Origin of the sequence: Legionella cardiaca (assembly GCF_029026145.1) — a bacterium.
Lineage (GTDB): Bacteria > Pseudomonadota > Gammaproteobacteria > Legionellales > Legionellaceae > Tatlockia > Tatlockia cardiaca.
The window spans coordinates 2,699,058-2,756,728 of sequence record NZ_CP119078.1 but is presented as its reverse complement, the minus strand read 5'-3'; the positions used below and the strand labels follow the sequence as shown (position 1 = coordinate 2,756,728).

The window sequence follows — 57,671 nt, the reverse complement described above, 5'->3', positions numbered from 1 at the left end:
CATGAAAAAGGCGAATGGCACTTTAGATAAATCTCATTTTATTACTAGAGTTAGAAAAGCTATTGCTCGAGTTAAAACAGTTATGACTGAGAAGGTAGGAAAGCGTCATGTCAAATAGTGAAACAAATGCTAGAACCATAGTTGGGAAAATTGTTAGTGACAAAATGCAAAAGACTGTTGTTGTTATGGTTGAGCGTACTGTGAAACATCCCAAATATGGAAAAATCATGAAGCGTCGAACCAAGCTTCACGCGCATGATGAAAATCAAATTGGTAAAATTGGAAATATAGTAAGAATTCGCGAATCTCGACCACTCTCTAAAATGAAAAGTTGGGTACTAGTAGAAGTAATTTCCTAATATTCATTTGATTACTTTTAAATTAGGAAGAGGCCTGATATAATCAGCAGCCTTTTTCTGGTCGAATTTAGAGCTGGAGAATAAAATGATACAAATGCAGACTGTGCTCGATGTTGCAGACAACAGCGGAGCACGTAAAGTGATGTGTATCAAAGTGCTTGGTGGTTCACACAGACGCTACGCTCGTGTCGGTGATGTAATTAAAGTAAGCATTAAAGATGCAATACCACGTAGCAAAGTAAAAAAAGGTGCGGTAATGAGAGCCGTTGTGGTAAGAACTAGTCAAGGTGTACGCCGAGATGATGGTTCACTTATTCGCTTCGATGGCAATGCTGCGGTACTTTTAAATAACCAAAATGAGCCTATAGGTACACGTATATTTGGACCTGTAACTCGTGAGCTAAGAGAGCGGTTTATGAAAATCATTTCTCTGGCTGCTGAAGTATTGTGAGAAGGATTAGTTATGAAGCGTATTAGATCAGGTGATACAGTAATCATTACCACTGGCAAGAGTAAAGGTCACATCGGCAAAGTATTGAAGGTTTTTGCTGAAAGTCTCGTGGTTGAAGGTGGCAATATGATTAAAAAACATATGAAGCCAAATCCACAGCTCAATCAGCCAGGTGGAATTGTTTCGCGCGAAGCACCACTGCATGTATCAAATGTTGCCATATATAATCCCGTATCTAAAAAGGCGGATAAAGTAGGGTTCAAATACCTTGAAAAAGATGGTAGAAAGCACAAGGTTCGTTATTTTAAATCAAATGACGAAGTTATTGATCTTGTCTGATTAGGTGACGGAAATGGCTAGACTTAAAGATATTTATAAAAAAGATATAGTGCCAATGATGGTAAAACGTTTTGGCTACAAAAGTATTATGGAAGTCCCCAAAATTTTAAAGATTACTTTGAATATGGGGGTGGGTGAAGCAGTCGGTGATAAAAAGATTATGAATCATGCTGTTGAAGACATGACATTAATCGCTGGGCAAAAGCCAGTTATCACGAAAGCTAAAAAATCTTTAGCGGGTTTTAAAATTCGTGAAGGTTGGCCAATTGGATGTAAAGTTACATTAAGACGTGAACGTATGTATGAGTTTCTTGATCGTCTTATTACAATTGCTCTTCCTCGCGTGCGTGATTTTCGTGGTTTAAACCCAAAATCTTTTGACGGAACTGGTAACTATAGCATGGGAATCCATGAACAATTGGTTTTTCCCGAAATAGATTTTGATAAAACTGATGGTATTCGTGGTTTGGATATTTGTATAACTACTAGTGCCAAAACTAATGAAGAAGCGAAGGCCTTGTTAGAAGCGTTCAACCTGCCTTTGAAAGACAGAGATAAACACTAGAAAAGGGTAATACTGTGGCTAAAAAATCAATGCTCGCTCGCGAGAACAAGAGAGCTAAACTTGTCGCAAAATATGAAGCGCGCAGGAAAGAACTGAAAGTTTTAATTAAATCGTCAAGTGATTTTGAAGCGATAATGGATGCACAAGCTAAGTTAGCTAAACTTCCAATCAATTCTAATCCAGTGCGACATAGCACACGTTGCCAGCAATGTGGGCGTCCGCATGCTGTTTATCGTAAATTCGGCCTTTGCAGAATTTGTCTAAGACAGCAGCTAATGACCGGTAATGTTACTGGTGGTCGCAAATCCAGCTGGTAAATTTTATTCTATGGAGAACAACTGTGAGTATGCATGATCCTGTTGCTGACATGTTGACTAGAATTCGTAATGGTCAGCAAGCTAAACATCAGAGCGTAACTTTAAATTCATCTAAGTTGAAAGAAGAAATAGCTAGGGTGTTAAAAGAAGAAGGTTATATATTAGATTATAATATTGAACCTCTAGAAAATAATCTTAAATCTATTACGTTACAATTGAAGTACTACCATGGTAGACCTGTAATTGAGCGTATTTTGCGTATTAGTCGCCCTGGTTTAAGAGTTTACAAATCATTTAAAGATTTACCCTCAATCCCTGGTTTTGGTGTTGCAATTCTTTCTACCTCTAAAGGTGTGATGACTCATATAGCAGCTAAAAAACAAGGTGTTGGCGGCGAAGTTCTTTGTGAAGTGGCCTAATACTTGAGAGGAATAATATGTCTAGAGTAGCAAAAGCCCCGATTCATCTGCCTGCAAATGTTGAGCTCGCTATAGGAAAGGATACTTTAACAGTAAAGGGACCTAAAGGTTCTTTAGTTCAACATTATAATAAGCTGGTTAGCGTCACTAAGTCCGAAGATAACAACAGCAAGATACTTTTTAAGCCTGCCTCTAACGATCCCAACGCATGGGCTCATGCAGGAACAGTGCGTGCTTTAGTTAATAATATGGTTAAAGGTGTTACCACTGGTTTTGATTTAACATTAGAATTAGTTGGCGTTGGATATCGTGCGCAAGCAAGCAACAAAGCAGTAACTTTATCGTTAGGATTTTCACATCCTGTTGAATATAGTTTGCCTCAAGGTGTTACAGTTGAAACACCAAACAACACAACGATTATTATTCGCGGTATAGATAAGCAATTGTTAGGACAAGTTGCCTCTGAAATTCGTGGATTTAGGCCACCTGAGCCTTACAAAGGTAAGGGCGTTAGATATGCAGGCGAAATTATTATTCGTAAAGAAGCCAAGAAGAAATAAGGTGTAAGAGATGAAGAATAAAGAGAAAGCCCGCACAAGACGCGGTTTAAAGGCGAAAGCCATTCATCGCCGTAATCCGGAAAAAGCAAGACTTGTTGTGTACAGAAGCAGTACTCACATTTATGCCCAAATCGTTGTCCGCGGCGAAAACGGAGATGTGGTGAGCGTATCTTCATCTACTGTGGATAAGGAGCTTAAATCTAAGCTTTCCGGAACCAAAGTAGAAAGAGCCTTTGAGGTTGGTAAATTGTTAGGCCAGCGAGCGAAGGATAAGAAAATTGAGAGCGTTTCTTTTGATCGTGCTGGTTATAAATACCACGGTAGAGTTAAAGCTTTAGCCGACGGCGCTCGAGAAGCTGGTTTGATTTTTTAAGGAACGGTTATGGCATTTGATGAAATTCAAAAAAGTGACGGATACCAAGAAAAATTAGTATCTGTAACACGTACAGCCAAAGTAGTAAAAGGTGGGCGTGTGTTTGGCTTTGCCGTGTTGGTAGTAGTTGGCGATGGTAAAGGAAAAGTTGGATTCGGTCGTGGTAAGGCGAGAGAAGTTCCTATTGCAATTCAAAAAGCAATGGATCAAGCAAGAAAGAATATGACCTATATTCCATTGGCTGGCAAAACAATTCATCATGAAATTACTTGGAACTATGGTGCTTCTAAAGTATTTATGAAACCAGCGAGTGAAGGTACAGGTATTATTGCTGGTGGCGCAATGCGAGCTGTACTTGAAGTTTTGGGTGTACAAAATATTTTGGCAAAAAGTATTGGTTCAACCAATCCTAGCAACATTGTGCGAGCTACAATTAATGCGCTTACTAATATCGGTACACCCGACTATGTGGCTGCTAAGCGTGGCAAAACAGTTGCAGAAGTTATGGCGGAATAATAATGAGCAAGAAAATCAAAATTACTTTGGTAAAAAGCGTTATCGGACGTAAACCAAAGCACATTGAAGTTGTAAAACAACTTGGTTTGGGCAAATTGAATAGCTCTGTAATTCAGCAAGACAATCCTTCTATCAGAGGATTGATTAATGTTGTGAATTATTTAGTACAAGTTGAGGAGTGTGCATAATGAATTTGAATACACTGTCTCCAGATCCCGGTTCAAGACCAGGCAAGAAACGTCTTGGGCGTGGAATTGGTTCTGGCCTAGGAAAAACCTCTGGAAAAGGCCATAAAGGACAAAAAGCTCGTGCTGGTGGGTTCCACAAGATTAACTTTGAAGGTGGACAAATGCCTATTCAGCGACGTCTTCCTAAAATGGGCTTCAAATCTCGTGTTGCACGTACAATTGATCAAGTGACTTTAGATGAGTTGGCTTCTTTAAATGTTGAGAGTATTGATCTCGAAGCGTTGAAGAATGCTGGTTTAGTCGGTAAATCAATTCGTGAAGTAAAGGTTATTCTTTCCGGGGAAGTAAGTGCTCCCTTGAAATTAAAGGGTCTGCGTGTTACTAAAGGTGCACGTGCAGCAATCGAACAAGCTGGCGGCAGTATTGAAGAGTGACTATGAATAACCAGAGACAAACATCAGGCCAATCCCGCGGCGGGTTGGCAGAATTAAAATCAAGGTTGTTATTCGTTATCATAGGCATATTAGTCTATCGATTAGGTGCACATATCCCTGTGCCTGGCTTGGATCCTCAAAAATTAGCTAATTTTTTTGGTGAGCAGCAAAATACAATTTTTGGTTTGTTCAATATGTTTTCTGGGGGCGCTTTATCGCGTGTTACGGTATTTGCGATAGGAATTATGCCCTATATTTCTGCCTCTATTATTATACAGCTATTTTCGGTTGTATCGCCTAAACTGGAACAACTGAAAAAGGAAGGTGAGTCAGGACGCAGGAAAATTAATCAATATACTCGCTACCTGACATTGCTTTTAGCCATTTTCCAATCATTAGGAATGGCAAGATGGCTTGCTGGGCAGCAAATTGCAATGCATGCAGATATATTCTTTTATTTTACTGCTGTGGTTACTTTAGTAACGGGAACAATGTTTCTAATGTGGCTCGGTGAGCAAATAACAGAAAAAGGTGTTGGTAATGGGATCTCGCTGATTATATTCTCAGGAATTGTTTCCAGCATGCCTAATGCCATTGCTTCCGTCTTTCAACAAGTTAAAGAAGGACAGATGCAGGCATTAACCTTACTTTTAGTTGCAGTAATTGTTGTCTTAGTTACGGGCTTTGTCGTTTTTATGGAAAGAGCGCAACGTCGGATTAGAGTTAACTACGCTCAACGCACTCACGGTCGCAAAGTATATGCGGCTCAAACCAGTCATTTACCTTTAAAGATTAATATGTCTGGTGTGATACCCCCTATTTTTGCATCGAGTATTATTTTACTGCCAGCGACACTTGCCCAATTCTTTGCTAAAGGAAAAGGAATGGATTGGTTGGCTGATATTGGTATGGCTCTGTCTCCTGGTCAACCGCTTTATCTAATTATTTATGCTGTTGCTATCTTGTTTTTTGCATTCTTTTATGCGGCTTTAGTATTCAATCCAAAGGATACTGCTGACAATTTAAAGAAATCTGGAGCTTATATACCTGGTATTCGTCCTGGTGAACAAACGACTCGATATATTGACTCAGTAATGACACGTTTGACTCTAGTCGGTGCAATTTACTTAGTATTGGTTTGTTTATTGCCGCAGATTTTAATGTATACCTGGCACGTGCCTTTTTATTTTGGTGGAACTTCGCTGTTAATCATTGTTGTTGTGATTATGGATTTTGTAGCTCAAGTACAAGCTCATCTGATGACGCAGCAGTATGATTCTTTGATGAAAAAAGCCAATTTTAGAGGGACCAAATTGCCTGGTCTTTTATGATTATTATCGGAGTTTTTAATGAAAGTTAGAGCATCAGTAAAACGACTCTGTCGTAACTGCAAAATTATTAAGCGTAATGGAACTATCCGCGTTATATGCAAAGATGCACGGCATAAGCAAAAGCAAGGATAAAAATCCTTGCTTGATTTTGGTTCATTATAATAGTATTCTTCTGTCCCTTTCTGGCAGAGCAAAAAATAACGTTCGGAGAGACTAATGGCTCGTATTGCAGGTGTTAATATACCAGATCACAAACATATCGTGATTGCGCTTACGTCGATTTATGGGATTGGCAAAACAACAGCAATTAATTTATGTAAAACAGTAGGAATCGAGACGTCAACAAAGGTGTCTCAATTGTCTGAAGAAAAGCTTGAAGCCTTGCGTACAGAAATTGCAAAAATGACTGTAGAAGGTGATCTACGCCGTTCTGTAACTATGAATATTAAACGGCTAATGGATCTTGGTTGCTATCGTGGACTTCGTCACCGCCGTGGTTTGCCATTACGAGGACAGCGTACAAAGACAAATGCTCGTACTCGAAAAGGTCGCCGTAAAGCTAGCAATATCTAATTTATATGTAGGAAAAAAAGATGGCAATAAATAAGGCAAAGCAGCAAAAAGCAAGAAAGAAGGTAAAACGTGTTGTTTCTGATGGTATCGTCCATATACACGCTTCTTTTAATAATACCATTGTAACGTTTACTGACCGCCAAGGTAACGCCTTATGTTGGGCAACTGCGGGTGGCTCTGGTTTCCGTGGTTCTAGAAAAAGTACTCCTTATGCTGCACAGGTTGCTACTGAGAGAGCTTCAGCCGTTGCAAAAGAATATGGCATGAAATCGGTAGCAGTATTTATTGATGGTCCTGGACCAGGTCGTGAATCAACCATTCGTGAACTGATTTCACAGGATTTTAAGATTGTAGAAATAACCGATGTAACTGGCATACCTCATAATGGTTGTAAGCCACCTAAAAAACGTCGCGTATAAAAGTTCAGGAGTTCTTAATGGCTAGATATCTTGGTCCAAAATGTAAATTATCACGTAGAGAAGGTACAGATTTATACCTCAAGAGTGGTGTTCGTGATCACAAGTCCAAATGTAAAGCTGAAAAGCTTCCTGGACAACATGGTGCTAATAAGCCACGTTTAAGTGATTATGGAATTCAGTTACGTGAAAAACAAAAAATCAGACGTTTATATGGTATATTGGAAAAACAATTCCATAACTATTATAAAAAAGCTGCTCGTCAAACTGGTTCTACTGGTGAAAACTTGATGATCCTGCTCGAAAGACGACTTGATAATGTTGTTTATCGTATGGGTTTTGCAAGTACTCGCGCTGAAGCCCGCCAGTTAGTTGCACACAAGGCTGTGTTGGTAAATGATGAAGTTGTAAATATACCATCTTATTTAGTTAAGCCTGGTGATGTGGTTTCCATCCGTCAGAAGGCAAAGGGGCAAGGCCGTATTCAAGCTGCTGTTGCACTTTCTGAGCAAAGAGCTCCTTGTGATTGGCTGACTGTTGATTCAAGTGCTTTTAAAGGTACATTTACAACTGCGCCTACACTAAATGATTTATCAGCATATTATAACGTAAATTTAGTTGTAGAACTTTACTCTAAGTAAGCTCGGAGACAAACCGAATGGACATACATGAAATGATGACACCATCTGTGCTTAAAGTAGATGCTAAGTCGCCTTACCACTCACGAGTCGTACTTGAGCCTTTAGAGCGTGGTTATGGTCATACGCTTGGCAATGCTTTAAGACGAATACTTTTATCATCTATGCCTGGCTATGCGATTACAGAAGTGGCAATTGATGGTGTATTACATGAATACAGCACAATTGAGGGTGTTCAAGAAGATGTTGTAGACATCCTCTTAAACTTAAAGCAGGTTGCTATCAAACTTACCACAGGAAGAGAAGCAGTTTTAACTTTAAGTAAACAAGGTCCATGTCAGGTAACTGCAGGTGATATTCAATTGACCCATGGTCAGGAAATCGTTAACCCTGAATTAGTTATTGCCACTTTAAATGAAAATGGCAAGTTAAATATGACATTGAAGGTTGAAAAAGGTGTCGGATTCCATTCAACGGATTCTTTTGTACGTAGTTTCGATGAAGAAATTGAACAAAAATCTGTTGGTAAATTAAAACTCGATAATACTTTTTCACCTGTCAAGAAAGTTGCCTATTTTGTTGATAGTGCTCGCGTTGAGAATAGAACTGACCTTGATAAGTTAACTATTGATTTAGAAACTGATGGTACACTTGATCCAGAAGAAGCCATTCGTATCTCTGCATCTATATTGCAACGTCAATTACATGCATTTGTGGATATGAAGTTTGAAGAGTCACGCTCTGACAATAAGGAGCGAAATGATTTCGATCCGATTTTGTTGAGACCTGTTGATGATCTGGAATTGACCGTTCGCTCAGCTAACTGTCTCAAAGCAGAAAATATTTATTATATTGGTGACTTGGTTCAAAAGACGGAAAATGAACTGTTGAAGACACCAAATCTAGGTAAGAAATCTCTCACTGAAATTAAAGACGTACTTGCTTCACGCTCTTTATCTTTGGGAATGAAGCTTGAAAATTGGCCGCCAGCAAATCTTGGCGAGTAATATTTAGGAGTTTGTCATGCGTCACCGTAATTCAGGCCGTAAATTTAGCCGCACAAGTAGCCATAGAAAAGCGATGTTTTCAAACATGTGTACATCACTTATTGAGCATGAGTTGATTAAAACTACATTGCCAAAGGCAAAAGAGCTACGTCGCTATATCGAGCCTTTAATCACAGTAAGTAAACAAGATTCTGTCGCTTCAAGACGCTACGCATTTGATAGATTGCGTTCAAAAAGTGCAGTTGGAAAATTATTCACCACTTTAGGTCCTCGTTATGTTGAGCGCCCTGGTGGATATGTTCGAGTTTTAAAATGTGGTTATCGTGCAGGCGATAATGCACCTATGGCTATTGTTGAATTGGTTGATAGACCAGTTGATAATACTGAAGACTAGTCTATAGATATAAAAAACCCGCTGAAGCGGGTTTTTTTATATCTATAAAAATGATTTTTCTTAAAAAGGCAAAGCAAATAGTCTAAATGAACTGTACCTTTAAGACAGCAAAATAATCTTGCCATGTATCAATGTGGTGAATAGTCCTACCAGCACTCCTACTCTATTTAAATATAATTTACCTGCACTGATGACCATCAACAACGGTTATTAATAACTAACAAGCTTGTGCATCGGCTGATGCCCGCGGTATTCAAGCTTCCTCATTATCTGATACTCCTTGCTAACGTCGTCACATTCCATGGATGTAAGCAATTAGAGTTAAAAGAAAATCATAGGCTGATGTTGTATGTAAACCATGAAGCTCTGCAATGCAAAAGGAAATAAAGGATTAAATTGAGGTTTTGGATATGGAGAAAGGGTATTCAGTGAACGAAACAAGTGGGATTGTCATTTTGGTCAAAAATTTTCAGACACTTATTGCTCTTTGGAATGAAGTTTTCCTTTTACATTATAAAAATCATTTTCATTATCTAAGGGAATGATTTCCCTTGAAGCTTAAACTGAATACCATTTTAATTCTAATACAGAACTCTTTGAGTGATGCACCATTATATTTGCAAAATTCAAAATCTTTTAAAGACAGTAGCTATGCTTCTTTGATTTAAGCAGCTTGCACTTTCTAGGATATATATAGCCAGTCACCTTACCTTGATGAGGTAGCTCATCAAGGTAAGTTAGTAAAAAATAGGTATAGTCGGGAGTCTACTACATTACAATTAAAATGGAATATCGTCATCAAGTTCATCAAAAGCATCTTGTGCTGCTTGAGCTGTTTGCGGTTTACGATTCATCGCTTGTTGCGGGGCAGCAGCCACTGAAGATGGTGGCATTTCATCAAAACTTGAAGAGCCTGCTTTAGCATCCAGCATCTGGATATCACTGGCAACAATTTCAGTAGTATAGCGATCTTGCCCCTGTTGATCTTGCCACTTACGGGTACGTAAACTGCCTTCGATGTAAAGTTTAGAACCTTTGCGCACGTATTCACCAGCAATTTCACCCAGGCGGTTAAAACATACAACGCGATGCCATTCGGTTCGTTCTTGTTTGTCTCCTGTTTGCTTATCCTTCCATGTTTCACTGGTAGCAAGTGATAGAGTTGTTACGGCATTGCCATTTGGCATGTAGCGAACGTCGGGGTCGACACCCACATTGCCTATCAAGATTACCTTATTAATCCCACGGGCCATGATATTCTCCTGTATGCGAAAGTTAGAGCGGAATTATAACTAATCTAATAGCAATTGCGTAGGGAGATGAAAGATTAGTTTGTGATTTCTCTAGCTATGAGTTAGCAGGATGTTGTGGTATCACCAGCAAGTTAGTATTGACTAACAACACTTTCCAATAATTTGACAGCACTACCTTCTTGGTAGCTGGCTTTATTAATACGCAGATATATTACCCGTTCCTCCTGAGCAATGCTCAGATCACGAACACCATCCAAATTTTTTAATTGTCTTACTAATTCCTCTACATTCGTTAGACTTTCAGGGTAGGGTAACAATAATGTCGATAAGTACATATTGGGTTTCATGTACAATGAAATAATAAACCAGATTAATCCTAAGCAAGCATTAACGGTAAATATTGCTGTATTTCCTCCGAGGTCGTAAAGGGCTCCGGCCGAGAGTCCGCCTAAGAAAATTCCTAAAAACTGACTACTGGAGTAAACACCCATGGCTGTACCTTTGCTATTGGGGTCTGCTTGCTTGGAAATTAAAGAAGGTAAAGTAGCCTCTAAAACATTAAAAGCTACAAAATAGATAAACATTAGCAGCCATAAGCTCAGCCATTGCTGATTTAACCAAGTTAAAAAAAGTTGCATAACGGCCGTTATCAATATGGCAACAGAAAAAACTGTCTTCATTTGCTGTTTTTTTTCTGCTAATAAAATAAATGGCACCATGAGAACAAAAGAACAAAACATTAAGGGCAGATAGAAATGCCACGGCTTAGTTAAATGGCCTGTGTTAATTTGCTGTTGTAAAAGGATTGGAATGACATAAAACGTGGCGGTTAGAATAAAATGTTGGAAAAAAATTCCTAAATTAAGCCGCTGCAAATGCTTATTGTTGATAACGGATTTGAATAGAGTCAGATTAACCTGGCTATCCATATGAAAGCGTTCTTTCCTGGGGGTTGGGATGACAATATGCAATAAAGCTAAGCCTGCTAAGGCCAAAATGGTTGTTAAATAGAAAATTCCCGACAAACCAAAATAAGTAGTGATTGCTGGGCTAATAATCATCGCTAAACTGAAAGACAAGCCAATAGTCATACCAATAACAGCCATCGCTTTGGTACGCTGCTCATCAGGTGTTAGATCTGCTAGTAATGCGATTAATACACTACCAATGGCTCCTGTGCCCTGCAAGGTACGAGCAATAATCATGGTATAAATAGAATGACTTAGGGCACCCATTAAACTACCACAAACAAAAAGTAATAAGCCAACGGTTAATATTGATTTTCTGCCAAAGCGGTCAGAAAGCATTCCAAAGGGCATTTGTAATAGCCCTTGACTCAATCCGTAACTGCCTAATGCCAAACCCGTTAACATAGGGGTAGCGCCGCTTAATTGCGTGGCAAAAACTGTAAAAACTGGGATGAGCATGAATAATCCCAGCATGCGGAAAGAAAAAATAGCAGCGATAGGAAAAACAGTATGGATCCAGGAATACTTCATCGACAATAAAGGTATCTCATGATGTGGTTTGCAGATGGTACAAAGTTAGAGTCTAGTAGACAAGAATATCTTAATAAGAAATCAGCATAATTTAAGAATTTATGGCGTCAATTAAATTCTCTAAAGGTTGAAAAATAAAAATGGCTACTGCTCCTTAAAGCAGTTACTCAGTACTATGATTGACAGAAAATGTGATTCACTGTAGTTTGAGGGCATTTTTTAATCTAGAGGGTGGATAATGAGTTGCGAATTTGCTAATAAAGTAGCATTAATCACTGGTGGGGCCCGTGGAATCGGTAAAGCTACTGCACTAAAACTGGCACAAGCTGGCAGTGATATAGCAATTATTTATTATAATAGCTCTGATGAGGCGCAAGCTTTAGTTGAGGAAATTCAGCAGTTAGGGCGCAAGGCAATAGCCTTACAAGCGAATGTTGCTGATCATCAATCAATTAAGGATATGTTTGCGCAATTTCGGGAACAATTCACACAGCTAAATTTTTTAATTAGTAATGCTGCCAGTGGTGTATTAAAACCTGCTCTTAAAATGTCAACCAAACATTGGCGCTGGTGTTTGGAAACCAATGCCTTGGCGCTGAATCACTTAGTTTCTGAAGGGCGAGAATTAATGCCACCGGATAGTCGAGTTATTGCTTTATCAAGTCTGGGGGCACATCGAGCCATTCCAAATTATGCATTTATTGGTGCCTCTAAAGCAGCTTTAGAGGCGTTGGTGCGCTCGTTAAGTCTTGAGCTCGCTGAGTTTGGAATTACTGTGAATACCGTTTCAGCTGGAGTGGTTGACACCGATGCGTTGAAGCATTTCCCCAATCGTCAACAACTATTGGATGAGTACCATGCCCATGCCTTATCGGCTGAGCCTCTAAGGCCTGAGCATGTGGCTGATGCCGTTTATCTCTTATGCCGGCCTGAGGCAAGAATGATTAATGCCCATACCTTATTTGTTGATGCTGGCTATAGTCAGGTTGGATAAGAAAAAACTCAGGTAAGAATTTTTCTTTGCATGAGTTTAACTGTTATTGAAACCATAGTAATCATTATAACCTTGAGAGTCATCATCCTCATACCAGGTTGATCGCTCTACTTTTTCAGTGCTTGAATAGTTGTCCTCAATTGGTTCTGCTTTATTGGCATTGACGGTTGGAGCACTGATTTTTTTTGGTTTGTTAGGATTAGGTATTGGATCTAATTTATTAGCGAAGGATAACAAAATAGAGAGAATCTCATCCAAATCTGGTCGATCAACCTGATCGCAATATAACATGCTACGTAAGAGAGCCTTTATCTCCGCATGACAACTAGGAATTTCTTCCATGCGAGAAAATAAGGTACCAAACGATGGATATTTCGCCGTAATAAGAACGTCTGTGGGACGATAGTCTGAATTGACATACATATCATCTCCCCAAAGTAACATAAGTACACGACCAAGCGCGTAAATATCGGTCTTTACCGTACTCCATTCATAGAGGGAATAACACTCGGGAGCGGCATAAGGAATAGCACCATGATGTTCCTTTGAATCATCAAAGTTCTTGGTGATGGCAAAGGCAAGATCAATAAAACGGGCAACAAATTTATCGTCAATTAGAATATTTCCCGGATTAATATCACGATGAATAAGTCCTTGTTCAAAAATTTGCTCTTTCAATGCGACTACAAGAGCCTTCGTTAAAAAATATCTTTCCTGAATAGTAAGTTTATTATCCTCGATTAATTTTATGAGAGGAACGCCCGGTAAGCGACGCATTGTAATATAGGTTTGATTTTCATCACTACTTAACGGTTTAGAATGAAAAAATCCTATAGTACGTAAGTTTTTGGCTTCTTTTTCGGCACTTTCTCGAGAAACGTATTTAAGCTGTTGTGCTTTTACAAGGCGTTGCTTATCCTCAGGTTTGATTTTAACTAAGAGCTTTTCTTCTTCAAAAGAAAGTGTGACTAGACTTAAATAAAGTTCACCAAAACAGCCTTTAGCATAGACTTCATTGTCGAGAACCTCATATACATTTTTAGTTGAATTTGAATTCAGATGCTTAATTATTTTGTGACTTAAAATAATTTCTTTGTCATCGATTTGGTAGGAACCGGCTTCAAAAGAGTTTTTATTACTCGAGCTTAATAGCTTTGCTAAAAGAGCGTGACTCTCTGTGTCTAAGTTGATCAAATTAATGTGATGCGCCATAAAAGATTAATATTTTGATCAGAATGAAATAATTCTAACACACATTGTTTATAAATAATACATTCGCTTTGTTGATTAAATGCAACAATTGATGTCGCGTAAGATGCTAAATCACATTTATAGGTCGGAAGGGCTAAAGCCTTGATCTACAACTACATCAAGGCTCAAACAACTAGGCGAATCATAGGAGAACAATTATAAAAATCCTTTACCCCATCTTAATGAGGGAAGGATATCAGCTAAAGGTCTTTCAGGAACAGTTAGTAGAGTTTGATTGGTGTTATCATTCTTATCAATCATATTTAATAAGCTTATCAAACTGTTTACGCCGTGACATACAGCATCGGTACGAACGGTTTTTTGAGAAAAATTGGTGATGAAGCCACCGATAGCTTGCGCAGGATTTTTGACATCATAGGTATTTTCTTTGGAATAGGCGTTTTGGATTAGCCAACGAGTGGTTAAGATCATGGGTTTACGATATTGCTCACATTCACCTAGGTGAGTATTGATGCAGTAATCATAAAGAACGCCGAGCACTTCATTAATCCAGCCGTTGCCACTGGGTGTGGTTGCATCACGATAGCGTCCATAAGTGTAAGCATCACTATTATCCGTAATTTGCAAGGACAAAATTTTTGCTGCCGCCTGGCGAATCAGGTTGCGATAGATTTCTTGACTGTTGATTTTGGCATAATCAATCATTGACATAAGCAACCAACTTGTAGAGATTGAGTTTTTTGGACGAAAAGAATCGCCAACGTATATCCCTTGCTTTTGTACCTCATTTCTAAAATGTTCGGCTATCTTTGTGGCTCCCTCATAGTAACGCTGATCTTTGGTGGCTGTATAAAGACGGGATAGTGCAGAAAGAACCTGACCGGAGTAAAGAAATGAATTTTTATCGTATAAATGCCATTGATCTTCATGGCATATAGCAATAGGGGTAACGTTTCCATCGGGTTTAACCATGGTAAGTAACCAGTCACCAGCTTTTTTGGCCGCTGTTAAATAACTGTCGTCATTATAGAAACGATATAATTCTAAAAGCGTAAAAATGGTTTTGGATGTAGTGCCGACTACGACGCGGCATTGCTTTGTATCGGTAGCGGGATCATAAGAATAATAAAAACCCCCTGCATTGGGGCCGGATTTCACTTGCATGGATAAGATGAAATTAGCAATAGGCTTGAAGTTCTTTTCAAGTGCGGGATCATGATTGAGCTGATAAAGTTTTAAAAATGTATATAAACTCGATGAGCTGTAAATTGTGCGTAATTTGTCTTCGCGATGATCGGTTCCAGCCTGATAAAATTTAAAGAAGCCATGCAATGCGGGATGCATCACATTCAGTAAATAGTGCTGACTGTTTGCAATCTGCTGCTTGATTAATTGGGTATCTAAAAGTCTTATCGCCACACGGTTGCCAAGTAACTCTAATCCCTTGCCTAAATACTCAATAAAGGAATAGGACTGATGAGGATAATAGTCAAAACTAGCCTTAAATCGGAATTTCTCAAGCTCTTTCGCAGTTATTTGCGGCAAACTTGAATATTTCAAGGATTTTTCCGTTGCTGTGCGTATAACGTCGGCCAGGCTTTTACCATGAGTGGTCCCAAAACCAATCTTTGAACCTTGATAATAGATAACAATCTGCAAGCTCCAATCGGGAATTTGATATGATTTACCCCAGATTTCATCTAACTGCGTTACAGGTAAAGGTGTGTTAAGGATTTTATGGTTTGCCACCGCCCGCACATAATCCATGACCATATCGCGAAACTCTTGATTCTGATTAATGGTGGGTGCAGAAGATGGAAGATTGGCTGTGGTTGATGCTTGAGCAGTTAATAAAATGAGATGAAAAGGAATTAGTAAGGCGATTGTTTTTATAATTTTTTGCATTATTTCCTACTGGTTATTCTAAGAGAATTCTCATCATGGAGGGAATTAAGTATAGGGGATAATGAATTTTTTTTATAGATCAAGGCAATTAGTGCAAGTGTTGCGAGTTGGCAAAAATTTATTGCTGAGGAGAAAATAGGGAAGGTTTATTCACAGAGACCTTATTGGCGTAGCTGTCTGTTAAAAGTTTATGATATACTCCGGAATTTTAAAAAACCTGTTGAGTTCTAGAGGAATAAACATGAATGTAGAAAGCGTATACCCTAAGGTAAGGGAAATTATCGCTGATGTCTTGGTTATTGATGAAGAAGAAGTGTCTTTGAATAGCCGTCTGATAGCTGATTTGGGTGCTGAGTCAATTGATTTTCTTGATTTGGTTTTTCAGCTAGAAAAAGAATTTAGTATTAAAATTCCTCGCGGTCAATTAGAAAAGAATGCTCGCGGTGACTTGGCGGAAGATGAGTTTGAAAAGGGTGGTGTATTAACCGCTGATGGTATGCAAGCGCTTAAAAATTACCTAAGTGAGGTTCCTGCTGAGTATTTCAAAGCAAATCTAAAGGTAAATGAAATTCCTACTCTTTTTACTGTAGAAACTTTCTGTAAGTTAGTTGTTGTTGCAGTGAATGAGCAAAAAGCTTGTGAAACGTCAGTCTAATGCGGTTTTTATTTGTTGATAGAATTTTGCAGTTATCCCCTGGGGAATTAATTCGGGGGATAAAGCATATTACTCGTGATGATGCTTATCTTTGTCGTGATGATTCTGGCAGATTATGTTTCATCCCTTCATTAATTGGTGAAACGCTAGGACAGTTAGCCGCCTGGAATGTCATGTCGTTTAATGGTTTTACTTCACGCCCAGTGGCTGGCGTTGTTGCCAGTGCAAGTCTTTATCGCCCTGCTTATGTAGGCGAAACACTGCAGCTTGAGTCGTTTATTGAGCGTCTTGATGACACTGCTGTGCAATATCATAGTGTTGCCTATATCGACAATGAAATAGTGTTCAAAGTAGATGGGGCCTTAGGTCCGTTACTACCGATGACTGATTTTATTGATGAGCAAGAGGTCCGCAATCAGTTTCTGGAAATAAATCGACCTGGTGAATGGCCTCTAAAAAATGCTGTAAAACCTGAAAGATTGCTTTCTACAACAGAAGAGTTATGCGTGCCTATTCCTAAACTGGCTTTTGATCGTATTGTTGCTTCCGAACCTGGCATTTCGCTTGTTGCTGAAAAGTATATTACGAGAGCTGCCTCTTATTTTCCTGATCATTTCCCAAGGAAGCCAGTGCTTCCAATGACCGTGTTACTGGAGTGTAAGCTTAATTTGGCGAGAGAATTTGTAGCTCAGGCACAGCTGGCTAGAAATTATCAAATCAGTGAATTGCGCAAAATAAAAATGAGTGATTTTATTCACCCGGGCGATATCATTACTTGTTATGTTAAGGTCAAACAGCAAGATGACCAGCAATTAGTTTTGAATTATCGCAGTGAAGTTGAGGGGAAGCGTGTCTGTGTTTTGGATGTGGTAATGACTGCGAGAGGTTGCTAATTATGAAAAATAGGCGAGTCGCAATTACTGGTCTGGGCGTGGTTTCGCCCTTGGGTAATGATGTTTGCTCAACCTGGCATAATTTAATGGCAGGTCAATCAGGTATTGCTGAAATAAGACAGTTTGATGCAAGCGGTTTTCCTACACGAATTGCGGCAGAAGTTAAAAATTTCACTCTTAATCCTGCTCTAAAAGGTAAGCATAAACGTTTTGCAATGCCATTTACTGAATACGCACTGGATGCAGCATTTCAAGCTTTTGATGATGCCGGTATTTTACCTGACGAACAAACTGCTGCACGCTGGGGTGTCGTAGCAGGTAGTGGCATGATGACAGCAGAATTCAATTATTTACAACGCTTTCAACGCACTTGCGCCATTGATGGTACTAAAAACTGGGAAGACTTGCAGGAGAAGTCGCAACAGTTTTATCGTTTAGTTGATTTCGGTAAAACAACTTCCAACTCTGGTCTTTCATTGCTTATTCAGCAATTTGGTATTAGAGGCTATGCAACTTCGGTGCACACGGCATGTGCTTCAGGAGGACAAGCCCTTGGTTTGGCAATGCAAGTCATTAAACGCGGTGAGGCAGATTTTATGCTGGCAGGCGGCTTTGATTCGATGATTAATCCGCTAGGCTTATCTAGTTTTTGTTTGCTTGGCGCGCTCTCAACCTATAATGATACGCCGACTACCGCGAGTAGACCCTTTGATGGAACTCGCAATGGTTTCGTCCTCGGCGAAGGTGCAGCTTTTTTGATTCTTGAAGAATGGAGCAAAGCCAAAGCTCGCGGTGCAAAAATTTATGCTGAATTGGCTGGTGAGGGCAATTCATTGAGCTCTTATCGCATTACCGATTCACACCCTAATGGCGATGGAGCTATTCAGGCTATCCAACGCGCTTTAGATGAGGCAAATGTTAAAATAAGTGATGTGGATTATATCAATGCTCACGGCACTTCCACAAAAATGAATGATTTAAGTGAAACGAATGCGATTAAAGCTGTATTTAAAGAACATGCTCAGCAGTTGCCGGCCAGCTCAACGAAAAGTCAAACCGGTCATTTGATTGCTGCTGCCGGAGCGCTCGAAGCAGTGCTGTCTGTTTTAAGTATTCAACATGCACAAATTCCCCCAACTGCCAATTTGACTACCCCCGATCCGGAGTGTGATTTGGATTATGTGATTGATGGTCCACGTGAAAAATCATTAGGGGTGGTGCTATCCAATTCATTTGGTTTTGGTGGTTCAAATAGTTGTTTGCTATTTAAACATCCGGAGTTTGAAGGAGTAAATAAATGATGAACTCCAACCGTGTTTTTATTACTGGCTTAAGCGCTTTAACAGCTTGTGGTGATACTGCAGACAGCGCATGGGAAGCCATTTTGGCTGGACAAAGCGGTATTGAGGAAATTAAGCAATGGGATTTATCCACTTGGTCACATCGATTAGGCGGGGAGCTTAAAAATTTTCAACCGGCAAAAATGTTGCCTGATAGAAAACTAATGAAAGTTATTTCCAGACAGGATGTTATGGGAATTAATGCTGCAATGCAGGCGGTAAATCATAGTCAGCTTATTAGCTATCGAGATAGCCTGGCTCCGCAGCTTATGAATGCATTTAATGACAGAACTGCTATTTATGTAGGCTCACCCGGGAATAAATATTTCCAGCAAGATGATTTTTTGCCCTTATTAGCCAAAACAAATGGTGATATGCAGGAATTTGCGGCACAATTATTTAATGAAGTGCACCCAATGTGGTTATTGCGGATTTTGCCAAATAATGTCTTGGCTTATACCGGCATTACCTATGATTTTAAGGGCCCAAACCACAATATTACTAACCATGCAGTGAGCGGAACTCAAGCCATTATTGAAGCTTACAACGCGATTGCTCAAGGTCAAGCTGATCGTGCGGTTGTCGTTGCTTACGATATGGGAGTCGAACCCCAGGCTCTTTTTTACTATGAAAAACTAGGTGTGGTTAGCTCACGACATTTGAAACCCTTCGATAAAGAACATGATGGGACTATTTTGGCTGAGGGGGCGGCCGCACTCATTTTAGAGAGTGAAGCAAGTGTCCAGGCTCGTGCTGCTCGATGCTACGGAGAAATTGTCGCTGGGATGTCAATGAGTGAAGCCGCAGGTTTATTCTCTATCGAGGCAAAGGGCAATGCATTAGCAAGCCTAATCACTCAAACGCTTGAATCTCAAGAAATGCACCCGTCAGAGATAGATTTTGTGGTTGCGCATGGAAATGGCAATATTAAATCTGACGACAGTGAAGCCTTGGCAATTAGCGATGTTTTTGCAAAATTACCGGTTACGGCGTTTAAATGGGCCATGGGACATACCATTTGCGCTTCAGGTGTATTGGATGCGGTATTCACAACGTATGCATTGAATAATAAATGTGTACCTGGCATTGCCAATTTTGAAAGTGCAGCCTGCGAGAGTTTGAATATTAGTAGAGCACATCGTTATTTGGAAAAGGCAAAAACTGCAATTATGATAAATCGCGGATTTGCCAGCATGAATGCGTGTTTGGTGATCAAAGCTTGTGACTGAATTAAATACTAAAATAAAAAACTTGCGTATTTCTTTAATGGGACGTTTTCTTTATCACTTCGTACCTTATCGAAAGACGATTATTCAAAAAAATATTGCGCAAGTTTTTGCTGGCAATTTAACAGATTCTCAACAAGAACGATTAGCAAAAGCATTTTATTCGCACATGGCAACATCCATAAAGGAAATTATTCAACTACGTTTTATGAGCGAAAAAAAGCTCCGAGAACGAGTCGAAGTTCGCGGTCATCAGCGCTTACTGGATATCGTTGCCCAAAAACGAGGTGTGCTAATCTTGACTGGTCATTTTGGTAATTGGGAATTTGCACCCTTAGGTGGGATATTGAATTTTAAAGAGTTTCAGGGACAATTTCATTTTATTCGCCGTACACTAGGAAACAAAACTCTTGAACAGCTCTTATTCAGACGTTATTACCATGCTGGATTAAATGTTATTCCTAAAAAGAATTCATTAGAGCAAGTTTGTCAGGCGCTGGATAAAAACCATGCTGTTGTGTTTGTTTTAGATCAACATGCTTCTTTAGTGAATCGTGATGGGGTCGCCGTAGAGTTTTTTGGAAAAAAAGCCGGTACATATCGTAGTTTGGCTAGTTTTGCTCGTCATACAGGTGTACCCGTTGTTCCGGCAGCGGGCTATCGTTTGCCTAATGGCAAACACGTACTAGAATTTCATGAGCCAATCTATTGGCAAGATTATGACACAGCTCAAGAATCAATTTATCGTAATACCTTGGCTTATAATCAAGCATTGGAACGTATTATTTTAGAACATCCAGAACAATGGCACTGGCTTCATAAACGTTGGAAGTTGAAAGAACCCGCTTAATTGCCAGAAGATGGTGTAAAGAACTCAAAGTTATAGTTATATAAGCGAGTAAATGTGCCATCAACTTGAAATTTCAATAGTACATTATTGATTTGCGCTATTTTATCTCGACTGGCAGGCGAAATAATAATTCCTAATCCTTCCCCAACTTGAAAGTGTTCTTTAAGAATTTTAACTTGGTCGGAAAATTGATGATCCATATAGAGACCGCTAAAATAATTACCAAAAATGGCATCAACCTTTCCCTCTTTAAGTGCAAGGACTATATCCGGGTAAGTATCATAAGGGACTACTGTAAATTGATTGGCAAAATTTTCATTAAGATATTGATAATATTCACGTGCTCGCAAAGCGCCAACTCGTTTACCCTGTAAATCATCAAGCGTATTAATGGGTGCATCTGCTAAGACGGTAAAGCCACCATCACAAATCAAGTAAGGTATGCTAAAGAGAAATTGTGCCCGTCTTTCAGGAGTAATGACTATGCTGCCAATAGCCACATCAACTTTATTACTACCGACTGCCTCAAGCAGTTGGTCAAAAGGCATCGACTGGTATTTACAATTCCACTGTAGTCGCTCACAAAGGGCATCCATTAAGCCTATATCAAATCCCTGAGTAACTTGAGCCGAAGTCATCACATAAGGGGGATCAAAAATAGGAATGCCGATGGTGACGGGTGTATTAGCGTAGCTAAAACTACAGTAAAAACAACCTATTAAGCAGAGAAATTTCATATTTTTATGGGTATCTCAGCAATATTTATATACATTATAGAACAGGATGTGTATTTTTGTGTCTACTGCATGCATTTTTAGAAAAGACCCATGAAAAATAAAGATTTTTTTAAATTTAACAGGCTTGGGTCGATGGCTCTCCATAAAATTGATATACTTAGGTTGATAAGGTCATTTTGTATTGATATGAACAAATAATGGAACGTTCAAATTAAATTGACCATGAAGCAGTAACATATTAATAGCAAGTTTAAGGAGTGCATCATGGACGTAAAAGAAATTATGACACCTAATCCAGAGTATTTGCTTTTAACCAGTACGATTAGTGACGCTGCAAGAAAAATGCGTGAACTGGGAACAGGATTTTTACCTATCGGCGATAAAGCTACAGATAAGCTGGTTGGTACTCTCACAGACAGAGATATTGTTATTGGCGCCTTGGCTGCAGGTAAGGATCTAAGTACACCTGTAAAAAATGTAATGCATAAAGGTGTATTTTATTGTTATGAAACGGATGATATAAAACAGGCTTCTAAATATATGAAAGAGAATCAAATTCGTCGCTTGGTTGTATTAAATAAAAATAAGAAACTGACTGGAATTCTGTCTTTAGGAGATATCGCTGTTAATTGTTCAGAAGATAAGCTGAAAGGCGATACACTAGAAGAAATCTCAAGACATTAAAATGATATGTCAATACAACGACGCAGCCCGTTATTGTTAAGGCTGCATCGTTTAAATCAATATTTGTCATCCTGCTTCTATGATATGATTTCTTTCCCGGACAGAATGACAGGTCTGTTCAAGCTTTAATTTGTATTAGGTAAGCCCTCATGTTTTATAGAAAAATGCTGAAGTCAAAAATTCATCGTGCTCGGGTTACACAGGCTGATTTAGAGTACGAAGGAAGTATCACTATCGCGCCAGAATTACTTACTGCGTCTAACATTTTACCTCATGAGGCAGTCAATGTCTGGAATGTTACAGCAGGCACGCGCTTCGAAACCTATGCGATTACTGGTGAGAAAAATTCCACAGAAATTTGTGTGAATGGCGCCGCAGCTCATTTAGTAACACCGGGAGATATCGTCATTATTGCCTCATTTATCCAGCTACCGGAAGAGATTTGTCATTTACACCAACCCACGGTTGTATTTGTTGATGATAACAATCGCTTACGAGAAATAAGACCGGAAGTTCTTGGCAAGAAAGAATATGAAGTTTGTTAACAAGGTTTATTTGTTATTTCAATTTGCAAAAAATAGTTTGCATTGGTTTTTAAATTAGAACATGTTATTTTTTTATTTTTGAGGGACGACCATGGCTAATGAAAATTTAGTTGGCAAAGCTTTAAAGCTAATCTGGGATGAAGGACATGGTTTCTATAATACTTACGTTCCAGGTTTTTTTGCTCCTTATAGTAATGCAAAGGATGTCGGACTTAGTTTAACTGCCCCACTTTATGCTCCTTTTTTACTTGGTGTGCTGACGGGAGTAATTGCGGGAATAACAGTACTTGCGGCACTTATTAGCATCGCTTCTTATGTCACTTTAGGTGGAGCAAAATTGCTGGGTAAGCATTCTGTAGCAAGAACTGCATATGATGTTGGTCTGTTTTGTGCAACTGTTTCAACTGTAGGGGCAATCCTGCTACCTTGTTGCGCTTTTTTAACTTTGATTTCTCTACCCGCAGCTATTGCGCATATATTTACTCGTACGGGTGCCAGCATGGGTGCTGGTTGTCATAGTTGCAGTGGACCCGAAACAACCCACGAAGAGACTATGACTCCCTCACACAGTTAGTTGATTGCTTGGTTATAATCAGGTTGATGAGGGAATGTTTACTCCGCTTTCATAAATGTTGATTAAAACTTTATATTGTTGTCTCACCACTGGTGAGATACATTATTTGTCTTTAAATTGTTGATTTTATTGAATTATTTTTTATATACCAGTAAGTGAGAAAAATTCTATAAAGCAATATCCCTACGTCTGATTAATTTTCAAATTAGACTAAAGAAACTAATTCTATAATCAATAGACTTGCCTTCATTATTTTTCTTTTCTCCAGGTTGTAGCTATCAAGATGTCGTTCATTACGTTCATTTTTTTGTTACATTAATGAGCAAACCTAAATATTTCACATTAGCTTTGATGGCTATTATGTTGATTGAAAAATTTAAAGAATTGAATTCCCAATAAGGATAGCAAAAATGGCAAAAGGGAAAGTAGAACAAAAAATTGATTTAATTAAAACAGTAAATCCTACTTTACAAAAAATACACAAATATAGAGGTGAGTTAAATTTTTTTGAAAATAAATTCGAAATATATTCTCGCGATACTGACGTATCATCATCATATATATTTGATAATTTAAATGATGCCTATGAGCTAAAAAAACTATTAGGAAAAGGGGCCTTTGGAATAGTTAAAAAAGGCAAGATATTAAAAACAGGTGCCAAAGTTGCAGTTAAAATACAAAATATAACAGGCTTAATTGAATATCATTTTAAAACTATCGGCGATATAGAACAAGCACGAGATTATGTTGAGAGTCAAATAGAAGTAGAAGATGCGTTACTTAAACTCACTGGACAACATATTTCCTCAATCAGAAGGAAAAATCTAAAAAACCAAGAAAAACATTATTCAATAATGAAATATATTGAAGGGGATCAATTAAAAAACATTTTTTCTGACCTTTCATTTCAGGAAAAAATTCAAGTTTTTATCGAGTTAACACGGCAAGTACAATTTCTGCATGACAATAATTATTTACATCTGGATATCTGGCGTGAAAATATTCTATTTAATGGTCAAGCTATACTTCATGATTATGGATGCAGTGCTAAATTATTAAATGGAACATTTGTAAGTAAACTGAAGGGGTCACATATTCCACCAGAAATTATCGAATCTCAAAAAAAACTCGTACCATGTATGTATGGAAAATTTTCAGATGTATATGCGCTTGGAATGACATTTTATGAGTTAATTTATGAAGATTACTATGACTATACCCTAGATAAGACATTTGATGATTTTATCAAACGATATACTGCTTATTATATGGCGGTGGTAGATGTATTAAATTCAAAGGAAGATTTATTAGCGCAATTAATAACCAAAATGATTACCCCTAATATTTCTCAACGAATACTCGTTATAGACATTTTATCTGGTTTAAATCTAATAAAAGAAAAATTTAACCCTGAAGTAAATGCAACCCACAAAAGTACTCTTTAAATTCAAAGTGGAATACTCATTGTGTAATGAGTCAAGTTAAGCTTCATAAGCCTCAAGGTAAACTCAAAAGAAAATATATTGATAATGTGAAAAGTGGGCGACTAATACGCCAAATAAATTAAAATAAGTCTGATGATAATCAGACTTATTTTATTTTTTGAAAAGCTACAGCTGTTCTGCAGTAAGCCTTTAGTATTCTGAGAGTGGGTGATTGATACCAATTTAATTAAATTCTTGGTCTTTTATTTTCTGGCTCATCAGCAGTGCTTGCTTCATCGCTCTCCCGTTCTCTTTTAACCGCTACCTGAGTAACTGTTTCAATATTCATTCTCTCCTCTTGCGCATTAGGAAGCAGCTCTTCAGTGAGATCGATTAGTTCCACTTCAAAAGCATTATAAACGGGCAAAGCATTATAAACGGGGATTACAGGCGGCAAATTCAATGGGCTTCGATTTGCAATAGGACGTGAAGTAAACATACCCGCTGGCAAAGAGGCAGGATTGATAAAAGCTTGCGGTCTATTGTCAGGCGCTACTTGAGCATTATATAAGTTCGCAACATGAGGTGATCTTAGATATTTTTTTTCAGTAGTAGAACGTGCATGAAAGGTTCTCGTGTCTTGAGGAATCACCGCCAAAATCTTTTCAAAATCCTCTTTAGTTTTTATTATTTTCTTAATGTAATCTTCATCACGTGGACTATTGACTGAATTTCCCAGGTTATGTTCAGGATGAGTAAATAAAGCATAGATAAAAGTATGTCTTATTGATCCATTTCTAATCGTTTCCAAAACCTTGATCAAACAATCCGCATTATTTATAACTTTTTTCACATCAGCAATGGTTAAATCTTCAGAAAAAATGGTCTTTATACTTTTCTTGCAATCCAGTGCTTTTGTTCGCTCCATTAGTTTTTCGAGTATGCCTTTCTGTTCATCCTTAAGAGTAGATATGGGGGTATGTGACACCGGTAATGTTTGGCGCTCAGTTTCATTCACTGTCATGGTTGACGACTGAGGTATTCGTTCTGTTGTTATAGTCGATGACCTAATTCTAGAAGGATTATCTATAGCTAATGAGGAAAATAATGGTTTTGCTGCCATCGTTGTCCCTATTGGTTGCTGCCTGAAATACCCCAGAGGAAAAAGGGGGGACGCCATGCTCATAGGTGCTCCCTTCATAGGTACGAACCGAGTTCGTGCTTCGTTTAATTTGGTATTGATCTTTATTTTTAAGCGAGATGCTAAGCCCAAAAGCTCCTCATTATGTTTATTATAGATTACTTGGTTGCAGCAAAATAACGCACACTGCAATGGATTGGGATTTTCCGAAATCGATTGTTTAAATAATTGAACTAACTCCAGGGGTAAATCAGATAACTCCAGTTCCGAATTACTGAACACTACCGCTAAATGTAGCCACGCATCGGTATTATTTTTGTTTATAATAAGAGCCTGTCCTATACAATACCCCCCTCGCTGCTTCTTGTTTAGATTAATATAATTAGGAATCAAAGCTTGCCACTGCGCTGGCACTGTTGGAATGGAATGTGTTACTTTCGATAAAAGTCCCATTGCCAAAAAATTCCATAGCATATCAGCTTGTTGACAATTGTTAGGATCAAACTGGTCTAATCGCATCATAATTTGTTGTATATTATGCTCGATATCTAAAGAAAAACTTATATTAGCAGCTGCCAACAACATAAAGATAAGATTTACTATATCCTTCGGTACTTTATTGCCATTATCATCGCACTGACGGAGATATTGAATAATACAGTCTTTACTGCTATCGAAGTGCTCTATATTTTTTCTTAAGAGGAAACACAAATTGGAACCATTTAGATAATTGGGGTCAGCAATAAACTGTTTAACGGCTATGACTATTGGAGATTGTTCTATTTTAAGTTGCATTTTTATTCCTCATTAAGTGTGTTAATTTTGAACATATTGTATTTTGTAAATATTATCTGCTTATTAAGATAAATACGTAAAAATACATACATACCTTCTTCAACATTCTCTAGGAATAACTAGATAACTTAACTACTACTGCTTATATTTCACTTCTCTGTCTTCAAAGTCATGCATAAGGATAACTTGAGTGGTTTTAGTCGTATCATCTCAATGCTGATTTAAATTGGAATAAATATTTATTAGGATTTTTTTTATATATTTGGCGATAATCCGCTGTGTCCCAATCCCAATAGCATCGATAAACCCAGAGGATTCATCATTAAAATGAATAGGGACAAAACCAAATGAGTGATCATTTCTTGTATCGCTTGAACTATTTGATACTCTTCTTTATTCGAGGCTTCCTTCGCATTTTCTTCGGCCCCCCACGATCCCCAAAAGGCAAACGAATTAGAGCCGCTCTTTATGTGCCTCTTTATAGCATTCCCAATAAGTTCTTCAGTTTTTTGTATTTCTTGATAAATAACATCAAGTGATGTTTTAGAAAAATAAGGATGGCTATACGAATGATTTCCAATAATTACCCCTTCTTTTATGGCATCAATAACCCTGGGTTTATTTCGTTCAAGAATTCACCTCTACAAAAAATGACTGGGATATTATGTTCTATTAAGAAATTGATTTTATTCGTAAATAAGTCGACGGCGTCAAAGTGGGAAAGAGGGAGATGCATCCCAAGGAGCCCAATCTTAAACTACTTCGTTTAGCCCATGCTCTTGGAATTGAATATATTTTATCTTAGAAGGAGGTAGGGTGGTTATTGACTCGATCATGTTAGGTTTGATTAATTGTAAAGACAAACTTAGGATAAGATAATGAAAGAGCTTCTACCGTATCTTTGTTTGATGAGTATAGGAAAAGAATAATACCAATTTTTGACAAATCTTAAAGATTTATAAATATTATTATTCTCAGATAAGTTACTTCTGCTTTGGAGTTTCCTGGGGGTAATTAAGCAATTAATATTTTTAAACGAATTTATACCAAAATTTTTTGTTTCTTTAGAAATCAAAAGCAGATGCTTGGGTTGATTAAGTTAATTTCTCTCAAGGTCGGACTGATAGTATTGAACGAGATGACGTGCTTTATTTTAGTTCTTGTCTCTTTGGTCAAATCAAAGTAACGAAAGTATATCTGGTTAATAAATCAAATTTTGATGAATTGAATAAAAAATTAAACATTAGCCAAAATTTTAAAAAATATTACTTAATAGTTCAAAAGGTCTAAATGATAGTTACAGTTATTGGCTCTGGTGCAATTGGAAAATTTTATGGTGGGTTGTTCGTCTTTGCAGGGTGTCACGTCTGCTATCTTGAACGCTCTGATTTCACAATCTTACAAGAAAAGAAATACTATGAGATTGAACTGCCTGGTAGCTATGTCATGCAAGTTACCCCGAGCCAGATAGTAAATGATTATCATCTGCTTCCAAAATCCGATATTATTATTATTGCATTAAAGACAACTGAAAATCATTTAATTGAAAAACTTCTCTCTTCAGCATTAAAACAAGAAAGTAAAATTCTCCTTTTGCAGAATGGTATAGGTAATGAAGAGTATTTATCTACTTTTATTAAAAATCATTCTATTGTTTGTGGCGTGACTACCACTGGCGCCACCAAAATAAAGCCTGGATATATCAAAATTAAGAATCTTGGTGAATTAAAGCTTGCTCCTTTTACTAAACAGGATGAATCTTCATGTGAATATATAAAACAATTGTTGATATGCGCTGATCTTTCCAATACCTTTTGTCCACAAATACAACTTTTTGAAAATCATCGTGCTCTTCGCTGGACTAAATTATTGTGGAATACACCTTTTAGTAGTTTATCTTTACTATTTAATGTTTCTGTTGATGCTCTTGCTACGCAAAAGCAATACCAAGATATTGTTAGATCGATGATGCATGAAGTTTGTTTAGTTGCAAGGGAAGATGGAATAGAAATTGAAGACAATATTGAAAAATTAATTGGGCTTACATCAACGCTACAAGGATTTTATCCTAGTATGTATTACGATTTTATGATGAGTAAGCCAATTGAGTCCCACTATATTATATTGAATGTCATAGATTACGCCCAGACACACAAGTTGCATTTGCCCCTATTATCTTTAGTTTATGAAAAATTAATGTTGTTAGAAAAAAAAGAGGAATGGTTTAGTCCGATTGAGCAAAGTAACATTATTTCCATACTCAAAAGCATAGTAGAATGCAGAAGACCCTAGATAGATTAACACTAATTTTGCTTAGAGCAGCTTGAAAAAGCTTATACGAAGATATGTATCTGAATTTTTATAAGGAAATAAAATTGGGAAAAAAGGATAGTCAAAAAGAAATAAACCAAAGATATTGGGAGCATCAGAGGGACAAACAGATACTCAAAGAGTTCAATGAGTATGTTTCTGAAGAGAAAAAATTAGGACATACCGAAACGGATGTTGTGCCATTTCATTACACCTTTTCTCACGCTAAAACACGTAACGGCTTATATCGCAATCTTAATCAAATCGAATTACAATCTTTAATAAAAAAATTATAGAAGGTCAGAAAGAATAGATCATAAAGACTTCTTGTTATTAGATTCGGCAGAATCCCGCGCTAAATGCAACTGATAATATTATCATCTGTCGCTCTTGGCGCGAAATTCTGCCAAGTGTAGTTAGGTAGCCAACGATAAATTTTATTTAATCCTGGAGCATTTCATATCCAAGTACTTGGAAAATGCTCAAATTTATATTCTACGCAAGAGCTTGTATTTCTACTATAGAAGAACTTTTGATTCCCAGGCGACTTGCAGCCGCAGAAGAAAGGTCGATTATTCGCGTACTATAAAAAGGTCCACGATCATTAATACGAACCACCACTGTTCGTCCATTATTTACATTCTTAACTCGTAGTCTGGTATTAAATGGAAGCGTAGGATGTGCAGCTGTCATAGAATACATATTGTATCGCTCTCCATTAGATGTCTTATGATGATGGAGGCGTTTATTATAAACTGAAGCTACTCCTCGTGCTTTATACCCTTTTGCAGAATTAAGAGGTGTATATACTTTACCCTTAACTTTATAAGAAGTTATTTCATAACCTGGAGGCTTTGTCATACAGCCGGTTAAGCTAAATAACAATCCTGTAATGACAAAATATTGCATAATTTTTATGCCTAATTTCATACTTATCCTCAATTACCAAATGAGTTTGGAAACATAGCATATTGATAAAAGTCTGGCGACCTATCGTTAGCTGATTTATTCGAAATTTGGATATATCTCATTAACGATTGTTAAAAAGGATCAAACATGATGCAATTGGCAATTTAAATCGGTATGTTTGACTACCTTTTTCATTTCACCAGATCATTTAAGGAAAGGAGGTCGTTTCGAAGTGGTATGTTCACGTATCAAAAAATGAACAGACCTTCAATGTTCAGATTCAAAAGTTTGAAGGAAGCAGGTTGCGATGAAAAAGCACTTTCGCAGGAAAAAGCAGAAACTGTAAAAGCACTGCCAAGTTGACACTATCTCAGTAAACAGATTGTGACGGCATTGGAGTGAGTCGTTCCGTATTTTATCGTTGCATTAATCATAAATTTAAGCAGATTATCATGGAGAAAAAATGCAAATTGAAACCATGTCAAATAAAGAAATAACCAAACAGAGCTATCAAGCAACGGCAGTTGAATTCGCAAACAATGTAGCCGATCTTGCTCCCATTGCATCAATTGAAAAATTTATTAAGCTCCTTCCACCTAAAGCTAAAATTATTGATATTGGTTGTGGTTCTGGTAGAGATGCAAAAATATTTTCAAATATGGGCGCTGATGTTTTAGGAATTGATTTTTGTTCTAATCTTATTGATATTGCGAAAAAAAATGCCCCCTTATCTGAGTTCCAGGTAATGGACTTTGAAACAATGAATTTTCCAGCCGCTTCTTTTGATGGAGCATGGTCAGCGTGCTCTCTTGGACATAGTTCTAAGAAAATCCTTCCTGATATTCTTAAGAATATTCACTTACTTTTAAAAGAAAATGGATATTTCTATCTTGCACTTAAAAAGGGTTCAGGTGAGTCATTGGATAAAGATTTACGCTATGAAGGAGATGTTAAGAAATTTTGGGCTTTTTTTGAAGAAGAAGAGTTAATGAATATTCTTCAAGCAGCTCACTTCAAAATACTGGATTTTGATACGGTTGAAAAAAAATTCACCTATCAATCACATCCAGCATTGAGAATATTTTGCCAAAAAATTTGAATTTACTTACAAAAGTAGAACGAAGTCCTGATACCTATAACTGAATTGTAATGATAAAATCCATTCTCCCATGATGCCAAATCCCAGAAGGAAGCGACATTTATATTACTTTATAATTTATGGGCCACTACATAGCGTTATAACTATTCAATATAATATCAGGGGTTTTTTCCATTTCAGGATGTAGCATCTCCCCAACAATATATCTCATATTATCTTTAATACATGCTACAAATAATTCTTTTGAAATGTTTCTGGGCTGCACAGAATTATCTGCAATAAAATGGTCATAAATTTTATTTAAAAAATGTTCATTAGGTATTAGAGAGAAGCTTTGGCGGAATTCTCTTAAAAGCCCCAGCCAATATAAACCTAAGGTTGTCGTGCAAGCTCCATTTAATGCCGAATCGATCAAATCTTGTACGGTTTTTTCTGATTGGTTGCGAATATTTTTAGCCCACAATTTTTTTAATCCCTGCCTTTCATTTTCATTTAAGTTCTCTGATATGGTCTGAAGCAATAACTGATAACCACATGAGCTAAGATGATCACTTACACTATTAGGTAAACTAACGCTTCTCAATCCTCCTTTATGACAACTCAAAATCAACATTACTTCCACGGCATCTAATAAATGATTTAACGTTTTTATATTTATTGAGCACAAATCATCATTAGAGGATTGCGCATCTAAATAATCTTGATAATAAGAGGGATATCTCTTTTTTAATTGGGTAAGGAAGCGCTCTTGATCAGATGGAGTCATTACTATTTGATCCAAATCACCATAGCGCAGAGTTGTTCGTAAATAACCATTATATTTATTTGATAAAAAGACGGTTTCTAATGAGAAAGCTTGAGGATTGTTATTAAGTAAATTTTCCATTGAAATAAAAATGTCATCTTTTAGATAAAGCTCTTCCCAACTTTCATAATTAGCAGAACAATAATCTGGATTGAATGTTACTCCGGGCATCATAAGTGGCAGAGGATCATTACTATTAACTAATTTTGCAATTGCATAAACACTGGCAGACTTTTCATCACAAGGTTTATTGACAAGGATATTTTTATTTTTAATCCAATTTTTAAACAGAATGATTGTTTTAGTAATTTTAATATAGTCGATATAGGTTTCTTCTTGCTTTTTGCTATCATAATCTTCAAATTTTCTTTTCATACATCTATTAATCGCAAATAGGATAACGTTTTACTTCATGTTGAAGTATCAATTATCAGTTAGTTTGAATTGCGATTATATCGATCAAATATTAAGCATTTATTAAAGAAAACTTTAGATAGCGAAAGTCATGCTTCTTTAACCTAAATTCATGCTTAAATTTTTAAGAATTTAATGAAGCATAAGTCACCCTTTATCTCTTGCTGCTCATACTACATCTGCAATTGTCTCTTTTACAGAAAACTATTCATCTAGTTTATGTTTCACTTTGTGACGATGGCGCCCAATAATTGCACACTATGTTTTTATGAAAAAATGCTGGAAAGGCTAAAATTATTTGGTGGAGGATATTAGTGCAAAGGTATGCTGTTGTGTCAGTTAGTGCAGAGTCAATTGCCTTTAATTCTTATTAAAAAGTCAGAAAATTGCCGTACCTTTGCCACAAATTTCTGGCGATTTTTACAGTCTGCTTTGATGAGAGATGAATTACAGAGCATGCCATATCAATGACTGCAATAACTACAGGTAATTAGTTCATCAGGCGAAAACAAGGGAAGTTCTCTTTGTTACCACTATTTACATTAAACCTAAATCCATGTTTAGATTTTTTAAAGAATTATTACTGAGTAAATATGGCTTATCTTTTTGATCTCTTGCTGCTCATACTGACATTTGTGTTTGTCCATCATTTTATTGTTCCTATCCCTGGAGTGGCTTGGGTACAGCAATTAAAAACTAAAAATAATAAATTACTTCATAATGACTTACTAACACTGCTGGATGATTTTCAGTATGTGCATGATGACGGTGTTTGTTTTGGTTTTACTTTAACCTGGGCTCAGGATGTTGCACTTGGGATAGATCAAGCATTTTACCAGAATCTTAATTTGATTAGGCAAGAAAAAAGACAGGCTATAAAGAAAATAGACAAAATCACTGATAAAGTAAAAACCAGAAGAAATATTAGCAGTGAAGAGGAGGCATTATTAGAAATTAAGGCATTTGCTGTAGCAATTTGTTTGGCGCAATCACCGGGAGACTACGAGGAAATTTATGCAAAACGCCTTAATCAAAGTAATCTTGATGCTATCTTATCTCTCATTCGTCATAAACTTGCAAAAAATTTGCAGGTTAAGCGTTTTTTTGCAAAGACAACCGCGTTTTTTAATAATGAAGAAGCCATTGACTATTTTGATAACTTAGGGCAATTGCTACAGACAACCGACAGAGTGTCTATGGTACTTTGTAGTGAGAATCATGCTGTTGGACTAAAAAAATATGGCGATAATTGGTTATTTATTGATATTAATTATCTCTACCAACAATCAGAGGAATACCCTTTTTTTATTTTAAATAACGAGGAGCTTGTGATACAGCTTTACCAGAGTTGGGATGAAAAAGAGAAATTAATTTTTAATACGGATTTTATTGCTGCAGATCCGTCATTCGAGTTAAAAAGACGGTTGCAGCGATTAAACAGATTATACCCCGTTTTTCAAAAACAAATTAACTATGCTAATAGTCGACAGATTGGTTTTTTAGCAATTGGTGCTCAAAATGGTGATGAAACCACGGTTCGAGAAATTATCAGATTAGCCAATCAAGGTGGCTATTTGAGCCGAAACCATATTAGTTCTGCAGTGATGATGGCTATCACTCATAATCAGAGAAGTATATTAAATTTATTAACGGGAACGCGCGGATTCTATATTAATATGGTTTGCCGTGAAGATGGCAGTACCGCTTTAGCAATAGCTTGTGAAGATGGTAATTTTCCTCTGGTAAAAATGCTACTTTCTATTTCTGGTGTTCGAATAAACGCACGAAATAATACTGGTTTGACGCCGTTAATGCTTGCTTGTCGGTCACCCTATACACGCAACAGCACGGAACTTTTTACCTTACTCTTGAACGCTGGCGCTAGTTTGATTAGGAAAAATTCAAATGGTGAGAATGCCTTGGCAATCGCTGAAGGTGCGAATAATCAGGCTGCTATTCATGCAATTCAAAAATTTGCTGCAAAAAATATGGATTCTACAATCGTTAATTCAACCCCGAGACGCTTGCCATCCTCTGCAACTATGACTATAACACGGCAAAACATACCAACTTACAATGGTGATTATTCAATGTTTGCAAAAGCAAAAATGAATGTGGAAGACTCCGATTCTTCCTATTCAAACGAATCATTAATGTACTGATTCATATTAAAAATATCGTAACTCGTTTTATTCTTCTGCGGCCTTCATTATCTATAATTAAAATAGGGGAAGGTGTTGGAGGAAGGCTATGGAAATTACGATTTTTTTGGCAAAAGTGATTGGTTGGTATTTTGTAATTATCAGTCTTTGCATTTTGTTCCGACAAGATTTGGTAAAGTCTGTTCTCGGTGACATTTTAGGACAGCGGGCTCTATTGTTTTTTATTGCAATAGTCACTTTAATTTTAGGTTTGTTATTAGTTGTAAGCCATAATGTTTGGGTGATGGGCTGGCCGGTAATTATTACAATAATTGGTTGGCTGGTATTGATTGCAGGAATTGTTAGACTAGTTGCGCCAGAGCTTTCGTTAAGAGCCGGTCAGTGGTGGCTAAGGAATCCAACTTCTTTGCTTGTTGTCTCAGTCATTGATTTAGTGATTGGTTTATATTTGCTTTATAAGGGTTATTTCCTATAGACACGTAAAGGAAGATCGGGTTTAGTTTTTATTTAGACCAAACCAGGTTTTCCCATCAACCAAGCGAGCAATCATCAGGCTACTGACGGTATTCCCTGTTACATTGAGCATGGTGGCAATTGGGTCAATAATGACACTGATAGCGGCAATTGCAATTAGTACAGAAGGAGGAAAACCATAAACAGCTAATATTAATAATTCACCAACCATTCCGCCACTAGGAATGGCCCCCATTACTGTGCCCACTAATAATGAAACGCCAATTGCTGCAAGTAAAACACTCGGACCACTAAAATCTAAATGAAAAATACCAAACAAAAAGGCAATTTTAAATATACCACCAATGACCGAACCATCTTTATGAATAATAGAACCTAGCGGAATAGCGGTTTCATAAATTTCGGGAGAAACGTGCATATTTTTGGCGGCATACAAATTGGCTGGAATACTTGCGGCGCTGCTGCAAGTGGCTAGAGCAGTGGTTGCCGGGAGAAAGAGATTTTTCCAAAATAATTTTATACCATGTAATTTGCCAGCAAGATAAGCATAGACACTATAGACAAAGAGAAAGTAAGCTAAAGAGGCTGCATAGTAAATAATTGCAATACGGACATAATTTTCAATTAATTTGGGTCCTAATTCGCTGACTAAAACGGCGAAATAAGCAAAAAAGCCAATAGGAGCGATATACATAATTAAAGAGAATACGCGCATAAAAATATCTTCGCCAGCTTGCAATAAACTAACAAAAATAGAGCCTTTCTCTTTTGTTGCAGTGACGGCCAAACCGACGAGAATAGCAAAAACAATTAAGGCGGAGATATGTTCGTGCGAGAAAAGCTGTGTAAAATTTGATACGGTAAAAATATTGACGATTTGATCGGAAAAACTAAGTGATGACGGTTTGGCAAGTAGCGAAAGCTCTAAATGAATCCCTGCTGATGGAGGAAAAATTTTTACTATTACAAGTGCATAAAGCGCGGCTGCCAGTCCTGTAAAAAGAAAGATAATTGCCATGCAAAACATGATTTTGCCTAGTCTTCCTAAGGATCCAGCTTTAGCAATAGCCGAGGTGATGCTGAAAAAAATAAGAGGAACGATTACTGTCAAAATTAAGTTGAGAAAAATATCCCCCAAAGGCTTTAAAATTTTCGCCTGCTGTTCAAATAAATAACCTGTTAATCCACCGAGAATGATAGAAGATAATAAAAGAGCAGGGAAAAAATAAGAACGGAACGTTTGATTTCGAGTGATCACTGCCTTGTACTTCCATAGGGTTTAATAAACTGAATTTACCGTCTTGAGTTCTTTTTCACAATATCATCAGGAAAATGTTCATCAACGGCGATGCAATTGAAAGCTCGCGAGAATGAGATAGTTTAGTGTACTCATTTTTGCGTTATAACTCCGTAACAATATTGCATTTCAGATTTATTATTTTGAGAATGAGTCCAGCACAACGCACTAATTAACAGGGTGGCTTAAATAAAAAGGGAGATAGTATCTCCCTTAATAATTATTCCACTTTAACTTCAATACGTTTTTCTGGAGTGATTTCCTTTTTAGGAATGGCGATCTCTAGTACACCGTTTTTGCATTTTGCGCTTATTTTGGTTTCATCTGCCGTTTCAGGCAAGCTAAAACGACGGTAAAATTGTCCTTGTGTGCGTTCTACTCGAGAGTAATTATCACGCGTTTCAGTTTTTTCAAAATGCCGTTCACCTTGAATAGTTAAAATATTCTTTTCTAAAGAAATATGAATATCCTCTTTTTTTACGCCTGGTATATCGGCTAATACAATAAAACGATTTTTTTCTTCTTTAATATCAACTGCCGGAGCCCAAGAACTTGTGTCGATAAAGGAAGAGTCTTCAGGTTGCCCCTTAAAAAAATTTTCCAGAAAATGCGTAAAATCTCGTGTCAGTGGATAGTAATCACGCTTCATATTCATCGTTTTCTCCCTTGTTTGATTTTCCATAATAATGGGATGGTGACAAATTTTAGAATTTCAAGAGGAATGAAGGGCATATTTCGCGCTTATTCCATATTTTTATCTTCTCTGTCGCCTCCTGGATAAGCTCAAAGTAATTGCTGACTCCATAGCCAAATGACCTGCAGCATCAATCAAAACTATAGTATAAACTAATGATGCAGACATGATCATCCGTTAGGCTTTAATGCAATAACTTCTTACAAGACTCGCTATTAACGGTAAAATGTTACCGCGTAAATAGACCGCCAAACCAACCCGTTTTCTCAACTGGCTGGGTGACAGTCGGCTTTTCCTCCGGCGCTTTATTGGGAGTCCAAAAAAACGAAGAGATAGAGGAAAAAGTTCCCGTAACTTTTCCAAGTAACGAAGGTTCAGAAGTTGCGGGTGGTGTAAGTTTTGGCGTTTCAGGTAGTGGCACTGGCGTATTTGTGGATAAAACTGCGGCGACATTATTAAAATTTCCTGGGCCGTTCACGGCAACTGCTAATAAATTTGCCAATTCTTGTTGCTGGTTGTTTTTTACATAAAGGCCAATTAATCGTTTACGGTTGTTTATAAAAGGTTCTAAATATTTTGGAAGCCAGGTCGCAAGACCATGATCAGTTTTCACCCTCTGCAACAAGCCTTCAAATAAAGCATCAGCGGCTTTTCTAGTTTGTATTTCTTCGGCAGCAGGTTTTTGCCATTCATAAACCATCAGGGCATTGGCTAAGGTAGTAAGCACGACGGGGGAAGATGTCGCATCAGTATGAGTAAGAAGGCCTTCCAAATTTTCTCGATTTGGAGAATTATCATGAACCTGAAAAGAGTGAGCAGGTGGAGTTTTTAATTCTTGTAAAATAAGATTTGCAGAAGAGTGCTCTATTTTCTCATGGTCAAAAGGTAACACATATTGTGGTTTTCTAGGTTGAAACCAGGTTTCCCAACCATAAAAAAAACTGCGCTTGAGCCAAATACGAAATTGGGCAAGAAACCCTGTAATGCAGGTCATTGACAATTCAAATTGTGCTTCGGCAAGTGCTTGTTCAGCCATTTTAATATCAGAAGAATGAGTTTCTACGAGAGGTAAGCCAAGGGAGCATAGAGTAATCAATGATTGATACTCCCCACGCAGACCAAAATGATTAATCGCTTGTTCTGTATTAAACATTAGTAAGTTGGCACTTATCTTATCATCAAATAATTGCGGATGGTTTAATAGGCTATCAAATAGGATTTGTCTGGTGCTGAGAGCTACCTCGGTGCGTGTTAACAACCATGTTGTGGTATAGAGTTTTTTCTTATCAGACAAAGCATTGTTAGCAAAATGAGTGAGGTAGTCGTTGAGACATTGCTGTAAGAATTCTGTTTTACCATGGTAATGAATTAAAAAATAATCGATGGACTGCAATTTTTCCGCGTTGGTGGCGATGATGGTGATCAGCGGATTTACCGCAATATCATTTAATGGTATTGGGGTGCTTTCTTCTATTTCCTCAGTCACCAGCACCTTCTTAAAAGCTTTTGTAAAAAATTGTAGATAACCTTGTTGGGTTTCATGACTGGTTTGTTCTCCTGGCTCTGTAGTTTCGGGTTTAAGTGGAATTAATTTTTGCATCCGTTTTACGTTGAGTTGTCCTTCATCGTAAAAAATTGAACAATCAGCAAAGAGAGCACTGCTACGTAAATAATCATTCGTTACTCTACCCAGTTTTTCGCGTAAGAAGTTAAATGTTTTGTGCTCACTAAGCCTCATAAGTAGTTGAATCGTTTGCGAGGTCAATGTTTCTTTTTTTTCTAAAAATTTATCCGTTAATTCTTTAATGAATTGAATTGAATTATTTTCAGATTGTGCCTCATAGAGATAAAGATGGGCTGCATGGACGAGATCTTTTTCCTCACATAAAGGAATCAAATCTTTAATAATTGTTGCATTTAAGCTGTTCAGGTTTTGCATTAAAATGCAAAGCAACTCATGGCGCTTATTAACAGGCTGTTCAGCAAAGAGAGGTATGATTTTCTTAGGTACATTATTTATTAAGGCAATCAGTGGTGTGCTGCTATTAGGCATGGTGCCATAGTAGTTTAACCAATGTTTCAGGAAAGGCTCACTCTGTTCTCCCAATGTTTGCAAAAGAGGGGACACATAGGACTCATCTAGTTGATGAAAATCTTTAACAGAACAAAATAGACTAGCGGCTGCCTCCGGTTGTAATTGCTTCATTGTAGCTGGTGGCAAATCCTCTAAATGAATTTGACTTACAAGCGGCTGTAACCGCTGAGAAAAAGGTGTTGCTGTTGTCGTTAATGTTGTAAGAAAAGATTCTCCTTGAATTTCATCAAGATAATCTTTTCGTCCTAAAACATGGGCAAGGAGCAAGGATTTAATCATGTTATTAGGTGTTGTCTTTTGCAAATCAAGAAGCTCACTAACAGGTAATTGCTTTTGCTCGAGTGCATTAAGTAGCATTAATTTATTGGTTTCATTTTCAGTGATGCTTTTTACATGATTGTCATGTTGAAAAGCATTTTCAAGCATCGTTAATGGATTAAGTGTTGTACTGGTTATTTGTTCTTTTAACCATTCCCAGGAAAAGCTACGAACCAGGTTGGTGATGAGATCACGAGGAACAGTTTTTTCACATTCAATTCGTGTAAAAAGCCAGGTTGATTTGGCTTTACTAAGAGGAGGGTTTTGCGTTAAACACTCACATAATTTATCTGTGAGGTTGTTAGCCAGAATATGAGAAAGGAGCTTGTCAAGAAAGGGTTGTTTTGCTAATTCATTGTCGTCGATTTGCATTAACCAGTGCAAAAAATGATTCATTAAAATAGCATGATCTTCGGCTAAAAAAGACAACAAACAAAGCCAATGGTAATAAACAGCAGGTGCTTTAGAATTGATATTCTGAAGAAAGTTTTCCATTAAACTATGGTATGACAGTAGTTTTGCCTCAAGGGATAAATAATGAAAGCACTGCTCCATGTTCGACTGGATTTTGTTTTTTAGTTCGTTGTCAGAGGTCTGAAATTGCTGTTGTAATTGGCGCAAAGTTGTATAAAGCGATGCATCAGCACAAAAATGTCCATAGGCAATTTTATTTTCATTCTCGATATGCCACTCATTTAATTCAGGAAGGGGATTAAGGGCAAATGCTAAACGCTGCAGTGTCAGCATTTTTTCGCAATGCTCTGGTGTTAGTCGGGCAAATTGTTCGGGAGAGAGATGCTCTAAGAATGGTCTACTGTTTTTCTTATCGGCTATTGTCACTGGACATAGCACATTAAGCTCTTCATGGATTAATTGCTGGCATTTTTCTGCAAATCCGGCGTGGATTATTTTTTGTAGTAATTCTTCATATGTTGCTGGGTCCTTAAGTGCCAGGGAGATGACCTTTGTCAGTAGAGAATCACTTAATTTTTTTAATAAGCGATAAGAGTTTTGCGGATCAAAATAGAGGTTATCCAGAAGAGAGAGAAATTTGCTACCGAGTAAATCATTTTGGGTCGTTGAAAGAAGAGGCAAATAGGAGTTTAAAATCAAGGCAGCATCGTCAATATTTTCTTTTACAAAGGAAGAACTAAAGTTAGTTAACCTTGTTAGATCTTGAGAGTCATGATTAGCACTAAAGCTTGAGATTGCCAATTGCTGACACTGGCACGCTAACTCATCCGGTATTGAGTTTAATTTTGCTATCTCCGGATGAAGCCAGTCTACTTCGGCACAAGAACTAAGGTTTTCGGGAAGTAAGAGGGCTTGTGTTTGTGATAAAGTTAATTTTGCTCGTTTGGCTTGTGAAATCATAGCAAGCAGGTTTGTGAGATGAGGGAGATGAGCAAATGCACAAGCATACCATTGAAGTGTTAAGCTTTCTAAAGACTGTAGGTATAAAGTACGAGTTATTTCAGATAAAGACGATAAAGTGGCTAATTGTTTTAAGGTAGTATAACCAAGATTAAACTGCTGCAATTGGCGATGAATATGGGTGATTTGTGTCGCTAACTCACTATTGGGAAATTGCCCGAGCAAAGGCTTTAAGAACTCAGAGTTTAAATGTCTTGCCAAAGGAGAAAACAAGCCGTGTTCTAAAAGCCATTTTCTGAATTCAGAATTTTCAAATATTTTGGGGGTTCGTAAAAGTGAAGTCAGTAAATTACCTACTTCCAGGGGGGGCGAAAACGATTTAAGTGAAAGCCACTCTTTGTAACTTTGTCCGGCAGTACTTAAGGAAACTATTTCTGCTTCTTGTAAGGGCCTGGTTTGACCTTTTTTAATTCTGGCGAAAAAAGAGTCAGGTTTAAATAGCTGCCCTAATTTGGGGGGAGAAAAATGCTCTAGGGCTAGCAAATGATGTTGATAATCAAGTAGATGCGTGTTGACTCTTTGATGATGCTTAGGGTAAGTATTTTTTATCACCTGCAAGTAAGCTATTAGGAATTCATAAAGCTCATTGAGTTGGTTTTGAGCTAAAATGCTTGGTTCCTTTGATGAGAGAAGGGGGAGAATAATTTGTTGATAAAGCGCGGTTGATTTAACAATTTGTTGGAATTCGGTGTTACCAGTTTGAAATTCATTAATAATTTCCAGAATACCACCAAATAGAAGTGGCAGGCGCTGTATCCATCGTGCGCTTTGTAACATTTGACAAGGAATCTCGCTACATAGTGATAGTGGTTCATAAAAATCATTTAATTGATGAACTTGTTCTGCTAATTCAAATTGGGCTTGCACCACCTGTCTCATAGTAGAGGGCTCTAACATTTGCTGTAATTGCAGCTGGCATCGCTCCCCCTGCCATGGGTTGCTTGCTATTTCTCCAAGAAGATTAAACAATAGTCCTTTTGGCTCTAATGAAATATCAAGTGTAGGGTTTTGTAAATAATTGTTTATGCGACGGGAATAGTAGGGATTTTGACTAATCACCTGCTTTAGCTGTGACTTATGTTGTTCATTTATCGTATAATTTGTAAACGCTGCCAGTGTTTCTGTATCGACATTCATCATTTCAAACCAGCACAAAAGAGAAATGTTTTTCTCTTCCAGGTAATCAAAAATTGCTTCAATAAAGGTTAATTTTGTGATGACAGGACTGTAACTATCTAGAATTCGTAGGATCTGTTTTCCAGAAATCGTTTCTGCAAGTAAATTATTTCTCTCCGTTTTATTAAGAGCCATTAACCCCATGGGATGTCTGGCTAATAAATCAACAAACACAAAGCGAGTTTTACTCTGAGTATAAATATTGTATAAGGTATCAATTGGGAGCTCCCGAGCCAGGGTTATTAACGAAGACCATTGAACATCCCCCAGAGTAGGTCGTTGTAGCAAATCAAGAGCCAATACCTTTTTATTTTCAGCTGATAAAGTATCAAACAAAGTAGCAAATTGCTCATCCTTCATTGCTTGAGGTGGACTGGCAAGAAGTTGTTTAATGAATCCTTGGTAGCTGACACTATTCGTTAACGTTGGGTGCAGGTGTAAAAAGGTATTTTGCAGTAAAATTTTTGTAAATGGATGGTGATCTATTGTTTTTGTATCAAATCTTTTTAACCAAACTAAAGCAGCTTGCGCAAATTCTTCACTATCTAAAAGAGTCCTTATCCAACGATTATCATGCGCAATAAAATAAGAAAACGTGTTAAGCATTAGCTGCTGTAATTCATAAGAAAAATTGGATTGCTCATCATCATTTCTCTGGCTTGCGATGGTTGTGATAAATTGAATATGCTGCAACACGAGGTTGCTATCAGTGATTACATCAACACGAAAATCATCTAAGGTTAATAAAAGCATATTAACCACAAATAAGGCTGCAGGGACTATTGTTTGTGAATGAATAAGTTTTTGTACATGCGTGATAAATTGACGTTTTTGTTCATTAGATTCTTTGGCTAATTGCTGAAACAGCGCTATAAAATGTGCTGGATTTGTTGTTTTTTGCATTAACTGAATAAAGATTGAATGTAGATGAGCTTGTAATTCTGGACATTGATAGATTGATTCAAGAAGCGATGAGTCTGGGGGTAGTTGGGCAAGCAAAGAACTGTAATTTAATTCAGTAAAGGGTATTTCTGCCAACAATAATTGTAGCCATGAAGGAAATTTTTCAATTAAGTACTTCGGACGACTCTCATTTACAAGCCATTGTAATTCTTCTTCCTTAAGTAATGGGAGTAATTTTTCGAATTGCTCCAAGCCAAGAATAAAATCCAGGGCTTGTTCAGTTAAAACAGGATTATCATGGTAACTTTTAACTTGCGCAATTACATTCCTAACAAGAATTAAATTTCTAGATGTATCACTATCTCTTAAATAATAGGCTACTTTTTGCCAATTACTTTTGGTTGTATCCTGTGTTGATTTAGTCAGGATGGTTGCTAAGGCTTGCGGCGTGATTTGTTCTAATGCAGTTGTTTCTATTTGCACCAAATATTGTGCGCTCAGGTGGGCATCTTCACTTTGGCATATATTAATGGCAAGTTTTGCTAAAAGGGGATCGAAGCAATGCGCTTGAGTGAGTTGCGTTGTTAGAAAAGTAATGGAAAGTTTATCATCATAAGAATTGGCTGTGCCTGATTTTCCCTTTAACAAATTCCAACATGCTAATTTTAAGCTGGCATAATTTTGTTTGCCTTGGTTATCTAAACTTTCTTGAGCGGACTCAAGGTTCATAAATAAGGTTTGCAGTTTCTTTGGGGTCATATGGAATTGGCTTAGTAAGCGAAGAGCAATATTTTCTGCTGTATCGGGGGTGAGGAGGAGCAAATTTAAAATACGATTGGCTCTTAGTTTAAGATCGGCTGCTGCACTATTCACTAAATAACCTTGCAATAATGTCGGTGTGAAATCTTGAAATAACGAAGAACGTGAGCTCAAAATTTGGAAACAGGTGGGGCTTTCCAGTAAATAGGTGGCTATTTTGCTGGAGCCTAAGCAATTTACCCATTGATGAATAGGGGCTTGCTTATTAGCTGTAGATTGCAGTCGCTGACTAAAATGTTGCAAAAGTTGCTCAAGCGTTATTTTGTAGTCGTGATTAACGCTGATCTTTTCGAGTAATTGCTCAATCACGGTAATTAAGTTTCTGTCGTCAATAAAAGGCAGTAATTGATCAAGAAGCGATTTGTTAAACAGGGGAGTGTTTAATAGCATGAATAGAAGTAACGATTGTTTATCGGATTCCTGCAATAAGGTAACAAAGCAATGAAAGTTTTCTTCCGTAGCATTATGGCGCAGCATATGCAAATAAAGAGCTAAAAGATCATCACTGGTGAAAAATTTGAGTAGTGCTAATTGTTCAGTAGTTTTTAATGCTTTAAATAGCTCCTGACAGGATGTTAAAAGCATCGATTTATTTATTTCTGCTATGAGTAGCGCATGCAACCATTGGTAGCGAAGTTGCACATTATCGCTAAAATTAGCAAAAATCTGTTTGATAGCATCCTCTGTGATTTCATCAGGAAATATCTTAATAAGTCTAGCGAAATCGTTAAGATGCTGTACCGCAAGCGGTGACATTCTTATTTTTTTAGTTAATACGCGATAATAGATGGCAGATAATGGTTCAGTGTCATGTTGCATAAGATGACGTAGTGCCATGATATGCCCACAAAGACTAATTAATTGTTGTTCGTTTAATCGCTTTAAGCAGTCTTCAGTTAACTCATTATCCTGAGCTTTACTGGTCGTAATAAAGTTAATAGTAACGGTGTTGTCACTGTCATCAATATCATCAATGCAGCGAAGTACCTTGGTTTTGTCATGACATTTATCAAAAAAGAGGTCAAGAAAACGACTCGCTTCTATCAGATTTTTGTGGATATGGTCGGAATAGTATTTTTTAAAGTAGCTGGATAAATCACTTTTGGATAAATCCTTAAAAACCGTTAATAAAGAATCGGTGATGGCTGCCTTAAAAAGTGGATCATGTAAATCGTATTTGTCGCTATTTTTTAAAAATTCATTGATTAATTCTTTTTGTTGATTGGCTGTTGTTTGAATTTTAAGTCGCTTAATCAGCAAAATATTAGCAAGTTCGCTGTTGCCATGAATGAGTTGCTCGTATTCAGCCTGTGAACTCGTGGCGCGCACAGTCAAAGCAGCGACCAGTGCTTCATATTTACTTAAATAAGTTTGGCGGTGCTCAATAAACCGTTGATGCTGCTTTTCTGTTGTTGTCGATACGTAGGTCGCGGCAATGGCTCGTAATTGAAAAATAAGGCTAACTAACTGCTCTGTGGAAAGTGTTAAGCTTAAGTAGCCAATGTTCTCGTCGCAAATCGTTGGGGAAAGCAGGATACTGCTAGCAAGTTTACTAAAATGAAGATTAAGTGTCTTATTGATACCGTTACTGGTACGATTGCTAATCACATAATTGGTTAAAGGTGATAACCAGGGAGGATTACCATCGACTGATTCTAAAAGACGCTCATATAATCGTTCTCGTTGAGCGAGGGGGAGATGTTGTAACAAAATTAAAATATCATCATTTTGGTTGTGCTTTTCAATCCAGGAAATTAGCCTGGATAAAATATCCTGCCAAAGATTTTGAGCTTTGACGTCTATAAGCTCAGTTAAACTCTGTATTGTCTGGCTGATTTTGACTTTATTGGAATGTGCTAAAGCGTCCATTAGTATTTGTAAGAGGATTGTGGCTTTCAGTTGTGTATTATTTTCAGTGGCGGAGTTTTCATTGAGTAATGCCAGGAGAATGGCAAATTTATCGTAATCCCCCTGCGTGGCAAGTTTGTCAATTAGTAGGAGTAAGGTGGAATAATCAGGCTTTTCTTGAATAAACAGATCTCGTGCGGTATTAAGATCAATCTTTGCTAGAAATGCTGATATAAAATTGCTCATAGCCAATTCCTTATCCTTAAGAATTTAATGACTTTGATGTAGGACTTCCTTTCCTCTCCAGAGTTCCTGCATTTACTTTACGTCGCAACCGCTCTCTGGTGTTCATCTACCCAATGGAAACGTCACTCCTCGAAGCAATTTTGCCTTGCACTAAAGCAAAAATTACCGGTTATGCAAGAACTCTAATATTCTAAGTAAATCTAAATTTACCTCAGAAAATAAGTCTTAAGCGCAAACTTAAAGTTGAGTGTAAGTGAGATGAATCCAAATCTCTGGATATTTCAGCATAACGACTTGAAAAAAAATTTCAATATCTGTGTTATTTTTGCCAAAAATGAGGTGAAAGAAGAATGAGTAGAGAAAATATTTCCAATCTGCCGGCTAACATTGAAAAAATTAATAGCCATTTACTAGCTTGATTAAGATCAGCAAAATTTTCACTGATAGTTCCAAGGCCGGCACCAGCATTAGCAAGAGAAGCACTAATTGCAGAAAAAGAAGTAATAAAATCATTGCCAAAGGCCATAAACAAAATCATTAAACTTAGAAACAGAGCAATGAACACCGAAAGAAAACCCCACATGGATTCTAAAACAGGCTCTGACAAACTATGCTTACCAAATTTAATAGGTATTAGAGCATGCGGATGAAGTAAGCGCACCATTTCGCGCTTGCTTTGTTTATAAATTAGAAGTGCGCGAATAACTTTTACCCCACCACTTGTTGATGCAGCACATCCACCAATGATAGCTAATAACATAAGCAGGACAGGAACATAGGTCGGCCAGGTACTAAAAGGCGCTGACATAAATCCTGTTGTTGTGGCTAATGAAATAACATTAAATAAGCTTTTAATCAATGCATGATGGTTCGCTTCAAAAAAACCATAAATAATTAAGCTGATCGTAATCAGTAAACTAGCTCCAAAGAGAAAAGCTAAATAAAAACGAAATTCTTCATCATGCCAATAATGAATTAAACTTCTTTTTTTGAATGCTAAAAAATGCAAGGCAAAATTGGTCCCTCCTAAGAGCATAAAAAAACAGGCAATCAATTCAATCGTATCGCTATGATAGTAGGCAAAGCTTGTATCATGCATGGAAAAGCCACCCGTTGAAACTGTCGCAAAACTTTCTCCCAAGGCATCGAACCAATCCATGCCTGCAGCCCAATAACAAACTCCACAAAGTAGTGTTAACAACAAATAAAGTGACCACAGCGCTTTTGCTGTTTGAGCAATACGCGGGGTCAACTTGCTATCCTTCATAGGGCCTGGCGTTTCGGCTCTAAAAAGCTGCATTCCCCCGACGCCTAACATTGGTAAAATAGCCACGGCCAGGACAACAATTCCCATCCCGCCTAAAAACTGCAACTGTTGACGATAAAATAACACCGCGTGCGGCAGTCCCTCGATATGCCTGATAATGCTCGCACCAGTAGTCGTGAATCCCGATACCGATTCAAATAATGCATCGGTCATACTGTGATTGTGATGTTTGATGGCAAAAATAAAAGGTAAAGATGCATAAAAGCACAGAACAAACCAAAAGAGAACAACAATAAGAAAGCCATCACGAATCTTAAGTTCATGATGTTGTTTTCTAAAGCTAAGCCACAATATGGCCCCGGTCGTAAAAGTACAGCTAAAGGCTGCAACAAAAGGAAGCCAAAATTGCTCATGAAAAATTACATTGATAATAAGCGGAGTCAGCATGCTCACGCTAAACATCATTAAAAGTAGACCTAAAAGACGTAGGATAGTCTTGATTTGCATGGCTTAGCTCATAAAAGTCAAGCTGACTTGGAATAGCGATTCAATTTGACGAACGTAGCGCCGTTTTAGTAGTAGCAATATTACATGATCCCCAGATTCAATCACTAGATTCGGGTGTGGCATAAGTAATTTTTCTTCTCTCATTACAGCCGTTATAAAACTACTTGGAGGTAATTCAATTTGTGATAACGGCCGCCCAACAACTTGTGAGGTGAGCTTATCACCATGTGTGATTAATTCAATGGCTTCTGCTTCATCATTTTGTAAGCGATGAACTCTTACCATATTTCCGCGGCGTAGTTTGGTTAAAATGCTTCCAATAGTAATTAATTGCGGAGAAATTGCATGATCAATGGTGCTGTCCTCAATTAACTCTACGTAGGCATTGCGATTAACCAGTGCAATTGCGTGTCGAGCGCCTAAGCGTTTTGCTTGCAGACAAGACATAATATTGGCTTCGTCATCATTGGTGACGGCACAAAAAACATCGGTAAATTCAATATTTTCATTGAGGAGTAGATCGCGATCAGCAATATCACCTTGTAACACGGTGCCCTTGTGTAATTGCGCAGCAAGGTCGCTCGCTCGTGACAAATTACGGTCGATTACTTTGATACGATATTTGGTTTCAAGCGTTTGAGCTAGTTTAGAACCAATATGACCGCCGCCGGCAATCATAATACGGCGGTTTGGATGTGTATAACGTCCCAGGGCAATTAATACCTGTTGGATAGCCTGAGGCGATGCAATAAAAAGAACGGCATCACCAATCATGATTTCACAATGTTCATTAGGTTCAATGGCAGTTTTATCGCGAAAAATAGCAACAACTCGAGCTTCGATAGGATTCAGGTATTCATAAAGTTGTTGAATAGTTTGGCCAACCATGACACCACCAGGTTGTGGCTTAATGGTTGCAAGTAACGCCTGTCCCTCTGCAAATTCAAGTAATTGAGTTACGCCAGGATAATCAATGAGGTTTTCAATGTGTTCAGTAACTAACTTTTCTGGACTAATACAAACATCAACGGGAACATGGTCATTACAGAATAATTGTGGGTATTCATAGTAGTCGGGGGAGCGAATTCTGGCAATCTTTGTTGGCGTACGAAATAAACTGTACGCAATCTGACAGCCCATCATATTAATTTCGTCACTGTTGGTGACTGCAATGAGCATATCTGCCTGTTCAATTCCTGCTTCGATCAAAATATTAGGATGCGCTGCGGAACCATAGATCGTGCGAATATCAAGTCGATGTTGCAATTCTTTTAAACGGTCTTCGTTTAAATCAACTAAAGTAATGTCATTGTCTTCCCGAGCGAGATTACGTGCCAGAGTGCCGCCTACTTGGCCTGCGCCTAGAATGACTATTCTCATGGCATTAAAACTCCCTCATAGACAAATGTTGCGGGACCTTTTAAGTAAATTGAGCCAGTGACGTCCGGCCATTCAACGATCAAGTTGCCACCCGGTAAATTAACACGGATGCTTGATTCAAGCTGGTGATAAAGGCGACCAATGGCTGCTGCTGCTACAGCACCGCTGCCGCATGCTCTCGTTTCTCCACAACCGCGCTCATAAACTCGCAGACTTATATGCGTTTTATCAATTATCTGCATAAAGCCCGCATTGGTTTGCTCAGGAAATAATTCATGCTCACTAATTTGTTTACCAAGGTTAGCAATATCAATGGTATTAAGTTCGTTAACAACCGTAATGGCATGGGGATTGCCGACACTAATAGCGTGCACCATGTGTGAAGATCCATTTTTCAATGGTAATGCGTAAAACGTGGCACGATTTTCAGCGTGCAAAGGAATATCGTTGGGATTGAGTTTAGGTAAACCCATATCGACTGTCACAGTCTCATCGGCATTGATTTTTAGTTGCATTTTAGTCGTACAGGTAGCCACAGAAATCAATTTCTTATCTGTTAAGCCATAATGAAAAACAAAACGGGCAAGGCAACGAGCACCATTGCCACATTGTCCTACTTCGTGACCATCAGCATTAAAAATACGATAAAAAAAATCAATGTTTTCCTCATGGCTGGGTTCGACAACCAGGCACTGATCAAAGCCAATACCCGTATCCCGTTTAGCTAGCTCAATAATTTGGGTGGGCTGTAAATTCAGGGACTGGCGGACAGCATCGATAACGATAAAATCATTGCCTAACCCATGCATTTTTGTAAATCGGATAGTCATTTCCAACTCATTTATTTGCTGTATTTGGATGTTGTTGCTGTTGTTCAGGTTGTGGCAAATAAAGAGGTCCTTTTTGTCCGCAAGCTGATAAAGTCAATACAGTCATACATATTATAATGAAGATACGCATATACTAATGGTTTGTCGCAAATTATTAAGTATATGTAATCTGCTTGAAAACCGCTATCAAAAAAATTGCTACCTGCCAGGACGATGCTCGCTTTCAGTTAGTGGCCATGAGGTAAAATAAATTTTTTTAATGCCCCGCAAATTAAAGATCTTTGGGGGCATATAGAATTAATACGCCTAGAATATGTAAGGGGAGGATGCGCGTGTAATATTCATATCGTCTTCAGGCTCTTCATCCTCAGCAAAGCTGACTGTTCTAATAAAGTCGAAGGTTTTAAGCATAGGCCTGGTGATTCTTTCATGAGAGCGAGGATTAATATACATTATTTCGGTATGATTTTTCCCTGCCTCTTGCCAATCTAAAGTAAATACTAATTGACCAGGAATATTGGTTCTGTCTACATAAGTAGGTTCTACCTTGATCTCAATGAAATCCACATTGTTTTCAGTTAATTTTTTAGCAATAAATTGCTCGACAGCCTCTAGAATATTGTAATTTGAAGCTGCGGTGGCTGGAACGAGGTTTTCTATACTTTGCTCGCCCCCTAGAAAAAAAGCAATGAGATGAGACCAATGGTATTTACTACCGCGGCTAGTCACAACAATATTTTCGTTGCAAGCTGCAAACACGGATTGACAGCTCGCGCCGGTTAATTGGTTTTGTCCAACCCGGCGGTGAGAACTTTTGCGTTGTTCCAGTTTCTCGAGGGTGGCCTGAAAATAAATGGGCTCCTCGTGACGCACAAACACAAGTTTGGGCATTTTTTTTCTAATATGTTTCTCATTGCCCTTTACCTCAATTTTCTGCGGTGAAGGCGTTTTAGGCTTAAAAAAGCTCGTAACGGAGCCATTAACCTCATGTGAGAAGATTTTGCGGACTTTATGTTTTCCAGGTGTGCGACATACATGGCTGTATTCTTTTTCGGGAGTTGCCGGAGTTAATGTGGTGACTCTTACTCCTTTTTCCTTAAGTGGTGAATGTAATTTGGGATCAGACTCATCAGAGATAATTAAAGTGTTCGGTGTATTATCATCGAATGTTTCGCGGTATTTTCGACGTTTTGTGGTAGGCGGGTCTTTAGGTAAGGCGGCCCTTTTTGCTGTGCGAGAAGGCCTGGTGTCAGTCTGGTTTACTAAGTCACTGTAATCACAATGTTTAATCACAGCTAAATGAGTAAAGAGAAAGGCACTTGTTATACGACTAATACCTTGTCTATTAAAACGACGTGCTAATTCAAGCCATTCGCTACGGTTTAGGTTAATTTGCCCGATTTGAGGAAAAATACGCTGGCAACGTGCAGAAAAATTGTTGAGCACTTCATTTTGTGCATCAGCTTGCTTTTGATTAATAACGTCTATAGTTGCAGAAGTGATAATACATTCATGGATTTCCGTCGCTGTAACAAAAATTTGCTGAGACAAGCCTTGCACAAGATAATCCTGGTTTTCTTCTGTGCCTTGTTGATATAGAAAAATTATTTGCGACCAATCATTGGCGGTGAGTTGGTAATCAGCAGGTTTTTTGGCCAAGCCAGAAAGAAATGTACGAATGGGTTTTGACATTAGTGTTAGTAAAAGCTAAGAGTTAATCTTATTGATTATACCACAGACACTTTGCGCGAAAAAGATGGTTTTCTTGAAGGCATCCTAAAATAAAAAACTATTTATGGATGCCGGGGTAGGTTTTGCAAGAATTATGATTTAAATAAGCCGACCTTGCTATCGTTTGACGCTTTAGTGATAATTTGACTTTTTTGCTGGAGATAAGGTGCTAAACGCTTACATTAAAGAACCGCAACAACAGGCACAAGCTTGTGTGATTTGGATGCATGGTTTAGGTGCGGATGCTTCTGATATGTCAGGTCTTGCGGGCCAATTAAAGCTGGGCGGAGCTTCAGTGCGTCATGTCTTTCTTGATGCCCCTGTGCGCTCTGTGACTATTAACAATGGCATGTCTATGCGTGCGTGGTACGATATTTTTGATTTAAAATTTACGAATAGAGAAGATCGTCAAGGCATTTTGGATTCAGAAGAGAAAATTCTTAAGGTTATACATACACAAATAGAACAGGGAATGCCCTCCGAAAAAATATTTTTGGCCGGTTTTTCTCAGGGAGGGGCGATGGCGTTGCATACCGCCTTGAACATAAAATTTCCCTTAGCTGGTGTCATCGCGCTATCTGCTTATTTGCCGTTAGCATTGGAATGCAAGCCAGTGCAACCCACGAGCACACCGATGTTTCTTGGATTCGGCATTTATGATCCGCTTGTTTTGCCAGCCTGGAGCAAATTAACTATTGATTGGCTTGCAGAAAAAGGCTATCACAATTTAACGCAACAAGATTATCCAATGGAACATGCGATTTGTGTTGAAGAAATTAATGATCTCTCAACATGGTTTACTAAGATAGTGAAGGGGTAATCTGATGGCAATTGTAAAAAAAGCACGCATAGTTCCGTTTACTTGTGAACAAATGTTTGGCTTAGTCAATAATGTTGAAGAGTATTCGCAATTTTTACCCTATTGCTCCCAAAGTCTGGTACATCATCGAGATGAAGATGAAGTACAAGCGACGTTGGTAATTGCTGCGGCTGGGATGAGTAAATCATTTACGACTCGCAACCGTCTACAAACAAATAAAATGATAGAAATTCGCTTGGTTGATGGTCCTTTTAAACATTTAGAAGGGTTTTGGCGTTTTGACGAGGTGCCTGAAGGGTGTAAAATTTCTTTTGACTTGGAGTTTGAATTTTCGGGCTGGATGTTTGCAACGCTTTTAGGGCCGGTTTTTGAACAGGTTACAGAGAAAATGGTCGACGCCTTTTGTGAACGTGCTGAGGCTCTTTATGGTAAACGTTGAAATAATCTACATTAAATCAGATAAATCAACGGTGCATTTAAAATTATCTCTAAAATCAGGTGCAACGATTGCAGATGCTTTGGTTGAATCCAATTTATTAATCACTAATCCAGAAATTAAGGATTATTCCGTGGGGATTTTTGCAAAAATTAAATCACGGGATACGATTTTAAAATCTGGTGATCGCATTGAAATATACAGACCGCTTGCGCTAGATCCCAAAGAAAAGAGAAGGCAACGCGCAAAAACCAAAGAAAAATAATTGCAATCGAGGTTTGATTAAGGTCGATGTGTCGCTTTTTTCCTGTAAAAACGACACATCAATTTCAATATTTATGTCATTTACTAAGGCTTATGTTCTATACGAACAAGCTTACCGTGTGCAAAGTACAGACTTAGGTTACGAATAATAAGTGGCCTCCCGCCTTTACGCCAAGTATAAGCATAATCCCAGCGATCATTATTAAAGGTGGGACTTAATAAACTTGTACCCATTAAAATCGCCGCATCTTGTTTGCTCATTCCAATCCGTAAACGTTCAATTTTTGATTGCGGTAATAAATTGCCTTGTTGCACGAGACGTCTTGACAGATCATAAGAAATGCAACTAGTTAAGGCGAATGACAATATAATAGTAAAACTAATGAGAATGGTTCTAATTCGCATTTTTTTTGCCTGTTCTGAAAAAGTTCGCCATAATATCATGTCAGCCGTAGAAAGACACCTGAATTAGAATAGCAAACAGGGCAACATCATTTCTTGACTATCGAGGCAAATTTTGAGTTATTCCCGCGAAGGCAGCGAACTCTATCCTGCAGGAGCAAGACGCATTATAGCTTGTACAGGATGGATTCCCGCTTTTCTCGGCAATGACAAAATTATAAGGTATTACAGCCCATAATTGACTTAAATTGGTTTAATTTGCCCTAGAGTAGAAACATAGCTACAAGGAGCGCTTAGTGGAAGAGAGTCAACAATTAAAAGACGCAGGACTCAAAATAACAATGCCGAGATTAAAGGTTTTGCAAATATTGGAACAATCCCGCCATCATCATTTAAGTGCCGAAGGGGTGTATAAGGCGCTATTGGAAATGGGAGAAGATGTGGGCTTAGCCACCGTTTATCGTGTCCTAACTCAATTTGAAGCGGCAGGCCTGGTTAACCGTCACAATTTTGAGGGGGGGCATTCTGTATTCGAATTAAGTCAAGGTGAACATCATGATCATTTGGTTTGCGTAAAATGTGGCAAAGTAGAAGAATTTATTGATGAAATAATCGAACAGCGTCAACAAATGATTGCTCAAAAAGCTAATTTTAAAATGACGGATCACGCTTTGAACATTTACGGACTTTGCCCGGATTGCCAAATATAGCCTTAATTTAGACTTAAGCTTTACATGCTATCATTTTTTTATAAGTCGATTAGCAGGTAGCTTAAAAATGAGTATAGGTCCTTTTTGGTCTCAAGAACTGAACGGTTGGCTTCGTTTTGTAATAGAGGGTAATAAATTTGTTCCCCAAATAGCACTGGTGAGTGCTATTGACACCAAGCTAGAAGACTGGGTTGCATTAGAGAAACCAGAAGGAACGTGGACTGTCTATTATGTTGAGGGTGAAGAAGATAGTAACCCAACAACTTTTTCACTACAAAACGATACTCTTTATAAAACCACAGGGGATGTTGGTAAATACACGGGCTTAATCGCTCATAAAAAAACCGCCATCCAAGATTCCTGGTACCCACAGAATGTTAATCAATTTAATCCTTTCCCTGACTATAAGAAGTCATCCGTCATACCCACTCCTTTGGACAAGTTGCCATTACCACCTGAAATGCACCAAGCAAAAGGCGAAAAGTCAGATGTAAAGGAGACGACAACAGCTAAACATTCGGGAGGAGAGGGTGAACAAGCTACGGTGGATAAATCCACTACACAGAAGCAGGTTTCACCAGATAAATATGTAATAGGCCCTTTTTGGAGCAACGACCTTGATGGTTGGATTCAATTTGTCGGAGAAGAAAATAAACCTCCCGTAGCCCAAGTATCACTTCGTGATGGCGTTTCTAAAACTACGACAGCCTGGCATACGCTTGATGGCGAAGAAGGACCCTGGACAGTCTATTACGATGGCACCGACAAACCAGAAGCGACGACGTTTACTCTCAAAAATAATAATCTGTATCGTACAGAGGGACGTGAGAGTTTTGGTGTAATCTGGATAGATCAGTTAAATCTTGCTACTAAAAACTGGCAACGCCATCATCAAGAGAAGGAAAAATTCGATCCCTTCCCTGGCTATAAAAAATCTGATGCTATACCTGTACCCTATGCTGAACTGCCGTTAACACCAGAAAAACGTCAAGAATTAATAGAAAGAGAGAAGGCACAACGCCAAGAGTTAATCGAGAAAGAACAGGCAAAATGGCAGGAATTTCGCAAAACCAGTAACGCAGTGGAAAATCAGGTTGGAAAACAGGTTGGTGAGAAACAGCCTTTGTTTGCCTCAGAACTCGTCGAAGCGCTCAAACGACTTAACCCTGAGTATGAAAATTATGCTACTAGTGCCGAGCTGGATAAGGCAACCATACAGGATGATCTTAATAATGAATTACAACAAGTCTTGAATGAGCTCTGGGATTCTAGTCAAACAGGACGTGAATTTCTTAATCATCTTAAGGTGCTTGTAGAGAAACCAGTGGATGAGAATAAGCTTATTGCTGCGGCTTCCAAAACATTCTTTCAGCTAAATGACTCATTTCCAAAGGGACAAGAAGTAGTCACTCGTATTCTAGAGCAGGCAAAGAGAGATTATTTTTTAGCATTTGTCAAAGAGCTTGGTAATGCGGTCGCAAAAAAATTTGATATTGTTGATATCGATTTTGATAGCCTGACGTTGCCACGTGTAAAAATTCCTGAACAACAGCAAACTTCCCAATCCCGACAGGATACCCACGTGCTTGACGAGCTCACTGAAGAAGAACAGTTAGCATTAGCTCTGGAGGAATCGTTTAATGAGTGGGGTGAAGTGGGCTTTACGGCAGATGAGTTAACACAAGATGAATTGCTGGCTATGCATGCAAATCGTGGATCTACTACTTTTGATTCCTATGAGGAGGAATTTCTTGGGGAAGATGAGCCAATTGATAAGCAAGCACATGATGTTGCTGAAGATTCCAATCAAAAACTTTTAAAGGAAATTGTTGCCGCTGTAAATCAAGCACAAGAAAATTATGCAAATTGGTATAACAAAGGACAAAGAGACAATACTCGTGGTTCTAATGGCTTTTTTACCTGGGCGCGGCATTGGGCCTCTGGGCAGAAGAATGCTTCCGATCTAAGACAAGCGGTCAAGGACATTAATGAGTATGAAACTATTTCTGCTCTCAAGCTAGATCTTTGCGTTAATAGTGTAAATGAGTTTCTAACAAAGGAAAAAACGGGTTATCACGCCCATTCTTTTTCATCTTTCCTTCTTGACAAGTTAACAAAGATTGAAAATTCGCCATGGAGTAAATTAGAGCTGCATGGAAGACATTATAATAAAGCTGACGTGATTGAAATTGCTAAGGCGTACCAACCTGTTTCGGATGAAAACTCATCCCAGACCCAGTATAATTGATTATCCTTCTAACACGGATGTTACCCTCATGTATGAAGATTTAATTACCCCTTACCAAGCTACTGAGCTTCCCACGTTACAATTGGGAGGCATTTTAGTGAATGAGCATTTAATCCCTAATGCTCCTATTAATCTCGTTCTTAAGGCACTTAATCGCCATGGTCTAATTGCTGGTGCGACAGGAAGTGGTAAAACTAAAACCATGCAAGTTTTAAGTGAGCAATTATCTTTGGCTGGGGTGCCAAGTTTTGTTATGGATATTAAGGGCGATGTTTCTGGATTAGCGATGCCTGGGGAGGCGACTGAGGCATTAATAGCGCGTAGTCAGTCATTAAATTTAGATTATACTCCGCGAGCTTTTCCTGTAGAAATGCTTACCTTAAATGATGCTCGTGAAGGCGTTCCTCTGCGTTCAACCGTGAGTGATTTTGGTCCGCTTCTTTTTTCACGCATGCTGGATGTTAATGAAACTCAAGCAGGTGTTATTACGGTACTTTTTGAATACGCGAAAGCGAAAAATTTGCCTTTAATTGATTTGGCAGACATTAAAGCCTTATTACAGTTTGTACAAACTGATGCGGGAAAGAATGAAATTGAGAGACAATTTGGTGGTATTGCAACGGCTTCGGTGGGAACCATTGTTCGTAAAATTATTGAGCTTGAGGCACAAGGAGGCGGTCAGTTTTTTGGTGAACCTGCTTTTAATGTTATGGATTTAGTGCGCACCAATGCTGAAGGTATGGGGATTATCTCTATTCTGCGTCTTAACGATATGCAAGATAAGCCTAAGCTGTTTTCGACGTTTATGCTGAAACTGCTTTCCGATGTATATCGCTTAATGCCAGAATTAGGCGATCCCCTCAAACCGAAGTTAGTCTTTTTTATTGACGAGGCTCATCTCATTTTCAATAATGCCAGCAAAGCATTACTCGATTTGTTAGAAACAATGGTCAAGTTAATTCGCTCAAAAGGGATTGGTTTGATTTTTTGTACCCAGACACCCAATGATGTACCCGATGCAGTTTTAAGCCAATTAGGATTAAAAATACAACATGCCTTAAGAGCATTTACGGCTAAAGATAGAAAGGCGATGAAATTGGTTTCGCAGAATTTTCCACCATCAACTTATTATGATACGGAACAATTACTCACTGCTTTAGGGATTGGCGAAGCTCTGATTAGTGCTTTGGATGCCAAAGGGCAGCCGACTCCCTTAGTCCAGTGTTGGATGAGAGCGCCTGAATCCCGAATGGGCGTTTTAACTCAAGATGAATTAAATCGGGCGATAGCAACATCAACATTGCTCCCTAAATATGAGCATCGCATCGAACGAAATTCAGCGAAAGAAATTTTGGCCGCGGAGCTAGCTATGACAAAACAAAATAAGACTAGCGCTGCCTCTTCCCGTTCTAAAGAAGCAAAAGCTGATCCTTCTGTCGTAGAACAAATAAGTAAAAATACCTTAT

General features: G+C 38.0%; 57 protein-coding genes and 1 pseudogene (2 of these 58 cut by a window edge). 40 read left to right on the top strand and 18 right to left on the bottom strand.

The genetic code is table 11. The features are described 5' to 3' along the window. The 19 genes from rpmC to rplQ all read left to right on the top strand — a co-directional run. Window positions 1-118, top strand: partial view of a 50S ribosomal protein L29 gene (rpmC, locus tag PXX05_RS12010; protein ID WP_275088448.1) — the 3' portion only. 89 nt of this gene lie to the left of the window's left edge; the window shows 118 of its 207 coding nt (coding positions 90-207); its start codon lies off the left edge, out of view; the stop codon is at window positions 116-118. Next, window positions 108-359, top strand: coding sequence for a 30S ribosomal protein S17 (gene rpsQ / locus PXX05_RS12005; RefSeq protein ID WP_275088447.1), 252 nt, complete (start codon window positions 108-110; stop codon window positions 357-359). Before rpmC ends, rpsQ begins: the two co-directional genes overlap by 11 nt. Window positions 360-444: 85 nt before the next feature. Further along, a complete protein-coding gene (gene rplN / locus PXX05_RS12000; protein WP_028373288.1) occupies window positions 445-810 on the top strand; it encodes a 50S ribosomal protein L14 in 366 nt (121 codons plus the stop codon). A 12-nt stretch (window positions 811-822) separates the two neighbouring features. After that, on the top strand, window positions 823-1,149 hold the full coding sequence (rplX, locus tag PXX05_RS11995) for a 50S ribosomal protein L24 (RefSeq protein WP_275088446.1): 327 nt from the start codon (window positions 823-825) through the stop codon (window positions 1,147-1,149). A 13-nt stretch (window positions 1,150-1,162) separates the two neighbouring features. After that, window positions 1,163-1,714: a 50S ribosomal protein L5 gene (gene rplE, locus PXX05_RS11990; RefSeq protein ID WP_275088445.1), complete on the top strand. Its 552-nt coding sequence runs from the start codon at window positions 1,163-1,165 to the stop codon at window positions 1,712-1,714. A 14-nt stretch (window positions 1,715-1,728) separates the two neighbouring features. Then, window positions 1,729-2,031, top strand: coding sequence for a 30S ribosomal protein S14 (gene rpsN / locus PXX05_RS11985; protein WP_275088444.1), 303 nt, complete (start codon window positions 1,729-1,731; stop codon window positions 2,029-2,031). A gap of 29 nt (window positions 2,032-2,060) precedes the next feature. Then, window positions 2,061-2,450, top strand: coding sequence for a 30S ribosomal protein S8 (rpsH, locus tag PXX05_RS11980; protein ID WP_476737580.1), 390 nt, complete (start codon window positions 2,061-2,063; stop codon window positions 2,448-2,450). 17 nt (window positions 2,451-2,467) lie between these two features. Next, entirely contained in the window at window positions 2,468-3,010 is a 543-nt protein-coding gene (rplF, locus tag PXX05_RS11975) for a 50S ribosomal protein L6 (protein WP_275088442.1), read from the top strand. 10 nt (window positions 3,011-3,020) lie between these two features. After that, window positions 3,021-3,383, top strand: a complete 363-nt coding sequence (rplR, locus tag PXX05_RS11970) for a 50S ribosomal protein L18 (RefSeq protein ID WP_275088441.1) — start codon at window positions 3,021-3,023, stop codon at window positions 3,381-3,383. Window positions 3,384-3,392: 9 nt separating this feature from the next. Beyond that, entirely contained in the window at window positions 3,393-3,899 is a 507-nt protein-coding gene (gene rpsE / locus PXX05_RS11965) for a 30S ribosomal protein S5 (RefSeq protein WP_275088440.1), read from the top strand. A 2-nt stretch (window positions 3,900-3,901) separates the two neighbouring features. Continuing rightward, a complete protein-coding gene (gene rpmD, locus PXX05_RS11960) occupies window positions 3,902-4,087 on the top strand; it encodes a 50S ribosomal protein L30 (protein ID WP_275088439.1) in 186 nt (61 codons plus the stop codon). Continuing rightward, the gene (rplO, locus tag PXX05_RS11955; RefSeq protein ID WP_275088438.1) at window positions 4,087-4,521 is read left to right on the top strand and encodes a 50S ribosomal protein L15; all 435 of its coding nucleotides are present in this window, start codon (window positions 4,087-4,089) and stop codon (window positions 4,519-4,521) included. The genes rpmD and rplO overlap by 1 nt, the downstream gene beginning before the upstream one ends. A gap of 2 nt (window positions 4,522-4,523) precedes the next feature. Continuing rightward, a complete protein-coding gene (gene secY / locus PXX05_RS11950) occupies window positions 4,524-5,852 on the top strand; it encodes a preprotein translocase subunit SecY (protein WP_275088437.1) in 1,329 nt (442 codons plus the stop codon). 18 nt (window positions 5,853-5,870) lie between these two features. Continuing rightward, a complete protein-coding gene (gene rpmJ, locus PXX05_RS11945) occupies window positions 5,871-5,984 on the top strand; it encodes a 50S ribosomal protein L36 (RefSeq protein WP_081778074.1) in 114 nt (37 codons plus the stop codon). An 84-nt stretch (window positions 5,985-6,068) separates the two neighbouring features. Continuing rightward, window positions 6,069-6,425, top strand: a complete 357-nt coding sequence (gene rpsM, locus PXX05_RS11940) for a 30S ribosomal protein S13 (RefSeq protein ID WP_275088436.1) — start codon at window positions 6,069-6,071, stop codon at window positions 6,423-6,425. A gap of 20 nt (window positions 6,426-6,445) precedes the next feature. Further along, window positions 6,446-6,844: a 30S ribosomal protein S11 gene (rpsK, locus tag PXX05_RS11935; RefSeq protein WP_058442783.1), complete on the top strand. Its 399-nt coding sequence runs from the start codon at window positions 6,446-6,448 to the stop codon at window positions 6,842-6,844. A 17-nt stretch (window positions 6,845-6,861) separates the two neighbouring features. Then, window positions 6,862-7,482, top strand: a complete 621-nt coding sequence (rpsD, locus tag PXX05_RS11930; protein ID WP_275088435.1) for a 30S ribosomal protein S4 — start codon at window positions 6,862-6,864, stop codon at window positions 7,480-7,482. A gap of 17 nt (window positions 7,483-7,499) precedes the next feature. Then, window positions 7,500-8,486, top strand: a complete 987-nt coding sequence (locus PXX05_RS11925; RefSeq protein WP_275088434.1) for a DNA-directed RNA polymerase subunit alpha — start codon at window positions 7,500-7,502, stop codon at window positions 8,484-8,486. A gap of 16 nt (window positions 8,487-8,502) precedes the next feature. Continuing rightward, on the top strand, window positions 8,503-8,880 hold the full coding sequence (gene rplQ / locus PXX05_RS11920; RefSeq protein WP_275088433.1) for a 50S ribosomal protein L17: 378 nt from the start codon (window positions 8,503-8,505) through the stop codon (window positions 8,878-8,880). A gap of 779 nt (window positions 8,881-9,659) precedes the next feature. On the opposite strand, the gene ssb is transcribed toward rplQ, so the two are convergent. Beyond that, window positions 9,660-10,133 carry a single-stranded DNA-binding protein gene (gene ssb / locus PXX05_RS11915; protein WP_275088432.1) on the bottom strand — a complete coding sequence of 158 codons (474 nt, stop codon included), beginning with the start codon at window positions 10,131-10,133 and terminating at the stop codon, window positions 9,660-9,662. 131 nt (window positions 10,134-10,264) lie between these two features. Further along, window positions 10,265-11,632 carry an MFS transporter gene (locus tag PXX05_RS11910; protein ID WP_275088431.1) on the bottom strand — a complete coding sequence of 456 codons (1,368 nt, stop codon included), beginning with the start codon at window positions 11,630-11,632 and terminating at the stop codon, window positions 10,265-10,267. 238 nt (window positions 11,633-11,870) lie between these two features. Between PXX05_RS11910 and fabL the strand changes: the two genes are divergently transcribed. After that, entirely contained in the window at window positions 11,871-12,626 is a 756-nt protein-coding gene (gene fabL, locus PXX05_RS11905; protein WP_275088430.1) for an enoyl-[acyl-carrier-protein] reductase FabL, read from the top strand. A gap of 36 nt (window positions 12,627-12,662) precedes the next feature. On the opposite strand, the gene PXX05_RS11900 is transcribed toward fabL, so the two are convergent. Then, window positions 12,663-13,838 (bottom strand): protein kinase domain-containing protein, encoded by a 1,176-nt coding sequence (locus tag PXX05_RS11900; RefSeq protein ID WP_275088429.1) that lies wholly within the window; start codon window positions 13,836-13,838, stop codon window positions 12,663-12,665. A 195-nt stretch (window positions 13,839-14,033) separates the two neighbouring features. Then, window positions 14,034-15,743, bottom strand: a complete 1,710-nt coding sequence (locus PXX05_RS11895) for a glycoside hydrolase family 76 protein (RefSeq protein WP_275088428.1) — start codon at window positions 15,741-15,743, stop codon at window positions 14,034-14,036. Window positions 15,744-15,984: 241 nt separating this feature from the next. Between PXX05_RS11895 and PXX05_RS11890 the strand changes: the two genes are divergently transcribed. Genes PXX05_RS11890 through PXX05_RS11870 form a run of 5 tightly spaced genes read left to right on the top strand, consistent with a single transcriptional unit; the run spans window position 15,985 to window position 20,707 of the window. After that, window positions 15,985-16,398: an acyl carrier protein gene (locus PXX05_RS11890; RefSeq protein ID WP_275088427.1), complete on the top strand. Its 414-nt coding sequence runs from the start codon at window positions 15,985-15,987 to the stop codon at window positions 16,396-16,398. Next, window positions 16,398-17,291 carry an ApeI family dehydratase gene (locus tag PXX05_RS11885; protein WP_275088426.1) on the top strand — a complete coding sequence of 298 codons (894 nt, stop codon included), beginning with the start codon at window positions 16,398-16,400 and terminating at the stop codon, window positions 17,289-17,291. Before PXX05_RS11890 ends, PXX05_RS11885 begins: the two co-directional genes overlap by 1 nt. Before the next feature lie 2 nt (window positions 17,292-17,293). Continuing rightward, window positions 17,294-18,592, top strand: coding sequence for a beta-ketoacyl-[acyl-carrier-protein] synthase family protein (locus PXX05_RS11880; protein WP_275088425.1), 1,299 nt, complete (start codon window positions 17,294-17,296; stop codon window positions 18,590-18,592). Further along, window positions 18,589-19,860, top strand: a complete 1,272-nt coding sequence (locus tag PXX05_RS11875) for a beta-ketoacyl-[acyl-carrier-protein] synthase family protein (protein WP_275088424.1) — start codon at window positions 18,589-18,591, stop codon at window positions 19,858-19,860. The genes PXX05_RS11880 and PXX05_RS11875 overlap by 4 nt, the downstream gene beginning before the upstream one ends. Then, window positions 19,853-20,707 (top strand): lysophospholipid acyltransferase family protein, encoded by an 855-nt coding sequence (locus PXX05_RS11870; protein WP_275088423.1) that lies wholly within the window; start codon window positions 19,853-19,855, stop codon window positions 20,705-20,707. The genes PXX05_RS11875 and PXX05_RS11870 overlap by 8 nt, the downstream gene beginning before the upstream one ends. Here the strand turns inward: PXX05_RS11870 and PXX05_RS11865 are convergent. Further along, entirely contained in the window at window positions 20,704-21,444 is a 741-nt protein-coding gene (locus PXX05_RS11865; protein WP_275088422.1) for a transporter substrate-binding domain-containing protein, read from the bottom strand. The two genes, PXX05_RS11870 and PXX05_RS11865, sit on opposite strands and share 4 nt — an antisense overlap. Before the next feature lie 264 nt (window positions 21,445-21,708). Between PXX05_RS11865 and PXX05_RS11860 the strand changes: the two genes are divergently transcribed. The 4 genes from PXX05_RS11860 to PXX05_RS11845 all read left to right on the top strand — a co-directional run bounded on the left by PXX05_RS11860 (window position 21,709) and on the right by PXX05_RS11845 (window position 24,692). Then, window positions 21,709-22,128: a CBS domain-containing protein gene (locus PXX05_RS11860; protein WP_275088421.1), complete on the top strand. Its 420-nt coding sequence runs from the start codon at window positions 21,709-21,711 to the stop codon at window positions 22,126-22,128. 149 nt (window positions 22,129-22,277) lie between these two features. Further along, window positions 22,278-22,673, top strand: coding sequence for an aspartate 1-decarboxylase (panD, locus tag PXX05_RS11855; RefSeq protein ID WP_275088420.1), 396 nt, complete (start codon window positions 22,278-22,280; stop codon window positions 22,671-22,673). A gap of 91 nt (window positions 22,674-22,764) precedes the next feature. Next, entirely contained in the window at window positions 22,765-23,247 is a 483-nt protein-coding gene (locus tag PXX05_RS11850) for a hypothetical protein (protein ID WP_275088419.1), read from the top strand. A gap of 410 nt (window positions 23,248-23,657) precedes the next feature. Beyond that, the gene (locus tag PXX05_RS11845) at window positions 23,658-24,692 is read left to right on the top strand and encodes a protein kinase domain-containing protein (protein WP_275088418.1); all 1,035 of its coding nucleotides are present in this window, start codon (window positions 23,658-23,660) and stop codon (window positions 24,690-24,692) included. Between the two features lie 226 nt (window positions 24,693-24,918). On the opposite strand, the gene PXX05_RS11840 is transcribed toward PXX05_RS11845, so the two are convergent. Together PXX05_RS11840 and PXX05_RS15165 are read right to left on the bottom strand one after the other, a co-directional pair. Continuing rightward, window positions 24,919-26,607 carry a hypothetical protein gene (locus PXX05_RS11840; protein WP_275088417.1) on the bottom strand — a complete coding sequence of 563 codons (1,689 nt, stop codon included), beginning with the start codon at window positions 26,605-26,607 and terminating at the stop codon, window positions 24,919-24,921. A 254-nt stretch (window positions 26,608-26,861) separates the two neighbouring features. Beyond that, window positions 26,862-27,188 (bottom strand): polysaccharide deacetylase family protein, encoded by a 327-nt coding sequence (locus tag PXX05_RS15165; RefSeq protein WP_420844651.1) that lies wholly within the window; start codon window positions 27,186-27,188, stop codon window positions 26,862-26,864. Window positions 27,189-27,897: 709 nt separating this feature from the next. Between PXX05_RS15165 and PXX05_RS11835 the strand changes: the two genes are divergently transcribed. Together PXX05_RS11835 and PXX05_RS11830 are read left to right on the top strand one after the other, a co-directional pair. Next, a complete protein-coding gene (locus PXX05_RS11835; RefSeq protein ID WP_275088416.1) occupies window positions 27,898-28,899 on the top strand; it encodes a ketopantoate reductase family protein in 1,002 nt (333 codons plus the stop codon). Window positions 28,900-28,982: 83 nt separating this feature from the next. Next, window positions 28,983-29,213: a hypothetical protein gene (locus PXX05_RS11830; protein ID WP_275088415.1), complete on the top strand. Its 231-nt coding sequence runs from the start codon at window positions 28,983-28,985 to the stop codon at window positions 29,211-29,213. 199 nt (window positions 29,214-29,412) lie between these two features. Here the strand turns inward: PXX05_RS11830 and PXX05_RS11825 are convergent, their stop codons facing one another. Further along, window positions 29,413-29,847, bottom strand: a complete 435-nt coding sequence (locus PXX05_RS11825) for a septal ring lytic transglycosylase RlpA family protein (protein ID WP_275088414.1) — start codon at window positions 29,845-29,847, stop codon at window positions 29,413-29,415. Window positions 29,848-30,289: 442 nt separating this feature from the next. Between PXX05_RS11825 and PXX05_RS11820 the strand changes: the two genes are divergently transcribed. Further along, a complete protein-coding gene (locus PXX05_RS11820) occupies window positions 30,290-30,925 on the top strand; it encodes a class I SAM-dependent methyltransferase (protein WP_275088413.1) in 636 nt (211 codons plus the stop codon). Between the two features lie 127 nt (window positions 30,926-31,052). Here the strand turns inward: PXX05_RS11820 and PXX05_RS11815 are convergent, their stop codons facing one another. Next, window positions 31,053-32,105: a hypothetical protein gene (locus PXX05_RS11815; RefSeq protein WP_275088412.1), complete on the bottom strand. Its 1,053-nt coding sequence runs from the start codon at window positions 32,103-32,105 to the stop codon at window positions 31,053-31,055. A gap of 632 nt (window positions 32,106-32,737) precedes the next feature. On the opposite strand from PXX05_RS11815, the gene ankG reads away from it, so the two are divergent. Both ankG and PXX05_RS11805 read left to right on the top strand, forming a co-directional pair. Then, window positions 32,738-34,306: a Dot/Icm T4SS effector AnkG/AnkZ/LegA7 gene (ankG, locus tag PXX05_RS11810; protein WP_275088411.1), complete on the top strand. Its 1,569-nt coding sequence runs from the start codon at window positions 32,738-32,740 to the stop codon at window positions 34,304-34,306. An 88-nt stretch (window positions 34,307-34,394) separates the two neighbouring features. Further along, a complete protein-coding gene (locus PXX05_RS11805; protein WP_275088410.1) occupies window positions 34,395-34,781 on the top strand; it encodes a hypothetical protein in 387 nt (128 codons plus the stop codon). Between the two features lie 21 nt (window positions 34,782-34,802). Here PXX05_RS11805 and PXX05_RS11800 read toward each other — a convergent pair whose 3' ends face one another. The 8 genes from PXX05_RS11800 to PXX05_RS11765 form a co-directional block, all read right to left on the bottom strand. Further along, window positions 34,803-36,038, bottom strand: coding sequence for a dicarboxylate/amino acid:cation symporter (locus PXX05_RS11800; RefSeq protein ID WP_275088409.1), 1,236 nt, complete (start codon window positions 36,036-36,038; stop codon window positions 34,803-34,805). A gap of 259 nt (window positions 36,039-36,297) precedes the next feature. After that, on the bottom strand, window positions 36,298-36,732 hold the full coding sequence (locus PXX05_RS11795; RefSeq protein ID WP_275088408.1) for an Hsp20/alpha crystallin family protein: 435 nt from the start codon (window positions 36,730-36,732) through the stop codon (window positions 36,298-36,300). A 268-nt stretch (window positions 36,733-37,000) separates the two neighbouring features. Then, window positions 37,001-45,610: a hypothetical protein gene (locus tag PXX05_RS11790; RefSeq protein WP_275088407.1), complete on the bottom strand. Its 8,610-nt coding sequence runs from the start codon at window positions 45,608-45,610 to the stop codon at window positions 37,001-37,003. Window positions 45,611-45,929: 319 nt separating this feature from the next. Beyond that, complete coding sequence (locus PXX05_RS11785; RefSeq protein ID WP_275088406.1) at window positions 45,930-47,384, bottom strand: TrkH family potassium uptake protein; 1,455 nt, start codon at window positions 47,382-47,384, stop codon at window positions 45,930-45,932. A 3-nt stretch (window positions 47,385-47,387) separates the two neighbouring features. Beyond that, window positions 47,388-48,764: a Trk system potassium transporter TrkA gene (gene trkA / locus PXX05_RS11780; RefSeq protein ID WP_275088405.1), complete on the bottom strand. Its 1,377-nt coding sequence runs from the start codon at window positions 48,762-48,764 to the stop codon at window positions 47,388-47,390. Further along, window positions 48,761-49,594, bottom strand: a complete 834-nt coding sequence (gene dapF / locus PXX05_RS11775; RefSeq protein WP_275088404.1) for a diaminopimelate epimerase — start codon at window positions 49,592-49,594, stop codon at window positions 48,761-48,763. Before dapF ends, trkA begins: the two co-directional genes overlap by 4 nt. Window positions 49,595-49,601: 7 nt before the next feature. Beyond that, on the bottom strand, window positions 49,602-49,724 hold the full coding sequence (gene lptM, locus PXX05_RS11770) for an LPS translocon maturation chaperone LptM (RefSeq protein WP_420844590.1): 123 nt from the start codon (window positions 49,722-49,724) through the stop codon (window positions 49,602-49,604). Between the two features lie 176 nt (window positions 49,725-49,900). Beyond that, entirely contained in the window at window positions 49,901-51,286 is a 1,386-nt protein-coding gene (locus PXX05_RS11765) for a DNA/RNA non-specific endonuclease (protein WP_275088402.1), read from the bottom strand. Window positions 51,287-51,506: 220 nt separating this feature from the next. Between PXX05_RS11765 and PXX05_RS11760 the strand changes: the two genes are divergently transcribed. From PXX05_RS11760 to PXX05_RS11750, 3 genes are read left to right on the top strand one after another with little or no spacing between them, the layout of a single operon-like run. Next, window positions 51,507-52,145, top strand: coding sequence for an alpha/beta hydrolase (locus tag PXX05_RS11760; protein WP_275090508.1), 639 nt, complete (start codon window positions 51,507-51,509; stop codon window positions 52,143-52,145). 4 nt (window positions 52,146-52,149) lie between these two features. Further along, the gene (locus PXX05_RS11755; protein ID WP_275088401.1) at window positions 52,150-52,584 is read left to right on the top strand and encodes a type II toxin-antitoxin system RatA family toxin; all 435 of its coding nucleotides are present in this window, start codon (window positions 52,150-52,152) and stop codon (window positions 52,582-52,584) included. 31 nt (window positions 52,585-52,615) lie between these two features. Then, window positions 52,616-52,846 (top strand): RnfH family protein, encoded by a 231-nt coding sequence (locus PXX05_RS11750; protein WP_338034419.1) that lies wholly within the window; start codon window positions 52,616-52,618, stop codon window positions 52,844-52,846. An 83-nt stretch (window positions 52,847-52,929) separates the two neighbouring features. On the opposite strand, the pseudogene PXX05_RS11745 reads toward PXX05_RS11750, so the two are convergent. After that, a pseudogene (locus PXX05_RS11745) lies at window positions 52,930-53,281 on the bottom strand (outer membrane protein assembly factor BamE). Window positions 53,282-53,543: 262 nt separating this feature from the next. On the opposite strand from PXX05_RS11745, the gene fur reads away from it, so the two are divergent. The 3 genes from fur to PXX05_RS11730 all read left to right on the top strand — a co-directional run. Then, complete coding sequence (fur, locus tag PXX05_RS11740; RefSeq protein ID WP_275088398.1) at window positions 53,544-53,957, top strand: ferric iron uptake transcriptional regulator; 414 nt, start codon at window positions 53,544-53,546, stop codon at window positions 53,955-53,957. Window positions 53,958-54,024: 67 nt separating this feature from the next. Further along, on the top strand, window positions 54,025-56,205 hold the full coding sequence (locus PXX05_RS11735; RefSeq protein ID WP_275088397.1) for a hypothetical protein: 2,181 nt from the start codon (window positions 54,025-54,027) through the stop codon (window positions 56,203-56,205). 28 nt (window positions 56,206-56,233) lie between these two features. Next, window positions 56,234-57,671 carry the 5' portion of a helicase HerA-like domain-containing protein gene (locus tag PXX05_RS11730; protein WP_275090507.1) on the top strand. It continues 80 nt past the right edge of the window, so the window shows 1,438 of its 1,518 coding nt (coding positions 1-1,438); its start codon is at window positions 56,234-56,236; its stop codon lies beyond the right edge, outside the window.

What these genes read in the sequence shown, in the direction of transcription:
- rpsQ (WP_275088447.1), top strand. Translation starts at nt 108, where the DNA reads ATGTCAAATAGTGAAACAAATGCTAGAACCATAGTTGGGAAAATTGTT.
- rplN (WP_028373288.1), top strand. Translation starts at nt 445, where the DNA reads ATGATACAAATGCAGACTGTGCTCGATGTTGCAGACAACAGCGGAGCA.
- rplX (WP_275088446.1), top strand. Translation starts at nt 823, where the DNA reads ATGAAGCGTATTAGATCAGGTGATACAGTAATCATTACCACTGGCAAG.
- rplE (WP_275088445.1), top strand. Translation starts at nt 1,163, where the DNA reads ATGGCTAGACTTAAAGATATTTATAAAAAAGATATAGTGCCAATGATG.
- rpsH (WP_476737580.1), top strand. Translation starts at nt 2,061, where the DNA reads ATGCATGATCCTGTTGCTGACATGTTGACTAGAATTCGTAATGGTCAG.
- rplF (WP_275088442.1), top strand. Translation starts at nt 2,468, where the DNA reads ATGTCTAGAGTAGCAAAAGCCCCGATTCATCTGCCTGCAAATGTTGAG.
- rplR (WP_275088441.1), top strand. Translation starts at nt 3,021, where the DNA reads ATGAAGAATAAAGAGAAAGCCCGCACAAGACGCGGTTTAAAGGCGAAA.
- rpsE (WP_275088440.1), top strand. Translation starts at nt 3,393, where the DNA reads ATGGCATTTGATGAAATTCAAAAAAGTGACGGATACCAAGAAAAATTA.
- rpmD (WP_275088439.1), top strand. Translation starts at nt 3,902, where the DNA reads ATGAGCAAGAAAATCAAAATTACTTTGGTAAAAAGCGTTATCGGACGT.
- rplO (WP_275088438.1), top strand. Translation starts at nt 4,087, where the DNA reads ATGAATTTGAATACACTGTCTCCAGATCCCGGTTCAAGACCAGGCAAG.
- secY (WP_275088437.1), top strand. Translation starts at nt 4,524, where the DNA reads ATGAATAACCAGAGACAAACATCAGGCCAATCCCGCGGCGGGTTGGCA.
- rpmJ (WP_081778074.1), top strand. Translation starts at nt 5,871, where the DNA reads ATGAAAGTTAGAGCATCAGTAAAACGACTCTGTCGTAACTGCAAAATT.
- rpsM (WP_275088436.1), top strand. Translation starts at nt 6,069, where the DNA reads ATGGCTCGTATTGCAGGTGTTAATATACCAGATCACAAACATATCGTG.
- rpsK (WP_058442783.1), top strand. Translation starts at nt 6,446, where the DNA reads ATGGCAATAAATAAGGCAAAGCAGCAAAAAGCAAGAAAGAAGGTAAAA.
- rpsD (WP_275088435.1), top strand. Translation starts at nt 6,862, where the DNA reads ATGGCTAGATATCTTGGTCCAAAATGTAAATTATCACGTAGAGAAGGT.
- PXX05_RS11925 (WP_275088434.1), top strand. Translation starts at nt 7,500, where the DNA reads ATGGACATACATGAAATGATGACACCATCTGTGCTTAAAGTAGATGCT.
- rplQ (WP_275088433.1), top strand. Translation starts at nt 8,503, where the DNA reads ATGCGTCACCGTAATTCAGGCCGTAAATTTAGCCGCACAAGTAGCCAT.
- ssb (WP_275088432.1), bottom strand. Translation starts at nt 10,133, where the DNA reads ATGGCCCGTGGGATTAATAAGGTAATCTTGATAGGCAATGTGGGTGTC.
- PXX05_RS11910 (WP_275088431.1), bottom strand. Translation starts at nt 11,632, where the DNA reads ATGAAGTATTCCTGGATCCATACTGTTTTTCCTATCGCTGCTATTTTT.
- fabL (WP_275088430.1), top strand. Translation starts at nt 11,871, where the DNA reads ATGAGTTGCGAATTTGCTAATAAAGTAGCATTAATCACTGGTGGGGCC.
- PXX05_RS11900 (WP_275088429.1), bottom strand. Translation starts at nt 13,838, where the DNA reads ATGGCGCATCACATTAATTTGATCAACTTAGACACAGAGAGTCACGCT.
- PXX05_RS11895 (WP_275088428.1), bottom strand. Translation starts at nt 15,743, where the DNA reads ATGCAAAAAATTATAAAAACAATCGCCTTACTAATTCCTTTTCATCTC.
- PXX05_RS11890 (WP_275088427.1), top strand. Translation starts at nt 15,985, where the DNA reads ATGAATGTAGAAAGCGTATACCCTAAGGTAAGGGAAATTATCGCTGAT.
- PXX05_RS11885 (WP_275088426.1), top strand. Translation starts at nt 16,398, where the DNA reads ATGCGGTTTTTATTTGTTGATAGAATTTTGCAGTTATCCCCTGGGGAA.
- PXX05_RS11880 (WP_275088425.1), top strand. Translation starts at nt 17,294, where the DNA reads ATGAAAAATAGGCGAGTCGCAATTACTGGTCTGGGCGTGGTTTCGCCC.
- PXX05_RS11875 (WP_275088424.1), top strand. Translation starts at nt 18,589, where the DNA reads ATGATGAACTCCAACCGTGTTTTTATTACTGGCTTAAGCGCTTTAACA.
- PXX05_RS11865 (WP_275088422.1), bottom strand. Translation starts at nt 21,444, where the DNA reads ATGAAATTTCTCTGCTTAATAGGTTGTTTTTACTGTAGTTTTAGCTAC.
- PXX05_RS11860 (WP_275088421.1), top strand. Translation starts at nt 21,709, where the DNA reads ATGGACGTAAAAGAAATTATGACACCTAATCCAGAGTATTTGCTTTTA.
- panD (WP_275088420.1), top strand. Translation starts at nt 22,278, where the DNA reads ATGTTTTATAGAAAAATGCTGAAGTCAAAAATTCATCGTGCTCGGGTT.
- PXX05_RS11850 (WP_275088419.1), top strand. Translation starts at nt 22,765, where the DNA reads ATGGCTAATGAAAATTTAGTTGGCAAAGCTTTAAAGCTAATCTGGGAT.
- PXX05_RS11845 (WP_275088418.1), top strand. Translation starts at nt 23,658, where the DNA reads ATGGCAAAAGGGAAAGTAGAACAAAAAATTGATTTAATTAAAACAGTA.
- PXX05_RS11840 (WP_275088417.1), bottom strand. Translation starts at nt 26,607, where the DNA reads ATGCAACTTAAAATAGAACAATCTCCAATAGTCATAGCCGTTAAACAG.
- PXX05_RS11835 (WP_275088416.1), top strand. Translation starts at nt 27,898, where the DNA reads ATGATAGTTACAGTTATTGGCTCTGGTGCAATTGGAAAATTTTATGGT.
- PXX05_RS11825 (WP_275088414.1), bottom strand. Translation starts at nt 29,847, where the DNA reads ATGAAATTAGGCATAAAAATTATGCAATATTTTGTCATTACAGGATTG.
- PXX05_RS11820 (WP_275088413.1), top strand. Translation starts at nt 30,290, where the DNA reads ATGCAAATTGAAACCATGTCAAATAAAGAAATAACCAAACAGAGCTAT.
- PXX05_RS11815 (WP_275088412.1), bottom strand. Translation starts at nt 32,105, where the DNA reads ATGAAAAGAAAATTTGAAGATTATGATAGCAAAAAGCAAGAAGAAACC.
- ankG (WP_275088411.1), top strand. Translation starts at nt 32,738, where the DNA reads ATGGCTTATCTTTTTGATCTCTTGCTGCTCATACTGACATTTGTGTTT.
- PXX05_RS11805 (WP_275088410.1), top strand. Translation starts at nt 34,395, where the DNA reads ATGGAAATTACGATTTTTTTGGCAAAAGTGATTGGTTGGTATTTTGTA.
- PXX05_RS11795 (WP_275088408.1), bottom strand. Translation starts at nt 36,732, where the DNA reads ATGAATATGAAGCGTGATTACTATCCACTGACACGAGATTTTACGCAT.
- PXX05_RS11790 (WP_275088407.1), bottom strand. Translation starts at nt 45,610, where the DNA reads ATGAGCAATTTTATATCAGCATTTCTAGCAAAGATTGATCTTAATACC.
- PXX05_RS11785 (WP_275088406.1), bottom strand. Translation starts at nt 47,384, where the DNA reads ATGCAAATCAAGACTATCCTACGTCTTTTAGGTCTACTTTTAATGATG.
- trkA (WP_275088405.1), bottom strand. Translation starts at nt 48,764, where the DNA reads ATGAGAATAGTCATTCTAGGCGCAGGCCAAGTAGGCGGCACTCTGGCA.
- dapF (WP_275088404.1), bottom strand. Translation starts at nt 49,594, where the DNA reads ATGACTATCCGATTTACAAAAATGCATGGGTTAGGCAATGATTTTATC.
- lptM (WP_420844590.1), bottom strand. Translation starts at nt 49,724, where the DNA reads ATGCGTATCTTCATTATAATATGTATGACTGTATTGACTTTATCAGCT.
- PXX05_RS11765 (WP_275088402.1), bottom strand. Translation starts at nt 51,286, where the DNA reads ATGTCAAAACCCATTCGTACATTTCTTTCTGGCTTGGCCAAAAAACCT.
- PXX05_RS11755 (WP_275088401.1), top strand. Translation starts at nt 52,150, where the DNA reads ATGGCAATTGTAAAAAAAGCACGCATAGTTCCGTTTACTTGTGAACAA.
- PXX05_RS11735 (WP_275088397.1), top strand. Translation starts at nt 54,025, where the DNA reads ATGAGTATAGGTCCTTTTTGGTCTCAAGAACTGAACGGTTGGCTTCGT.